Genomic DNA, 57,671 nt, shown 5'->3' with positions numbered 1-57,671 from the left:
CACGATGCTTAAGAATAAAGCCGTGTTGCTCGGAGGAATCGCGATCGGCTTGGAATCGATCTTCGAGGAAGTATTAAAGGAAAGGTCCGTCGAATGACGCCTTTTTTTATCGTATTAATTAGGAAAGTTAACTAACTATTGAGTGATTGATTCTTGGACGACTCATTCGTCCGAGTTCAATATATAACGATTTAAGGGAGTGTCACCGAAATGAGAAAAGGAAAGGCAAGCAAGTCCATGGTCGCTATGTTGCTAATCGCGCTTGTAGTTGGGCTTCTGTCAGGCTGCAGCGGCGGCAACAAAGGAAATGAAAGCAACGGGCAAAGTAATGAAAACGCTTCAAAATCGGCAGGCGGGGGCAAAGAGGTTAAGCTGCGCGTCGCAACCTCGTTCGCCGGCTCCGATCCGTGGGTATCCGCTTGGACGGAGGCAATAAAATCTTTCGAAACCGCGCATCCCGGCGTGAAGATCGTCGACGAATCGACTCCGGTCAATCAAGAAGCGCTCCGGACGAAGATCAAGGCCGACGCGGCGACCGGCAACCTTGCCGACGTTATGTTCTACTTCAACGGCAGCGAAACGAAGATGTTGTCGGAATCGGGAAAGATCGTCTCTTGGGAGGAAGAGCTCCAGAAGGATCCGGAATGGGCCAAAACGTTTAATGCCGCCATTCTCGACAAAGTGAAATACGAAGGAACGCTTTACGCCTTGCCTTATATCGGCTTTTATGAAGGATTATTCTGGAATAAAACGTTGTTCGACAAATACCAGCTGGCTGCTCCGACGACTTACGAGGCGTTCATGAAAGCCGTCGAAGTATTTGCGCAGAACGATATCGTTCCTTTCGCGACGTCGCTCTCCACGCCGTACATTCAAGAGGCTTTGGTGCTGTCTTCGGTCGGACCTGAAGGCCAGAAGCAAGCGTACGACGTTTCCTGGGCTCCTTCTATCAACCTAATCAAAGACTTATATGAAAAAAACGCGTTTCCGAAGGACGTTCTTACTCTCGACGACGACAAAGCGCAAGCGCTGTTCTCTGGAGAGAAAGCGGCGATGATGTTTAACGGCTCTTGGACTGCTGTCGGCTTGGCCCAAAATCCGGGCATTCAGATTACGCCGTTCCCGCTCGTACCAGGCGGCAAGGGCGACAATATGATCGTATCGGGCTTCGGTTCGGGCTGGTATATGAAGAAAAACGATGATCAAGCGCAATACGATGCGGCGCTCGCCTTCATCAAGTATATGACCTCGCCGGAGATCGCGGGCAAATTCGCGGCAATCGGCGGCACGTACGCGGTTCAAACGGCAGACTCCGGCAACACGGCGGAGCTCTTGAAAGCCGGCAACGCCATGGTCGCGCAAGCGAAAGACTTCGTTATGCCGATCGATTCCTATGTCTCCCGAGAATCTTACACCGATTTCTTGGAAGGAATCGCTTACGTCGTGACCGGCAAGAAGACGGCCGAAGAAATTCTCGCCCAAGCGAAGAAGCTTAGCGAACGCAACTAAGGTTAAACGGTACAGGCCGGCCCCCCGGAACGAGATGCGCAGAGCAACGTCTCTTTCGGGGGCAAGCGGCCTAGAGGAGGAATACCGGCTGTGAATTTCAAAGACAAAAGATACATTGTGCTTTTCCTTGCTCCGACGGTCATTCTGTTGTTCGCGTTTTTGTTGTATCCTTTGCTCCAATCGGTCTTCTACAGTTTCCACGACTGGTATAATTTCTCGAACGAGAAAACATTCATCGGATTGGACAACTACAAGCAGCTCGCAGCCGATCCGGTCGTGGCAATCGCGCTGAAAAATACGCTGATCTTGACTGCGGGAGCGATCGTGCTGCAAGCAGGCGGAGGTTTGGCGCTCGCGCTGCTGACGGATAGCATCAAGCGGGGATTCAAATTTTTCCGGACCGTATTTTTTTTCCCTATCGTCATCTCGGGGACGGCGATCGGACTCATGTTCTCGATTATTTACAATTACGATTATGGACTCCTGAACGCGATCATGCGAATGTTAGGCGTCCCCGAGCAAGTCTGGCTGACGGAGAACAGCTCCATCTATCTCGTGCTGATCCCGATTTTATGGCAATATGTCGGCTTTTACTTCGTGATCTTCCTGACCGGCATATCCAAAATTCCCGAGGATATATACGAATCCGCGCAGCTGGACGGAATCACGGGCATCCAGAAAGCTTTCAAAATTACGATACCGCTGCTGCGGGACGTTATCGCTTCCTGCCTTACGTTAGCCACTGCCGGCGCGCTCAAAGTGTTCGACGTCGTCTACATCGTGACGAAAGGCGGGCCGATGAACTCCAGCGAGCTGCTGAGCACGTATATGTACGACAAAGCCTTCAACGGTCAAAATGTCGGATACGCCAGTACGATCGTTATCGCCATGATGGTGCTTGGCGTCATCATAACCGTACTTTTAAATAAAGTCCTCAAGAAAGATACAGTTAGCTTCTGAATGAATCATTCAGCGGCTAGAGCAGGTAGGTGATCATCATGTCAACCTTAGCGGGATCCGCCGGAGCTAAGCTTAAGCCGCGCTCTAACGCTGCTAAAGCTAAAGCAGCCGCATACGCCACATACGCTATTCTTATAGCTTGGTCTTGCACGACCATCTTGCCCTTGCTTTGGGTATTGCTGAACAGCTTTAAGACATCCGATGAAATTTTGACGGACGCCTTCGGCTTTCCGGAGGCTTTCCGGTTCGGCAATTACATCAACTTGAACGAATACGGCAACATCAATATGTTGAAGGGCTTCGCGAACAGTCTGATCATCTCGGGCTCCGTTGTCCTGGGCGTCGCGCTCGTAGGCGGACTTGCCTCCTTTGTCTTGGCCCGGTTTCAGTTTGCCGGGAAGTCGATTTTTCACGTTTTGTTCGTTGTATGCATGCTGCTGCCGCAATTCGCGGTCATTATTCCTAATTTCATACTCATTCAAGAGCTGCATCTTAACGGAACGTATTTGTCGGTCATCCTGCCGCAAATCGCTGGAAATCTTAGCTTTGCGATCATTATGATGACGGGATTCATGGCATCTTTGCCAGCGGAACTGGAAGAAGCGGCGGTCATGGACGGAGCGAGCATTTGGAAAATTTACTACCGCATCCTGCTTCCGCTTTGCCTTCCGATATTCGCTACGGTATCGATCATGATTTTTTTGTGGTCTTACAACGAGCTGCTGATTCCGCTCGTTTACTTGCCTATTCGCGATATGCAGCCGATCTCCGTGCTTCTGTCGCTCGTATCCAACGCTTACGGCACTGATTACGGCGCCATGATGGCAGCGATAACGATCTCGATCGTTCCGTTGCTTGTCTTATACATGCTTTCTCAGGAAACGGTTATTAAAGGCTTGACCGCTGGCGCGGTCAAAGGCTAACTCTGGAGGAATAAAGCCATGACTCACACACTTCACATTATCGTAATCGCAGCTCATCCCGACGAAGCCGAGATTTATGCAGGCGGTACCGCGGCTCTGTATGCCGAAATGGGACACCGGGTCAAGTTTGTATCGTTGACGAATGGAGATTGCGGACACTTCCGCATGAGCGGGAAGGAGCTCATCGAACGAAGAACGCAAGAAGCTTATGAAGCCGCGCGCAGGCTTGGCGTTTCGGAATATGCCGTGCTCGACGTTCCCGACGGACAACTGTCGACCTCTTACGAGCTAAGGGCGGAAGTTATTCGGCAGATTCGCGAGTGGAAAGCGGATATCGTCATTACGTTCCACCCGGACGGGCCGGGGCACGTCGATAACCGCAACGCCGGAAAAATCGTTCGCGACGCGGCGGACTTCATCGCCATGGTTCCTAACGCGGTGCCGGGAACGCCTCATCTGGAGAAGTCGCCATTATTCCTGCTCATGCCGGACTATGCCAAGAGAGGGACGTATCAAGCCGATATCGTCATCGATACCGGACCGGTGATCGAAAAGAAGCTGCTCGGATGCGATGCGCATGCATCTCAATTTTACGAATTCGCCCCATGGCAGCGCGGGTTCCTTGACCAAGTGCCGGAGGGTTGGGAGCAAAGGAAAGCATATATTCTGGAAGGATGGAGCACGTTCTTGCAGGTTTCCCCGGAAATGCTCCCGGCATTGAGCAAGGCTTACGGCGAACACCAAGCAGCCCGCGTGCGTTATGCCGAGCCTTTCGAAATCGCCGATTACGGCAGAAGGCCGACGGACGAGGAGAAAAACGTTTTATTCCCCATGCTTCATGTCTGATTCCTTGAGAAATATGCGTCGATTACTTCCTATAGGCGCGGGCTTGCGCGCGATGCAATGGTTCATTTTTATGACGGCTAGTTCCGTCGCGCTGCCGATTGTTATCGGCGGCGTATTTCATTTGCCACAAGACGAAATCGCGTCCCTCATGCAGCGGACGTTCCTTGTCGTCGGATTGAGCTCCGCCTTGCAATCGATCATTGGGCACCGCTTTCCGATCGTCGACGGCCCCGCCGGCTCTTGGGTCAGCGTCTTTATTATGATGGCGGCCATGGCCGCGCAGCAGGGGCAAAACGCGAAAGAAGCGCTCCAGCTCTTGCAGGGAGGCATGCTGCTTGCAGGGTTGCTGCTGTTCGTACTCGGCGTTACGGGACTGTTCTATAAGCTGATCTCTTTATTTACGCCGCTTGTGACGAACACGTTTTTGTTTATTTTGTCGTTGCAATTAAGCGGCGTGTTCTTAAAAGGCATGTTAAGCCTCGGGGATGAAACCGGAATGCCAAGCGGCTATTGGGGCGCTGTTGTCGCATTGGGCGTGTTCGTCTTGGTCATCTTCTTAACGATTAGAGGAACAGGGTGGATGCGTCAATATGCCGTCTTATTAGGCATTTTAACCGGATGGGGGCTTCACGTATTGGTTAGCGGGGGAATAGCAACCGATATGCCGATGCAGATGGAATGGGCAATGAAGCTTCCCGAAGTATTCGCATGGGGAATGCCTCGGTTGAATCCGGGCATGGCGGTTACCGCAAGCTTGTTCTCCCTCATTCTAGTATCGAATTTAATCGCGGCCGTAACGGCCGCACGCCAAGTCATTCCGAGGGAAGAGAAGGAAGAACGCAAAACGTTTAACCGCAGCAGCATGATCGGAGGCGTTTCCCATGGACTTGCCGCAGCGTATTCGGCTATCGGCATCGTTCCGCTTCCCGTTACCGCCAGCTTCATTCGCATGACGGGGCAAACCCGGAGAAAGCCTTTTTTATGGGCATGTCTGGCGTTGTCATTCATATCTTTCGTCCCGGGCATCGTCAACTTTCTAGCTATGCTGCCCACGTCCGTTGCGAGCGCCGTATCGTTAGCTACTTTTGTGCAAATGACCGGAAATTCTTTTCAATCGTTGACGCAAGCGGCGCAAACCCAACGGCAGCTGACGATTCTCGGAATCGGCTTGCTCGTCGGCGTTGGCTTCACGCTGGTATCCGCTTCTTTGCCGCAGGGGCTTCCGATCGTCCTGCAATATGCGTTAGGGAACGGACTCCTCATCGCAACTTTGCTCGTCATGGCGCTAGAGAAGCTTTGGCGGCCCGAGAGCGGAATACCGCATTCCAGCTCCAATGCTTACCCATCGTGACGAGGGCCATCCGCATAGCATGTAGACAACAAGTACGCGTTCCGCGATTACATCGCGAAGGGTGCTATCGAATATGTCCTAGGTGCCGCTCCCTGTCCGCTGACCCCTTGGACAAGCCGAGGATTGCCCCTTCCGCTTTCCCCTCGCTTGCTGTATAATCGGAACATTATTCTTTCGAAACCGGATGTATGTTCGCTTCCTACGGTTCCGGAAGCAGGCGACGATTACGCAGCATGAGAAAGAGGGTTCATCGATGTTCAGACGGTTGCAATTATCCCTAAACGGTTTTCACCCGATCGTGAAAGTGCTGCTCGTCGGCACGATCTTCGCGCGCGTGGCCAGCTCGATGAGCTTGCCGTTCCTCGCGATTTACCTGATCGCCAAGACGGACATGAGCCCGACGATGATCGGGATTACGATCGGACTGGGTTCCCTCGCGGGCATGCTCGGCGGTTTCTTCGGCGGTCATCTATCTGACCGGTTCGGGCGAAGAATCGTTATGCTGGCGGCGATCTATACGTGGGGTGCGGTATTCCTCGGCTTCGCGGTCACGGGCGTTCCGATTGTGTTCGCCTTGCTTAACGCCGTCAACGGCTTATGCCGGTCGTTCTACGAACCGGTGTCGCAGGCGTTAATGGCGGATTTGACCGAAAGCGAGAAGCGGTACCAGATATTCTCTCTTCGTTATATGGCCATTAATATCGGCGTGGCCGTCGGACCGCTGCTCGGCACGCTGTTCGCCGCGATGGACGGCAGTCTGCCCTGGACGATCACGGGCATTACTTATATCGTCTACGCGATTCTGTTGCATGTGCTGCTGAAGAAATTCGGCATCCGCAACATCGAGGGCGAGAAGAAGGAGCCCGTCACGATCGCGAAATCGTGGAACGTCATCCGCGGCGACCGCGCGTTCCGGTACTTCATTCTCGGCGGGATTGTGACGGCCATCGGCTATTCGCAGATGACGTCGACGCTGTCGCAGTTCATCGAGCAGAATTTCGCGAACGGGGTTGCCGTTTTCGCATGGATGATGAGCGTGAACGCGATCGCCGTCGTCCTGTTCCAAATTCCATTCTCCAAGTGGGCGGAGAAGAGGAAACCGCTGACGGCTATCGCGGCGGGCAGCGTCTGTTACGCGCTTGGCGATATCGGCTTCGCGTTCAGCACCAACTGGTGGCTGCTCGTCTTGTCGATGCTCGTCTTCACGTGGGGCGAGATTCTGACGTTCCCGGCAGGCTCCGTCATGCTGGACAAGCTGGCGCCCGAAGGGATGCGCGGCACTTACTTCGGGGCGCAAACCTTCACGAACCTTGGTTTCTTCATAGGTCCATGGCTCGGCGGTTTCCTTCTGCAAGACTACGGAGGCACCACTTTATTCATCGTCATAGCGGCCATCTCGCTAGTCGCCATCTGGTTCTACAGAGCCGGGGAGATAGGCGAGGCGGCGGTCCAGAAGAGAGCTGCGTAACGCTTCCAATTGATGCGGACCGCGCACAGCAGATTTAGAAAAATGATAGAGAATATTCAACCCCATCGTGACAACAAAAAAGCATCTCCACGGAGCCGCTAGGCCAATGGAGATGCTTATTTTGTGTACCGCCATGTCTTGAACGGGCATGTCTGTCGTTCGTCGAGGCTCCTACTTCACCACGCCGCAAGCGATGCGGGCGCCGGAGTTGCCGGATGGGTCGGTCGCGTAGTCATCCTCCTTTTCATGGATAACAAGCGAGACCCCGTCTTCCTTCATGATGGAATTCGGCTGTCCGGGCTGCAGCGTCACGACGGCCGTCTCGATATCGGCGGTTACTTTGCCGTCCGCGCCGACCTCGATATTCGGCAAATCACCTTCGTGGAACCCTTTCGGGTTGTTGAAGCCGTGCTGCTTATGCTGCGGGTTGAAGTGGTCGCCGGCCGACTTGAAGTCCGGCGCCTCGCATTTGCCGAACTGATGAATATGGAAGCCGTGTTTGCCCGGAGGCAGCTTCTCTGCTTCAAGATGAATCAATACCTTGTCGCCTTTCTGCGCCAGCGTCGCTTTGCCGATCGCCTGGCCTTCGGCGTTTACGATGGAGATCGAGGCGCCCGGAGCCTCGTTGCTTTCATTGGCATACGCCGCCCCGTATCCCTGCGTATATAGCAAGGCGAATAGGAAGACGGCGGTCATTGTAATTTTTTTCATGGTTCGGTACCTCCGCTTTTATGGACATTCAAGCTTGGCCGATGAATCGGCAACAACTTTATCATGTGCATAAAATTGGAAAATATTCATTTGACCGCTAGGTGGCTGCGTTGCTAGCCGCTTTTTGTATGCTATGGACACCCATGACGACCGCGATAAGCTCATAGCTGTCCAGCAGCGTGGACTGGTTCGTTAGCCGAAAAGCGCCAGCTTCGAACCAGCCGCTCACTTTCTGAAAGGTAGCGATCTCTGCCTCATTTTCGTCAAGGATGACGTATTCGTTAGAGAAGGCAGGCGATTCGATCTGGTAGATTCCCCGACTCCCCGCATCGTATTCATATCGTTTGCTGAAGAATGACATCCGCGCGCGCAGGACGCCGATTTCGAAGCCCGATCCGTCCAGCACCTCCCACTTGCCCGAGAAAACCCGGAATTTGCCTGAGAAGCGAAGAGCGTTCTCGGAATTGTAAACGGATAACGAGGCGGACAGCATGCTCTCCAAATCCATCGTGCCGACCGAAGCCCCTTCCTCGTTCATAATGTCCGTCGTTCCCGCGCTGAAGAATCGGTCGCTAAAGTAAAGCTCCATGCAAACGCCACCTTTCCGCATTTTAGTTCTATAGGGTTATACGCGGCGGAGAAAAAAATTGTTCCATGGCCATCTAAATAAATACCGTTTGTTGTTATTGGACGGTTTTTTGTTTGAAAATCGAGTGCAAACCAAGCGTTGCCGCTCCCATGGCCGATCCGTGCATTTTCCAATGGAAGGGCAGCACAGGCGTATCTCCGTAAGGAGATTTCTCGGATTCTCGGATGGCCGTCACCAAGCGGTCGAAAAATACGGCATTGTCGGTAATCCATCCGCCGAGAATCATCTTCTGGGGATTGACGAGTTGAAGCGCTTTGCCGCAAAAGTCAGCAATGTCGCTGATCATCAGTTCGACTTGATCGTCGAAAGGCTGTACGCCTTCCAGAGCAAGACGGACGTAATGTTGAACGATTTCATCGTGTGCCTTCCCGCCGAACGTATCCGGAAATTCCTTCAGCAAGCGATCCGCAAGAATCGACGTACAATAAGGCGCGAAGAAAGGCGTTCTGCCGGCAGAGCCGTTTGAACCATGATAAATCTGTCCGTTGATGACGATTCCGACGCCCGTACCGTAGTCGATCATGAGGAAGATGATCGTATGGTCCCCTTTGGCCGCACCGCTGAATCGTTCGGCGAACCCGGCGGCGTCCAGGTCGTTCGACAGAAGCACGGGGACAGGCAGCTGGTCTTCCAACGTTTGACGAAGCGGGAATTGATGCAATCGCAAATAGGTGGACGTCATAACGACGCTTTGCGTTTCGTCCAGTCTGCCCGGCAGGGAGATGCCGATGCGTTTGATCCGCTCGATTGGAATTTGATGCTTTTGGATAAAAGCAGTGATATGCGCCGCAAGCTCTGCCTTGATTTGTTCTTCTCCGATCATCGGCTTAAAGCTTTGGCCCGCGATAAGCTCTCCGTTCAAGTTAAGTAGGACGCAGCGGACAGGCGCGCTCGACAGGTCGACTCCGATCACATAACCCCCGTCGGCCCGGATGTTCAACATCGTCATCTTGCGGCCGACGCCGCTGCCGATCGTACCGGTCTCGTGAACGAGCCGCTCCCGGATCATATCCTCTATCAGAACCGACACGGTTGTCGGACTGAGCTTGGTCTTTCGGGCTAATTCGACACGGGATATCGGCCCATGCGTAAATATGGCATGAAGCAGCGTTGATAAATTGATTTCCCGCAGCATTTGTTGATTACCGATTTTGTTCATAAGTTCATGTCTCCACATTCTGAAGTGAAATGGCATGCAAGGATCAAAGATAGCGGCTAATAGGAAAATAGGGCGGTCGGGGGTATAGCTACGAGTACGGGCAGCATGGGAAGCGCGATAGGAGGAGGAGTCCGACGCGTCTTTCGCATAATGTTACGGCGGGAGGAGGGTCCGTCGCAATAGAGATGTCAAAGCGATTATAGAAAACCAATCGATGATATGTCAACTTGAAGCCGTGCTTCGGGTAATGTTTTTTTCGCTTTTCGTGCCTTTTATCCAAATTTTCTAAAAAAACAAAATAGTCGTTGACAAGCGGCGAGAACCGAAAATATAATGGACACAAACGAGGCAGGGCAGCCGAAATTTTTTTTGGTTAATTAGTTTTTCCGCTGGAATAATTAATTCAAGGGGGTGCTTTTGATTTAAGCTAAGGTCGACTTACATGCTTTATCACAGGGGAGTCAATAGCTGAAGCGATTGTCGGCAGGCAGGAGGAGTCGGAGGGCGGAGAGGAGCCATCCATCAAACCGAGGGGAAGGGAATTGCCATGATGTCGTGGTTAAACCAGGCAATAACGTTTAAAAAAATAAAAAAATACAAAGCGCTGTACTTCATGATCCTCCCAGGCATTGCTTATTTGCTCATTAACAACTACATCCCCATGTTTGGAATTGTGATCGCTTTCAAGGAAATCGATTTTTCGAAAGGAGTGTTCGGGGGAGACTGGATCGGACTCCGAAACTTCAAATATTTGTTCAAGACGTCGGAAGCTTACGTCATTACGAGAAACACCATTCTGTACAACGCGGTCTTTATTGCGCTTAATCTCGTTTTTTCGGTCGCCTTCGCGATTTTGTTGAACGAGCTGAAAAACAAGTTTTTGCGCCGCTTCTACCAAAGCGCGATCTTGCTTCCATACTTGATCTCGACAGTTATTATTGGGTACCTCGTATTCTCGCTGCTAAGCATGGAGACCGGGTTCGTGAACAAATCCATCCTCCCCCTGTTCGGAAAGGAAGCGGTGATGTGGTATACGGAGCCCAAGCATTGGCCCGTTATTTTGACGATTGTGAAGGTGTGGCATAGCGTCGGCTACTTATGCATCATCTACTTCGCCGCGGTGGTCGGCTTCGACCACGAGTATTACGAAGCGGCCAAGATCGACGGAGCGGGCAAGTTTAAACAAATCCTGTACATTACGCTCCCGGCCCTTACTCCAGTCATCGTTATTATGACGCTGCTGCAGATCGGAAGAATCTTCTACGCCGACTTCGGATTGTTCTACCAAGTGCCGCTCGACTCGGGTCCGTTGCTGCCGACGACCAACGTTCTCGACACGTACGTCTATCGCGCTTTGCTTAAGAGCGGCGATATCGGCATGGCGTCCGCGGCGGGCTTCTACCAATCCATTGTCGGGTTCGCGCTCATCATCTTCGCAAACTTCGTGGTCAAAAAAATCAATTCGGACAACGCGTTGTTCTAGGGGGGCGTATCCATTGAAAAAAATCACTTGGGAACAGAGCGTCATCAACGTCGTCTTTTTGCTCATCGCCTTATTCTGCATCGTTCCGTTTCTGTTGCTGGTAACGGCTTCGTTCACGGAAGAAAACACGATTATCCGGGACGGCTACTCCTTCTTCCCGAGCCAGTTCAGCCTGGAGAGCTACCGGTTTCTCTTCCAGCAATCGAGCGATATCGTAGGCGCGTACGGCGTTTCGTTCATCGTGACGACCGTCGGCACGTTCACGAGTCTGGTCTTGATGACGCTGCTTGCATATCCGCTTTCCAAAAAAGATCTACCGATGCGAGGCTTCTTCTCTTTCCTCGTATTCTTCACGATGCTGTTCAACGGCGGGTTGGTTCCGACTTATCTGATATACGCGAACGTCTTCAATATCGACAACACGCTTTTGGCGCTCATTGTCCCCGGCCTGCTGATCAGTGCTTTTTACGTCATCCTTCTGAGGACGTTCTTCACTGTTTCCGTACCCGGGCCCGTTCTGGAATCGGCGTACATTGACGGGGCAGGAGAATTCAGAATTTTCATGCAAATGGTGCTGCCGCTGTCCCTTCCGGTCTTGGCGACGGTCGGATTATTCCAAGTCATCAATTACTGGAACGATTGGTTTAACGGGCTTATCTACATTTCGGACAACAAGCTGTACAGCATCCAGGTCATGCTCAACACGATTTTGCTCAACGTCCAGTATTTGCTCAACAATGTCGACTCTTCTACGCGGGTAGGGGATGACATGATTCCTACGCAGGGCGTACGTCTGGCGATTGCGGTCATCGGCGTGCTGCCGATTCTAATCGCTTACCCGTTCTTTCAGCGGTTTTTCGTCAAAGGTTTGACGGTCGGCGCGATCAAAGGCTAGCAGATGCAGTTGTAGCCGGAGCTTAAGCGGAATGCGAACGAGGGGAGGTGATACCGGCGAAGGTGGCGATGGACAGAGGTTTTGGCGTCTGGCAAGAAAAGAAATGCGATTTTTTACGGACACAGGAGGGGTAAACAAATGAAAATCAGCATCGGCGGTTATTCCTTTAACAACACGATGAACGAAGGCAAGATGGATACTTTCGGCTATTTGGAGTCTTCCAAATACAGGTATGGGCTGGATACGGTGGATCTATGGAATGGAACGTTCGATAAGGCGCGGCAAGACATCTTCACGCTGCCCGACGAGGCATACATCCGCAAGCTGCGCGAAGCAATCGACGAGAAAGGGATGAAGGTCGTCAATATAGCGGTCGATGGCGCCCATCTCTGGGATGCGGATCAAGACAGGCGGAAGATGCTGTACGGCAACGCCGTCGCTTATATGAGAATAGCGGATACGCTCGGGGCAAGCTCGGTACGGATCGATACGGGAGATAAAAGCTCCGAACCCGAGACGGAGGAGCAGGTCGATTACAACATAAGCAAGTTTCTAGAGCTGAGCAAGCTTGCAGCCGACCTAGGCATGATGGTCGGGCCGGAGAATCATATGGGCTCCGCCAAAAATCCGCACTATCTGAAGAAAATAGCGGAAGGCGTAAATCATCCGAATTTTGGCATCTTGCTGCATATGGGCCGTTGGTCGGCGGATGAGGAAATCGGGGACAGCTTGGTGGCTCCATGGGTGTACCATACGCATTTCGACGGCAAGACGGTTGCGTCGGGCAAAGGGGAGCAGCTGGTCCGAACGCTGTTTGATGCCGGATACGACGGATATTGGGGCATCGAATACAATGCTCCGGGCAATCAGTATCTGGAGATGGAATGGGCCATCGCATCTGCCAAACGCGTATTGGCCGCCGCGAATCAACCGAAAGCATAAGAGATAAGGGAGATGACAGGAATGGGGAAAACAGTACGCATCGGAATTATCGGAGCCGGCTTGATCGGCAAAGCGCATTTGCGAAACTACGCCAATATCCCAGATGTCGAGATCGTCGCGATCTGTGACGTGAACGAGCAGGAAGCGCGCAATGTGGCGGGGCAATACCACATCCCGAATGTCTATACGGACTTCAGAGAATTGCTGAAGAGGGACGATATCGAAGCGGTCGATGTCTGCCTGCACAACAACCTGCATTCGCCGGTGACGATTGCCGCGTTCCAAGCCGGGAAGGACGTTTATTGCGAGAAGCCGATCGCCGGCTCCTATCATGACGGCACGCTCATGCTCGATGCGGCCAAGATGTACGGCCAGAAGCTGCATATCCAGCTCGGCACGCTATACCGCAAGGAGACGAAGGCGGCAAAGGCGCTGGCCGACGGCGGCATGCTCGGCAAGCTGTACCATGCGAGGGCGACGGGGCATCGCCGCCGGGGCCGCCCGTTCATCGACGGCTACGGCACGCCTGCCTTCCTGAACAAGGATATCGCGGCGGGCGGCGCGCTGATCGACATGGGCGTCTATCATATCGCGCAGATGCTTTATTTGCTGGATACCCCGACGGTAGCGAGAATATCGGGAAAAGGCTACAGGGAAATGGATGTGGATGCGGGCCGCGCGGATCAGGCGGTATTCGACGTAGAGGAGCTCGGGCTTGGTTTCGTGAAATTCGAAGGCGGGGCGACGTTGGACATCTATGAAGCTTGGAGCATCCATCTGGGAAGCATCGAAGGCTGCAGCCTCGTCGGTTCCAAAGGCGGGTTGAAATTGCCAGCCTATTCGGACCAGGCGGTGCTTGCTCCGTTCAGCTTCCACACGACGGTATGCGACATGGACTTGAACTGCACGGTCAACTTGGATGAGATGGACGGACGCTGGAACCACCTGAAGCCCGACTATGATGCGTACCAGTCGTCGCAGCATCATTGGGTTGCCGCTCTGCAAGGCAGGGTCGAGCTGCTTCCGACCGCCCATATCGCCTTGCAGACGATGCTCATCAGCGAAGGCATCTACCTGTCGGATCGTCTTGGCAGAGAGGTGAGCGCCGACGAAATATTGGAACACTCCCTGACGACTGCAATCAAACTGTAAACTTCTAGGCTGTTAAGGGGGGAATGTTAATCCGATGACGGATCAATCGGTTCAAGCGCAAGTTAGCGAGAAGTCCTTAAACGTACTTAAGCGATTCAACTTTTTCCTATACGGCACGATTGCGATACTGACGTCCTTTTTTCCGTTATATTTTCAGGAAATCGGGCTCAGCAAAGTGGAGATTGGCATGATTATGGCAGGCGGTCCGTTCATCTCCATCTTCGCCAACCCGTTCTGGGGATATTGGAGCGACAGGCTTCAGAACGTTAAGCGAGTTCTGATCATGCTGCTGATCGGCAATCTGATCGCGACCATTATCGTGTTTCAGACCAAGGAATACGTCTTCATTTTTGCCCTGATGCTCATTTTCTTTTTCTTTAACAGTCCGACCTTCTCGCAGAGCAACAGCCTGATTCTGAACGCGATCGAAAACACCAAACATAAATTCGGCGCTTTCCGCCTGTGGGGATCGCTCGGCTGGGCCATCATCGCGGTACTGGCCGGCCCCGTCCTCAGCTGGATGGGGCTGCTTAACCTATGGGTGCTGTACGGCATCATGATGATCGTTTCGCTGCTCTTTACGATCGGGCTGCCGCAAGGGAGGATCGCGAGCAAGGCGAAGAGAGAAAGACAGAGCTATTGGAAGGTCATGCTGTCCAGTAAAGTGTTTTTTGTATTCGTTGTTCTCGGAGTTTTAATATCGGTTCCCAATTCCATTAACCAGACCTTCGTATCGCTTTATATATCCAACCTGGGAGGCTCCAACGAGCTAATCGGCTGGTCCGTCTTTCTGTCGGCGATATTCGAAATTCCGGTATTTCTTCTGTTTGACCGTTTTTTGAAAAAATCGACGAAAATGATGCTCGGCTGCCTGGTCGCCATCAGTCTGTTGTTCGTTGTCCGTTGGCTGCTCATGTCGATCGTCAGCGGACCTCTGGACATCATTTTCATTCAAGTACTGCACTGCATTACGTTCGGCGGCTATTACTACGTCGGCACGAGCCTGTCCGCGCATCTCATTCCAGCCGAATACCGGGCGACCGGCCAGGCGATATACGCGCTCACTTGGGGCGGCATATCCGGCATCATCGCAGGATTGTTCGGCGGCTGGATGTTCGAGAGCTTGGGTCCGCAGACGATGTATCAAATATGCGCCGTTATTTCTGTGGCTGGCGTCATCGGATTTTTGTCCATGTGGCTGGCGTTCAGCAAACGTTCCGAATTGGCATCATGACGAAGGGGACGAGGGCGGGCATCGGCGATATCACGGGTCCCTCCCTCCCCGGGCAGCATGGGAACCTGAAAGACATGCAACGCAGGTGTAAGGATATTTCATCGACTCAATCTGAAAATCCAAGGGAGGTCATTTGCGATGTTCGAAAAATCGGTTCGTTTATTGATGTTATCCATGCTCGCCTTATTTATGTTCCTGGGAGCTTGCAGTTCTTCCACCGGCGGAAACGGCGAGAAAGGCGGAAACACAGGGAATAAGGGGGATGGCGACGAGCTTGCGCCTTATGAAATAACGCTCGCATTCTGGGGTGCTGACCAGCGCGATCTCGGTTTGATTGAACAGGAAATCAGCAAGCTGACGAAAGAAAAAATTAACGCGACGGTAAGGCTGAAGCGGATCGAACCCGCGGCATGGACGCAGCAGAAGGTGCTCATGTTTTCCGGGAACGATAAGCTCGACATCGTCTTTACCGGGGAGAACCAATATATTTCCGAAGTCGCCCAGAAAAAGCTCGTTCCGCTCGACGATCTGCTGCAAACGCACGGACAAGGTTTAATCGATGCGTTCGAACCGAGCGTGCTCGCCGCTTCCAAGATTGGTGGAACAACGTACGGCATTCCGACCATTCGGGACTTGGCCGCCTACCCGACCATGTTAATGCGCACAGACCTGGTGGAGCAGTTCGGCATCGATACAAGCGCGGTCAAAACGATCGACGACCTGGAGCCGGTCTTTAAGAAAGTCAAAGAAAACAACCCTAACCTGTACATGATCGGCAAGGCGTCGGGCGGCGCATCCATCGCTTATCCGCTTCTGCTCACGACGATCGATCCGCTTGGCGACATGATCGGCGTGCTGACGGACACGAACGCTTTGAAGGTCGTCAATCTATATGAGAGCGAGGAATACGCCAAGTTCGTGACTACGCTTCATGGCTGGTACAAAGAGGGCTACATTCCGAAAGACATCGCGACGACTACCCAGTCGGGCAGGGATTACTTGAAGGCGGGAATCGGCTTCTCGACGCCGAACAAAGGCAAACCCGGTATTACGACGCAGACAGGTGCGGCGGTCGGCGTCGAATTGACGGAAGTTAAGCTTGCGCCGGCCAAGATGAACACGCTGACGATTACGAACGCGATGCTTGCCATTGCGTCGACATCCAAGGATCCCGAGCGGGCGATGATGTTCCTGAACCTGCTGTATACGGATAAGGAAATCGTTAATTTGCTTCATTGGGGTATCGAAGGCAAGCACTACAAAGTCAACGAAAACGGCACGATCGATTTTGCGGACGGCGTGGATGCCAAAACGAGCGGCTACAACTTGAGACAAGGATGGATGTTCGGCAACCAGCTGCTGGCGTATCCGTGGACGACCGACAGTCCGGACATCTGGGAACAGATGGATACGTTCAACAAAGGGGCGGAGAAGTCGGCCGCGCTGGGCTTCATGTACAATCCGGAGCCGGTCAAGACGGAGCTCGCGGCCATCCAGAATGTCATCCAGCAATACGCGATGGGATTGGAGACCGGAACGCTTGACCCGGCGGAGAACTTGCCGAAGTTCAACGCCGCGCTGAAAGCGGCCGGCATCGAGAAGGTGATCGCGGAGAAACAGAAGCAATTGGACGAGTGGGCAGCGACTAAATAATCGGCAACAAACAAACAACCATCCCAGCCGCATGCGGCGAAGATGGTTGTTTGTTGTTTGGATCGGAGTAACACGATTCGAACGTGCGACCTCACCCACCCCAAGGGTGCGCGCTACCAGGCTGCGCCATACCCCGACGATTGATATAGGAATCGTCATACCAAAAAAATATCGTCATACTCACTTCATTCGATTATTCCCAATTATACTATTTAAGCGCTTACCCATGCAAGATAAAATCCGCTAACGTGTCAGTAATAATGGGCTTATTCAGGAATATTCCGATTGGTTGATTCGTAGAGTTCTTCGAGCTGCATGAGCACATGTCTTGCGAGGGAGTGAGCCCTTGATCTTAGGGTCGAAGATGATGATGATATCGGACATTTAGAGAAATTGTAACTGCACCTGCGTCCCGACCAGTTCTGTGGGGTGACGAAGTGAACGTGCATTTGGAAAACGTGACGGACATTCCTTATACGATTTATTCAATAGAAAGAGCACCCTCATACGAGGATGCTCTATTCTATTGATTCATCAGGTGTAAATGTATCACTCGACTTTTCATTGCCAACTAATCCCGATCAGTGGACCACAACACCTTATAAAAAAGAATAACAACGATACATGACAATAGAATATCGGTGACTGGTGCATCCGTTTTAAAAATTGCGCCAAGAATATAAAATAGCACTCCAGCACTCAGTAGCAAGTAAATTCCGATTTTCAATCTGCTCATTCAATAATCACATCCTAATTTGCAGTTCTGCCTCCGCTGCTTCTTTGGAAATTCTTGTTTGCCGCTGAATATGTGACCGTTAACTGATAGCTGACGCCGGTTAAGCCTATGTTACTAAACTCGGCCGAGGCATTCCAGACGTATGTCTTCCAATTATGATGAAAATCAAGGAAGGCTTTGGTTGTAGAAGCTGTGGGAGAAGTTTTCTTAAAGTACATGGAACAACGACCTTTGTACGTTTCATACACGGGAAGATGGGCGGCATACCATGAGTCGATAACATTGAATACGACTCCACCAGCATCTTCGAAGCGTTTTGTTACTAATGAATCTGATGGAGAATGCTGCCCAAATTCATCTACATAGCCAGTTTCCACACCGTAATTATCCCATGTCTTAGCATACGACTTTGTGATCAGCCAACCAGAGGCATTAGATAATCGCAATGCCGCCAAATCCTCCAAGTCTACAAAGTTATCGTAGTTGTTGTTCCATTGCCACTCACCGGAGAAAAAGTATGTCTTAGTCGTTGAATTGTATGTTAGGCTATCCGTTAATGTGACGTCATTGGAAGTCGACATTGGTGATACTAGAAAATCAGAATCGGATTCTTCAACAGGAAGGAAGCCATACTTCGCTTGAATTTCTTCGAATTCTTCCTTGATTACCGCACTCTGCTGACGACATCCTTCACTGTAGGTCCTTCTACATTACCCCGACCGCCATTTGCGGATACGCTAGAAAACGCCAGGGTGGAGATCATCGCCGTTGCTAGGACCACAGAAAATGCTTTTTCTCATAACCAATCCTCCAATTGTATAATGTTGTCATTTCCAACTTTATGGTAATTCTTTTTCTAGAAATTGGATATAGGACTATAGTATTGATTTCATATGTGGACTTTGAGCAGTCGCAGGTGAACCTATCAACGTTGCAACGAATGCGTCCTGTGGCCCTATTAAAAAACGGGCTGATCGTTATGATCACCCGTTTCGTTTAAATTGCGCCGATAAGCGAATAAAGCGCAATATATTTTTTTTGTTCTTTGCGCCGAAAATCCCGCATTTCCTATACAATGAAAGCAAACGGTTCCATTCGGGAGGCCAAGCCTTATGAAGTCATTTTCGAAGGAAGAAAGAAGCTGGATGTGGTACGACTGGGGCCATTCCGCTTACTCAATTATCATCTCGACGGCCGTCTTTCCGCTGTTCTACAAAGCTTCGGCCGAGAACGCCGGCGTCAGCGCCGCGGATTCCACGGCCTATCTGGGTTACGCGATCGCGATTTCGACGTTCATCCTTGCTTTGTTAGGTCCGATTCTGGGCACGGTTGCCGACTACCAAGGGTTCAAAAAAACGTTTTTCGCCGGCTTCAGCCTGCTCGGCATCGTCGCTACCGCGCTGCTTACGTTTATTCCGAACGACAGCTGGCAGCTCCTGCTCGTCTGTTATATGTTCATCGCGATCGGCTCGGCCGGCTCCAACGTGTTCTATGACGCGTTCCTCGTGGACGTTACGGACGACGAGCGGATGAACAAAGTTTCCGCCCGGGGCTTCGCGCTCGGGTATATCGGGAGCACGATTCCTTTTATCGTCAGCATCGCGATCATTTTGCTAGCCCAGCAAGAGGTTCTTCCGATCTCCGTCACGGCGGCCAGCCAAATCGCGTTTTTCATCACGGCCGTCTGGTGGGGAGTCTTCACCCTGCCGATGCTCCGCAACGTTCGCCAGAAGCATTACATCGACCGCGAGCCTCGAATCGTCGCGAACAGCTTCAGGCGGCTTTTCGCCACCTTCAAGGAAATCAAGCGGCATCGCGCGATTTTCCTGTTCTTGCTCGCCTATTTCTTCTATATCGACGGCGTTGGAACGATCATTACGATGTCCACCGCTTACGGAACCGACCTCGGCATCGAATCGACGGACCTGCTCATCATTTTGTTCGTCACGCAGGTCGTCGCGGCTCCGTTCGCGGTGCTGTACGGCCGTCTGGCGGATCGGTTCTCGGGCAAAATCATGCTGTACGCCGGCATCGTCGTCTATATCATCGTGTGCGTGTACGCCTATTTCATGAAGTCGGCGTTCGACTTCTGGGTGCTCGCGATGCTGGTCGCCACCTCGCAAGGCGGCATACAGGCGCTGAGCCGCGCATATTTCGCTCGGATGGTGCCGAAGCAGGGCGCCAACCGGTTTTTCGGGTTTTACAATATTTTCGACAAGTTTGCTTCGATCTTGGGACCGCTGCTCGTCGGGGTGACGGCGCAGCTGACCGGCAACACAAACGCGGGCGTGTTCAGCCTTGTTCTCTTGTTCCTCATCGGGATCGTGATCCTTATGCGCGTGCCGGAGGTTCGGGCGGAATAACTTTTTATTTCGGCGGTTCGATCATTACTTATCACAATGGAGGGTGACCTTATCATGAATGAAATAAACAGGGATTCTTTTGATTCAATAGACGGTCAGAACAAGATTGCCATGGAGCAGTTTATACAAACCGTTCAAGCCGGTGATGTGGAAACGACGGCGCAATTACTCCAAAGCCATCCTTTATTAGCGAGGCGGATCGATGAACCGTGGTTTTCATTCGATTCGCCGGCCATCGTCGTCGCGGCTTCGAGAGGCAATCGAGAGATGGTCGATTTGTTGCTGGAGAATGTCGCGGATATCAATGCCAAAAGTAGTTGGTGGGCGGGAGGCTTCGGCGTTCTGCATCACAACCATCACGACTTGGCGCATTACTTAATTGAGCGAGGCGCTCGTGTCGACCCGCATGCAGCGGCAGCGTTAGGCATGTTGGATACGCTCGAAAAGATGGCCGAAGAGGACCCTTCTTTCGCCAATCAGCGGGGGCCCGACGGACAAGTTCCGCTTCATTTTGCCACTTCGCATGAGATCATAGACTTTCTTCTTGCTCACGGGGCAGACATCGATAGGCGTGACGTCGATCACGGCAGTACACCGGCCCAATGGTCCGTGGACAACCCGGATAAATGCAACTATCTGATCAAACGAGGCGCCCAAACGGATATCTTCATGGCCATTATGCTCGGAGATGTCGAACAGGTTCGCCGTATTCTTGAGTCGGATCCGGGCAGTGTCCATGCTCAAATCGGAAAAGGAGACTTTACCTCCGGCTCTTCGGATGGCGGACATATTTATGAATATATAATCGGTAGAGCATTCCGGCCGCTTTATCTCGCAGCCTGTTTAAAACATGCTGATATAACTGAACTGATGCTGAATTACGCTTCGGTTGAGGAGAGATTTTTGCTTGCTTGCGGAGGAGCGGACAGAGCAGCCGTACATCACATCATTCGTACGCATCCGAACATGGTCCAATCCCTGCAACCGGAGGATCAAGGTTTGATCGCGGACGCGGCGTGGGATAATCGAGTGGAAGCAGTCCGCCTCATGTTGGAGGTTGGTTTTGATGTAAATGCAAGCAGTCAATCCTTTACGGCGCTTCATCGTGCGGCTATTCGCGGGAACGTAGAGCTCGTTCAATTGCTGCTCGAGCAGGGCGCATCCGTTCATCTGTTGAACGAGTATGGCGGGTCTCCCCTGGGCAGCTGCATCTGGGGATCCTTGCATTGCGAGGATCCGCGCGGTAATTATCCGGCGGTAGCGGAGAGTTTGATCAGAGCCGGATCCGATCTGCCCGAACACGCAGCCGGCAAAGACGAAGTGAAGAATGTGCTTATCGGACATGGAGTAGCGCGATAACTTTAAAACAGCGGAAGCTGGGACCGTCTCTTTCTCGTCCATGGCTTCCGCTGTTTTGTTTTATCGGGACGCAAGCCGGTTGCTAACGGCGTGGATCAAGCCCGCAGCTAGGCTTCCGCGATGATCTCGCCGGTCCGGCTCAGGTCGTAATCAGCGATCGAGCGCAGCTCGCGCTTGAACGATTCCGACCGGAGAATGCGGAGCACGGCTTCGATCCAGGGACCGTTGCCCGGTTTCTTCAGCATGACCAGATCGTATCGTTCCTTGACGAGCGGGACAAAATCCACGCCCTGGACGATGGCGGCGGCCTTCTCCGTGCCTACGCCGACATCCGCATCGCCCGAGGCGACTTTGGCCGCGACGGAAAGGTGGTTCGTCGACACGTCGCCGTAACCGAGGAGGCTGCTCTGCGGAATGCCGTGGAGCCGCAGTTGCTCGTCGAGCAGCACGCGCGCGCCGGAGCCTTGCTCCCGATTGGCGAACCGCAAACCCGGACGTGCCAGATCCGCCCATTCGCCGATGCCGAGCGGATTGCCGGCCGCGACGAACAGCCCGGCGGTTCTGGTCAGCAGATTGACGACGAGGTAAGGCGAGCCGACGAGCAGACTTCGGATATAGGGCAGGTTATACTCGCCGGAATCGCCGTCCAGCAGGTGGGTGCTGACGAGATCCGCTTCGCCCTTGTACATGCGAATCAGGCTGTCCATGCTGCCGACGTGGGCGCGCAGCGTACGAAACTCCGGCGCCTGCTGCTCCAGGTGCCGGGCTAATATATCAAGGCTGATGTCTTGTCCCGTAATGACGATGGAACGGGGGGCTTGAGCGAAGCTCGCGGGAGGCGATACGTTCGCCGATTCGGCGTTCGCGGCTCCCCGTTGGCTTGCGGCAGGCGAAACTTCGGTCGGCAATCCGTTCGCCGCTTGTTGCCGGTCATCGCCATGACTGAAGGCCGCCGGCGAGGCAAGCGCCGCCCGAGATGAACGAGGGAGCGGCGTCTGCTCGGCTTCCTTAACCGTGCGGTTCCTCCGTTTGTACGCTTCGAGGTCGGCGGCGTCCACACGCATTTGTTTGCCGACGCGGTAGGAGGGAAGCTCGCCTTTTTTGATCAAATCATAGACGGTCAGCTTGGAGATCTTCAAGAGCTTCGCGATTTCGTCGGTTGTATAGGACATATCGGGTGCCTGTGCCATTCGGTTGTTCCTCCCACTGATCTTAACCGCAATCTTGTTGCTAGTATTGTAACACAGAAGAGTCCGGATTCGACCTCCAGCGTCTTGCGCGTTCAATCTTCGGAGGCGGGCAAGGCATTCAGCAGGCCATTCTTGGCGAGGCGAGCCGTCAAAACGGGCGTAGGCCAAGTTTCCTTCCGCGGCTATCTACATACGATGGTACGGGGAGGTGAGTACCCATGCCATGGTATCAGAAAGCGCTTATGCTGGTTGGCCAACCAGTCGGCGTCTCGCTTAAGAACGGCCAAGGGGTATCCGGCGTCCTGTGCAGCTTGGACAATAATACCGTCGTGTTGACGGAATACATGTACCAAAGCCAGTTCGCGTCCAAACATTATCCGTTCTCGGCGATTCAGGACATCAACGGTTATCCGGGTTGCTCGACGTCGGGGCCGTTTTATTAAACGCGTGAATGCATACCGTAAGATAAAAAAGGGGGCGAGGGTCCTCTTTTTTTGTTGCCGCCGTGATGATTTACATTTCGGTATTTCGAAACTATAATTATATCTAGTTATAACTAAATATATCTAAATATAAGGATAGGGTGAGTGAAGATGAGAGAGAAAAGAAAGATTGGTTTGGTTTGGTTATTCGCGCTAATGATGGCTCTCGCATTGAGCGCATGCGGTTCCGCCTCGAATGCGGGTAATAGCGCGAACGCGAATGGGGAGGAAACGAGCGGTCCTGTCGTCCAATTGACAATATCCGCCGCGGCTAGCCTAACGGACGCGCTCGAAGAGATCAAAGGCATTTATGAATCGCAACATACCAACGTCAAGCTGCTCTTTAACTTCGGCGCATCCGGCGCGCTGCAAACGCAGATCGAGGAAGGAGCCCCGGCGGATCTGTTCCTGTCCGCGTCGCCAAAAAACATGAAGGCGCTCGTCGACGGCGGCTTCATCGAGCCGGACAAGCAGATGAATCTGCTGGGCAACGAGCTCGTCGTGGTCGTTCCGGCCGATAGCAAGCTTACGTTATCCACATTGCAAGACTTGCAAAAGCCGGACGTGAAACGGATCGCGATCGGTATCCCGGAAAGCGTTCCAGCCGGCAATTACGCCAAAGAAGCGCTAACGAAGGAAACGTTGTGGGATGCCTTGCAGCCGGTGCTGGTACAGGCGAAAGACGTCAGGCAGGTGCTGAGCTACGTGGAGACGGGCAACGTGGACGCAGGGTTCGTGTACCGGACGGACGCGCTCTCCTCGACGGATTCCAAAGTAGCGTTCGCGGTCGCGCCCGGCAGCTATGCGCCCATTCAGTACCCCGCCGGCATCGTGAAGGCGACCGAACATCCCGAAGAAGCCGCCGGCTTCTATGACTTCTTGCAAAGCAAGGAAGCGCTCGACGTCTTCGTCAAATACGGCTTCTCCGTCCCTGAATAATGGCGGCGGAATTCGATTGGCAATTGTTCTGGCCTCCGATCCGCTTATCGCTGCTGGTCACACTCCTCTCCAGCATCGTGGCGGCTATCGTCGGAGTAGCGGCAGCCTGGTGGATGTCTCGGCGGAGGTTTCGAGGTAAGACTGTCATCGACACGGTGTTCTTGCTCCCGCTCGTCCTTCCGCCGACCGTAGTCGGCTTCCTGCTGCTCATGCTGCTTGGCCGCAGAAGCTGGGTAGGACAAGCGATCGAATGGCTGTTCTCCGCGCCGGTCATCTTCTCTTGGTGGGCAGCCGTGATCGCGGCTATCGTCGTCGCGTTCCCGCTCGTCTACCAGACAATGAAGGTAGGGTTTGACTCGGTCGACCGCGAGCTGGAGGATTCGGCACGATCGATCGGCGCCTCGGAATGGCAGTTGTTCCGGCGCATTACGCTGCCGCTCGCCTGGCGCTCGTTAGTAACAGCGTACATTCTTGGCTTCGCGCGCGGACTCGGCGAATTCGGCGCGACGCTGATGATCGCGGGCAACATTCCGGGCAAGACGCAGACGGTGCCAACGGCGATCTACGTAGCTGTCGATGCCGGCAAGATGACGATGGCATGGGCATGGACGATTGGCATTATCGTCATTTCGTTCCTTATGCTGCTGATGACGGGGCGATTGAACCGCCGATAAGCAAGCCGTTCTCCTACGGTTTGGCGACTTTTCCGTCTATCACTTTGTAAACGGCGGGGTTATTTTGGTCCGATGACTTAAACATGCCGGTATCGAAGTCCGTGCCGATCGCTTTGAAGAACAACCCTTCGATTTCGATCCCCTTGGCCGCGCCGAACCGCAGCTCAAGTCCTTCCGAAGAGTGAATCAAATGGGCTCTCACGCCAGGCTCGAATTCATCGCCGTAGTCGGACAACACTCGCTTGACGGAAACGACATGAACGTCGACGTCGTCGAGTTCGCGAAGAATTTCGTTGACGAGGGAGCCTTTTATTATTTCTTCCCAACGGCTTTGCGCGGAATGCCCCACGACGATATGCGTGACTCCCCTTTGTTTCGCAGCCTGTACGATGACTTCCGAAATGCGCCGCGACTTGCTGGCTTCGGTCACGAAGTCGGCTTTGTACTGCTTCGCCAGACGCCTCCATTCCGCCAATTCGTTCGTTTTGTGCTCGTTGTATTCTCTCGCGAGAGGCGGATCGACGGTCAGAATCGTAAGCGATCCGTTCAGCGATTGAGCAAGCTTGGCTCCGCTCATAATGAGCCGTTCCCCGTTAGGACCGTAGTAGACGCATACGAGAATATGTTCGTTAGACGGTTTGTTTCGACGCATGATTCTGCTCCCCTCCTAAGCTCCAAGCATCTTGCTTCTAACCGGACATTACCGATACAGGTATTATTGCGCTACCCGCCGGAAGAAGTAAACTTTCGGCTGAGCACGATAGCGCAAGAGAAGAAGAGCTATTTGTTGAAGTAGTCCGGTTAAGCTTCCATAACGAGCAGTGAAACGCTATTTTGCCGAATGCATGGGATAGATCGGCCTAAGCAGGTTCATATTCACGAAAACAAGAGATAATCGGAGAATAAAGGAGGATTTCTCAGATCGTTCAGATTGAAAACGTTTTTTTGCGTTTAACTTGCTGGAAACTGGTAAACGAAGACTTAACTACTCCTTTACTGCTGAACCCTGGCGGGAGTAAGATTCGGTATATGATTTACAAATCGATGGAATGAATCATCATTCTTGATCGCTGAGTTTCCCTAAGGGGGAAACGGGGGACCCAAACGTCCGCGGAAGGTACGGTGTGAGAGCCGGCCGATCGTTGGACACGGGGTGAATCGCTTGGGCGGCAGCCATGGAAGCCGCGGGCCAAGCGTAGGGCGACTCTCACCGCCCGAATCCGGCAGCTAACCTCGTAAGCGTGGATGGAGAGAGGATGTGACTTGTGTTCGAGCGATCTTAGCGACCACAGGGCGACATGCGCCTCTGTGGTTTTTTGTTGCCTAAATTCGATAACGGAATGGAATAACGCTGAATTTCTTATTCAGAAAACGGGGGACCCAATCGGATGCCGGCGAGGCATTCAGGGGTGAATCCGAATCGGCTTGCGCCGGTTCGGTAGGGCTAGCTCAGGCCCGAATCCGACAGCTAACCTCGTAAGCGTACCGAGAGAGGCCTACCTGCGGCTCTGTATAGCATTAAGCGATGCTTGTATTCGCTATGCAATCCGGAAGCTTGCGAGGATCCCTTCCTCGCAGGCTTCTTTTTTGTTGAAATATAAGAAAGCATAAGTTTTTCTATACTGTGCTTATATTTCTTCGGAATGAAACGCGCTGCGCCACCAAAGGACGGCGACAGCCGTTTCACCTTGCCGCGAAAGGTCTCGAATACCGAAGGAGGAGACGGGATGTGCGACGCCCCGTTAACGTTGGTCTATGCGCCGAACGATTATGCGCGCCAATTCATGAGGGTTCTGAAGGCTCAGGGCAAACAAGCGGCCGCCGTCGTGAATAGCGCCAGGCAGCAAAAAATATTGGAAGGCTACGGCATTAACCGATTCGTCAGATTGGATACGAAAGCTGCGGAATGTCCGCTGCAGTCGGGACTTATAGGGGATGTCTATCTGTTCGACGACTCCTTCCCGCTTACTTGCCGGTACATTCGGCTGATCAAACCTCATGTAACCGGACGTATCGTCGTTGTGCTTCAGTCGGCGGGGATTCCTGCCCTTTATCGCCATTTGGGAGCCGACAAACTATGTCACGAAGCGGCTCACCCCTATCAGTTGTTGCTGGAAGATGAAGAGTCAGAGGAGGGTCATGTATGTTAGATATCGCAATGGTCGCCATTTTGATTGTTTTGCTGCTGTCCATGTTCGGACTGGCGGCATGGGCTAGCAAAGTGACGGACAACGACGGAGAGCAATCGTAGCGCCGCCGCTCGGAACTAATTTAACGAAACGAGGGACTGAAAGTGACGTTTACCGCTATTTTATCGATAGCCGTTATTATTCTAATCGCGGGCTTGCTGGCCAAACCCGTCGGTATCTATATGGCTCATGCGTTTGATTACAATCCGACGAAAGTAGATCGGCTGTTCGGCTGGTTCGAGAAACCGATCTTGCGTCTAGGCGGCATCCGCAAAACGAATCAGAGCTGGAAGCAATATGCATTTTCACTGCTTATCGCCGGCGGCGTGATGATGGCGGTCGTTTATGCGATCTTCCGCCTGCAGCATCTGCTGCCGCTCAATCCGAGCGACATCCAGGCGATGGAGCCGACGCTGGCTTTTAATACGGTGATCAGCTTCATGACGAATACGAATCTCCAGCATTACAGCGGCGAGAGCGGTTTGTCGTACCTGTCTCAGATGCTGGCGATCGTATTCATGATGTTCGTCGCTCCGGCAACGACGTTGGCCGCGGCCATCGCTATGATTCGCGGACTTGCCGGCAAGCCGCTGGGCAACTTCTTCGTGGATTTGGTGAGAGCCATTACGCGCGTGCTACTGCCGGTCGCGTTCGTGACAGCGCTGATCTTCGTTTCCCAAGGCGTTCCGCAGACGCTTGAGCCGTCCGCGACGGCGACGACGCTGGAAGGCGCGGAGCAGACGATCGCGCGCGGCCCGGTCGGTTCGTTTCTATCTATTAAAGAGTTTGGCAATAACGGGGGCGGCTTCTTCGGCGTCAACTCGGCGCATCCGTTCGAGAATCCGACCAATATTGCGAACGCCCTTCAAATCTTGCTTATGCTGTTAGTCACGACGTCGCTGCCGTTCACATACGGCAAGATGGTCGGCAACCGCAAGCAAGGGGGCGTTCTGTTCGCGGCGATGGGGATTATGTTCGTCGTTATGCTTGCCGTATCCCTGATCGCCGAACAAGCGGGCAATCCGGCGCTGAACGCCATCGGCATCGATACGTCCCAAGGCAGCATGGAAGGGAAAGAAGCGCGCTTCGGCGCCGCTCAATCCTCCTTCTATTCGGTGGTTACGACGGCGTCGGAGACGGGCGCCGTAAATGCGATGCACGATTCGCTCACGCCGATCGGCGGCCTGGTGACGATCGCCAACATGATGCTGAACACGATATACGGCGGTATCGGCGCAGGCTTCATTAACGTGCTGATGTACGCGATGATCGGCGTCTTCCTCTCCGGGCTTATGGTCGGCAGGACGCCAGAGTTCCTTGGCAAAAAAATCGAAGGAAAAGAGATGCTCCTGATCGCGGTCACTCTTCTCGCGCAGCCGTTCCTGATTCTGGCGCCGGCGGCCATCGCCGTCATGGTGTATCCCGAAACGATTTCCAACCCCGGATTCCACGGGTTGACGCAGGTGCTCTACGAATATACCTCTTCGGCGGCCAACAACGGCTCCGGTTTCGAGGGGCTCGGCGACAACACGCCGTTCTGGAACATCTCGACGGGTATAGTAATGTTCCTCGGACGCTACTTCGGCCTAGTGGCGATGCTCGCCGTAGCGGGATCTCTGCTGGCGAAGAAGTCGGTTCCGGAATCCAGCGGTACGTTCCGCACGGATACGGCATTGTTCGGAATCGTGTTCGCGGGGACGGTCATCCTGGTCGGCGCGCTTACGTTCTTCCCGTCGCTGGCGCTTGGACCGATCGCGGAACAGCTTACGCTGAAGCCTTAATGAGGAGATGAATGAAAGTGAATACGAAACGCAAATCGATATTAACCGGTGAGATAAAACGCAAAGCGGTCAAGGACGCTTTCTTGAAGCTGAACCCGCGCGTTATGATACAAAATCCCATTATGTTCGTGGTGGAGATCGGATTCGTCATTACTCTGCTGCTGACGTTTGCCCCCGATTTGTTCGGTGCAACCGACGCGGAGCCTTGGTTTAACGGGATGGTTTCGCTCATCTTGCTGGTTACGATTCTGTTCGCGAATTTCGCGGAATCGCTGGCGGAAGGAAGGGGCAAGGCGCAGGCGGATTCGCTGAAGTCCGCGAAAGAAGGCATAACCGCAAGAAAGCTGGAAGGCTCCGGCATCGTGAAGGTTTCTTCCTCGGAGCTGCGGAAAGGCGATGTTGTCCTGGTCGAGCAGGGCGAATGGATTCCCGGCGACGGCGAAGTCGTCGAAGGTCTCGCCGCCGTGGACGAATCGGCCATTACCGGCGAATCGGCGCCCGTCATGAAGGAAGCGGGAGGCGATTTTAATTCCGTAACGGGAGGAACGCGCGTCGTAAGCGACCGACTGAAGATCCGGATCACGAGCGACCCGGGCTCCTCCTTCCTTGATCGGATGATCGCGCTTGTCGAAGGCGCCAAACGCCAGAAGACGCCGAACGAGATCGCGCTCAACACCGTCCTGATCAGCTTGACCGTTATTTTTATTATTGTTGTCGTTACGCTGCCGTTCTTCGGCCACTATCTGGGCATCTCGCTCGAAATTCCCGTTTTGATCGCGCTGCTTGTCTGCTTGATTCCTACGACGATCGGCGGATTATTGTCCGCCATCGGCATCGCCGGCATGGACCGCGTCACGCAGTTCAACGTGCTTGCGATGTCCGGCAAGGCAGTGGAAGCGGCGGGCGACATCAGCACCATTATTTTGGACAAAACAGGTACGATTACGTACGGGAACCGGATGGCGAGCGATTATCTTCCGGTGAAAAGCGTAGAGAAAAAGGAACTGGCTTATTGGGCGGGCGTAAGCTCGCTGAAGGACGAAACGCCGGAAGGGCGCTCCGTTCTCGAGCTGGACAAGAAGGTCGGCATCTCGGTGGACGAGGAGCTGGCGGACGGCGCCGAAATCGTGGAATTCCGCGCGGAAACAAGGCTCAGCGGACTGAACTTGAAGGACGGGCGCAAGGTGCGCAAGGGCGCGGTCGACTCCGTGACGGAATGGGTAAGGGCGCAGGGCGGTTCCGTGCCGCATGAATTGAAGGAGATCGCCGAGGGGGTTGCCGTGTTAGGGGGAACGCCGCTGGCGGTCGCCGTCGACAATAAGTTGTACGGCATCATCTATCTGAAAGATACCGTGAAGCCGGGCATGCGGGAGCGGTTCGAGCAGATGCGCAAGATGGGCATCAAGACGGTCATGTGTACGGGCGACAATCCGCTAACCGCGGCAACGATCGCCAGGGAAGCGGGAGTAGACGAGTTCATAGCGGAAAGCAAGCCGGAAGACAAAATCGCCGTTATCCGCCGCGAGCAAGCGGAAGGCAAGCTGGTCGCGATGACAGGCGACGGCACGAACGATGCGCCTGCCCTGGCGCAAGCCGACGTTGGCATCGCGATGAACAGCGGCACGGCGGCGGCGAAGGAAGCCGCTAATATGGTCGATTTGGATTCCGATCCGTCGAAGATCATCGAGGTCGTCGCCATCGGCAAAGGGCTGCTTATGACAAGGGGAGCTCTGACGACCTTCAGTATCGCGAACGACATCGCCAAATATTTTGCGATTATCCCCGCGATGTTCATGCTGGCGATCCCGGAGATGGACGCCCTGAACGTGATGAAGCTGGGTTCACCGGAATCCGCGATTTTATCGGCACTTATTTTTAACGCCGTCATTATTCCGCTGCTGATTCCGCTCGCGATGAAAGGCGTGTCCTATAAACCGATGGCATCCTCCAGCCTGCTTCGCCGGAATTTGCTGATCTACGGGCTCGGCGGGGTATTGGTGCCGTTCGCCGGCATTAAGCTCATCGATTTGATTGTTCATCTGTGGGTATAAATAGAAATCATTGCGGAGTATAGAAAGGAAGTTTAAACGATGATTGCGACATCGATTCGTATCACTGCAGTTCTGCTTGTCGTCTGCGGCATTCTGTACAACTTGGCGGTTACCGGCATAGCGGAAGCGCTCATGCCAAAACAGGCGAGGGGCAGCTTGATCTATGCGGAAGACGGCACCCTTGTCGGCTCGGAGCTGATCGGCCAGCCGTTCACGGATCCGGGCTGGTTCCACGGGCGCGAATCCAGCATCGGTTATGCCGCGAACGGTTCGGGAACGCCGAACTACGCGCCGTCCAATCCGGATATGCTGGCACGTACGGAGGAAGCGGTGAAGGCTTGGTCGGAGGCGAACCCGGACGTGCCGATCGCGCAACTGCCGATCGATCTGGTATCGAACTCCGGCTCCGGACTCGATCCGCATATTAGCGTCGCGGCGGCCATGGCGCAAGTTCCGCGCGTCGGCAAGGCGTCGGGCGTAGCCGAGACGGAGCTGATCCAGCTCATCCAGGACAACACGAAGGAGCGCGAGCTTGGACTCATCGGAGAGCCGGTCGTGAACGTGTTGATGCTGAATTTGGATTTGCGCGAGTTGAAAAAATAGGAGAGAATGCCCCGGCGGAGGGTTACCGCCGGGGCATTTTCTCGCGATTAGGAGGTCATGGCCCAAGGCATTGGTAGAAACCTATACGCCGATTCTTCTCTCTAGTATGATAATGATAGATTCGCAAGAACGCTTACAACGGATAAGGGGGATAAAAGATGGCGGGCAAACACATTCGGTTCGACCGGTTCCCGGGCGGCCACGCGAAGGCGGCGGCGTTTAGCTTCGACGACGGACGCGAGCATGACCGCAGATTAGTAGCGATGATGAATCGGCATGGGCTTCGGGGCACGTTTCACCTTAACTCGGGTTTCTTCGGGCGGGACGGTTATATCCGATCGGAGGAAGTCGCGGAGCTGTACGCCGGGCACGAAATATCGGCGCATACCGTGACCCACCCGTTTCTAGAGCAGTCTCCGTCCGATCAAGTCGCGGAGGAAATATTGTCGGACAGGCGAGCGCTGGAATCATTGGCGGGATATCCCGTTCGCGGCATGAGTTATCCGTTCGGGACGTACGACGACCGGGTGGTCGGCATGCTGCCGTCGCTCGGCATCGAATACGCCCGGACCGTAAAGAGCCATGGCGGCTTCGTTATGCCGGAGGATCCTCTTCGTTGGCATCCGACATGCCATCATAAAGAGATGGTCGAAGCGGCGGAACGGTTCCTGGGATCGAAGCCCCGGTTCAGCCGGATGGAGCTACTCTTCGTGTGGGGCCACAGCTACGAATTCGAGAACGATGGCAATTGGGAGCTGGTCGACCGGGTAGGCGAGCTCTTGGGCGCCAGGGAAGACGTCTGGCATGCCACGATGGCCGAGATCGTAGCCTATCGAAAAGCGTTAGGCGAGCTGCGATTCTCAGTCGACAGAAGCTTCGTTCACAATCCTTCTTCGCTCACCATATGGTTCAGCGTGGATGGCGACGCCGTGTGCGCGGACTCGGGAGCGACAGTTAAGTTGTAGCACGGACAATTAGACTTCACGATGGAATTGGCGATGCCGCGGCGATGGCCGCGGCAATTTCGGCGACTTGATCACTGAACGAGCAACGGCCGCAGAGGCACTCATTCAATCTCGAACGCCTCAGCCTCACCACCGCCCTCACCCCGCCGCCTTCCGTGCCGCCTCACCACCGCTCCCACCGCCCTCGTCACCCTCGCAGACTCCCCACCGCCGCTGTATTCAAGCCTAACGGATCACGCAGCCGCTATTTGGAGTAAAATAGGTGTTTTTAAAACGTAACGGACTGCAGCGACGTTATTTGCCTGATTGTCGGCTTCAAAGCGAAATTTATCAGGAAATAAGAGCACCTGAGTCCGTTAGATTTCAAAAAGGTCTCATTCCGATCAAATAGCGTCATTCCGGTCCGTTAGAGGGAGCGATGCCCCAAGCATTCGATCGCAATCTCACAAGCGCGCCCGATCGCAAGCTCCCAAGCGCCCGTTTCCAAGCGCCCCGACCTACCCGACTGTCCCCCCTGTCCGCCCTTCCCGCTACGCTTGAAGCTTCGCCAAATATTCGTCCAGCAGCTCGAACGTGCCCGCGAAGCCGACCCTGACGTTTTCCTTAAACGATTCAAAGAATTGAATCTCCGCTTTCGTCGCCTCGTACGCCTTGCCGTGCATCGTCAGCTCCGTCTGGTCGCCTTCCGCCTTGAAGGTGAGCGTGTTCAGAATCCGAAGCGGCCACATCTGGCTGAAGGGGGCGCGCAAGGTGTTGCTTTCTTCGTCGGAGAAGGAATTCGTGTAGACGAATTTTTCGTTCGGCACGATTTCGACGTACTCGAACTTGCCCCACATGATTTGCCCTTCCGGGCTTGTCTGGCTGTAATGCACCATGCCGCCGGGGCGCAGCTCCTGAGTGACGATATTCATCTCGAAGCCCCGAGGTCCCCACCAGTGTTTCATATGTTCGGCCTGCGTGAACACTTCGAAAAACAGCTCCAGCGGCGCGTTGAATGTACGTTTAATGGTCAGCCCTTGCTCTTTGGACTTCCCCAACAGTTTTCTCATCGTTATCCCTCCGATTGCCATGTTACATGATTCGACTATACCCTATGGCGGACGCATATGCCACTATCCAGAGATTCATACGTTTATTGCGGCGGCGGAATCTATCGGAAGGCAGTTATGATACAATAATCCCTATAGAGGTAGCTTACGAACGGAAAGAGGGCAAGGCAGGATGAAGGGGAAAAACGCTTTTTTGGAGCGCAAAAAGAAGGAGCTCGGCGTCGCGCTGAACGACGTGCAGCGGAAGGCCGTCCTGCGTACGGATGGACCGCTGCTGCTGCTTGCGTCGCCGGGCTCGGGCAAAACGACGACGATGATTATGCGCGTTGGCTATATGATCGAGGAGAAGGGCGTATCGCCGTCGCGGATCAAGGCGGTGACGTTCAGCCGCGCCTCGGCCAGGGATATGAAGGACCGGTTCGGGCGCTTTTTCCCGGAGCTGACTCCGGTCGATTTCTCCACGATTCATAGTCTCGCATTCGAAATTGCGCGCGAACGATTCTGGAGGGACGGGACCGCCTACCAGATCATCGAGGGCCGGTCGGAAGACGAAGAGGAGGAAGATGGCAAGAGGCAAGGAGAGGACGCCCTTCCGCTGCACAAACGAATTATTCTGCGCAATCTCTTCAAACAGGCGAACGGCGAGAACATTACGGACGAGCAGCTCGAAGAGCTCAGCACGTTTATTAGCTACGTCAAAAACAAAATGATCCCCGAAGCCGAATGGGACTCCGTCAAATCGGATGTTCCGCTGGCCGCGGACATCATGCGGGAATACGAATCGTTCAAGCGCGGCGGGCACGCGAAGCTGCTGATCGACTTCGACGACATGCTGACGATCGCGAACGAGACGCTGGAGCGGGACGCACAGATGCTGAAGAAGTACCAGCGCCGCTACGATTACGTGCTGACGGACGAGAGTCAGGATACGTCCATGGTCCAGCATGCGATTATCGAGAAGATGGTCCGGGAGCATCGCAACCTGTGCGTCGTGGCGGACGACGATCAGTCGATCTACAGCTGGCGAGGGGCGGAGCCGTCGTATTTGCTGAACTTCAAGGATGCGTACCCCGAGGCGGCGATCCTGTTCATGGAGCAGAATTACCGGTCGACGAAGGGCATTGTGGAGGCGGCAAACAAATTTATTAAGCGAAACAAAAACAGGTACAACAAAAACATGTTCACGAACAACGCCGCCGGCGCGAAGCCGATCTTCAAGCGTCTGCCCGATTACCGGAAGCAGGCGGGGTATTTGGTGAGACAGCTGCAGCAGGAAGAGAAGCTGTCCGAAGCCGCCGTCCTTTTCCGCAATAATTCCTCTTCGATCGTCCTGATGAATGAATTCGACCGGGCGGGCATTCCGTTCTATATGAAGGACGCGGACAACCGGTTTTTCTCCCATTGGGTCGTCGAGGACGTGCTCAATTTCATGCGGATGACCTTCACGGACAAACGGGCGGATCTGCTGGAGCGCATTCACCTGAAGCTTAGCGGCTATATCAGCAAACATCAGATGGCGGTGCTGAAGGAGATCGACAACAACGAGTCGGTGTTCGACAACCTGCTTCGCTTCGTGAAGCTGCATGATTATCAGGTGAAGCCCATTACGGAGGCCAAAGAGACGTTCCGCGAAATGCGCGGCATGCCGCCGAAGCCGGCGATCCGGGTCATCCGCGGCAGGCTTGGCTACGAGAAGGCGCTCGAGAAAATGTGCGAGCGCCTCGGCTTCCGCAAGGAGTATCTCGTCGGCATTCTGAATACGCTGGAGGATATCGCGGACGGTCTCGAGACGATGGAGGACTTCGCGGCCAGGCTAAAATATCTCGAGACGCTGCTGCGGAGCGCCAAAGGCAGGCGCGGGCAGAACGTAGTCACGTTCTCCACCTTTCACAGCGCCAAAGGACTGGAATTCGACCGCGTCTATTTGGTCGACCTGATCGAAGGCATCATCCCGTCCGCGGAGGACGCCAAATACGCCGGCGCCCACAAGAAAGACGGCGGCACGGGCGAGCAGCCGCTGATGGAGGAGGCGGTCCGGCTGTTCTACGTCGGCATGACACGCGCCCGCAAACATCTGGAGCTGATCTCGTACGCGAAGCGGGACGGTGAGGAGACCGCGGAATCGTCCTTTATGCTGGCCATCCGCGACATCGTGGAGCCGGGGAAGCGGGAAGCGGCGGCGAAAGGGGCCGCAGAGAGGAGGATGTCGGCCGCCGGCGTGAACGGGCTGCGTGCCGGCGGGGCAGGCACGGCGCTCATAGGTCGCGGCGGAGAGTCGTCTGACCGGGGCGGCACCGGCGCGAACGCTCGCGGAACAGGCGTCTCCCGTCCGGGCAGCCGATCGGCTTATCAGGTCAAGGCTTCGCTTTCTCCTGGAGTGCCGACCGTCACGACGACGGAAGGACGATCGGCCGCCCCTTCGTCCGGGGGCAGCCCTCGCGCGATCCGGGAGCGTTCCGCGCTCAAAGCGGGCCTCTCCGTACGGCATCGCGTGTTCGGATCAGGGATCATCCGCAAGGTGACGGGTGACGGGGTCGAGATTCTTTTTGGCGAGAATAGGGTGAAGTCGCTGTCGGTCTCGCTGTGCCTGGAGAAGGGACTTCTGGAGCCGGAAGGCTAAGATGTAGTACACTTGAATAAGCGCGCATGATAGCGGTGTTGGCGGGTATGTCGCCAGGCCGGTTATGCTTGCGCCGAATTTACCGAAAGCGAGGTGCTGCTGATGCTTCCGATCGATCCATCGGTCATCCAGCAACGAATCGACAGCATGGTTAACGAGCAACTCTATCTCCACCTGGAACAGACGACGGGCGCATACGCGGCGCATTTCGATAGCTCCAAACATCCCGCGGCGACTTTCATCAGCAATATTGCCATCCATTATTCCCATGGCAAAATATCCGGAGGCGGCCCGTTCCGCGTCGGCCTCAAGATGGAGCACGGATGGGTATATTCCGAAGGGCTGACCCATTACGAAGAGAGCGAGACCGAACGTCTCATCATGGCGGGACACGATAACGCGGGCAAGCTCGTCGTCGCGATGCAGCTGAGCCGAGAGCCTTTCTGAAAGGGGACGAACAACATGACGGAGAAAATATTAGTCGTATTGCCGCATCCGGACGACGAAGCGTTCGGCTTATCGGGCACGCTGGCCAAATACGTGCAGCAAGGCGCACGGGTAACCTACGGATGTTTGACGCTGGGCGAGATGGGGCGGAACATGGGCGTTCCGCCGTTCGCGAACCGGGTGACGCTGCCGGGCATCCGCAAGCTGGAGCTGGAGGAATCTTGCCGCGCGATCGGCATTCAGGATTTGAGACTGCTTGGTTTCCATGACAAAATGATCGAGTTCGAAGCTCCCGAGCTGCTGGACGCGAGCATCCGAGCACTGCTGGACGAGGTTCGTCCGACGCTGGTGTTCACGTTCTACCCGGGCTACGCCGTCCATCCGGACCATGACGCCTGCGGGGAAGCAGTCGTGCGCGTCATCGGCAGCCTGCCGGAGAGCGAGCGGCCGACGGTGAGAGGCATCGCCTTCTCCAAGAACCATCAGGATTATATCGGCCAGCCGGACGTTGTGAATGACGTGCGCGGCTTCTTGCGGCAGAAGCTTGCGTCCATCCGGGCGCATCGTTCCCAATTCCAGGCTCCGGAGCTTATGGGCAGCAAAGAATTGTCGCAGGCCGAGCTGGAGGAGCGGTTCGGCACGGAGCGGTTCTATACGTACAAGTTTCTATAAATACGCGATGGAACAATCAGGGAACCGAGGCGGCGATCAAGTAAAGCTCGTACGTCGCTTGAACGCCTTCAGGGATCCCGTAACGATCCTCGTAATAAGCGAACATCGCGTCGAATAAATGCCGCGAGCCGAGTCCGGGGCCATCCGATGCTTCCGAGGCGCTGGCTCCGGCGGCTTTGACCGCATGCAAGAAATCTTTGGCTGAACGGTAGCTTTGCGAATGCACGGTCCGTTCGACGGTTATCGCCTGGAACCCTGCCTCCCGCAGCATGGATTGCCATCTGTCCGCGGGCGGGAAGGACAACCCGTGCCGCTGGGGCTCCCTGCCGGCAGCTAGATAGGCGTATTCGAACGACCGATGCAGCTCGCGGAACGTCTGCGGTCCGAAGGTTGTAAATAGCAGCAAGCCCCCCGGGCGAAGCACCGTTCCAAGCCGGGAAAGCGTCTCCGCCGGATTGCCCATCCATTGGAAACATGCGTTAGAGACGATCATGTTCTGCGATGCCGCCGTCGCGGTTGCCGCCCACTTCTCTACATCGGCAAGGATGAAGCGAGGCTGGTTATCCGATCTTCCCGCCAAAACAGACCTCGTCCTTTTGCGTGCTTCTTCCACCATGGCAGGAGCGATATCCATCGCGAGCAACGAGGCATCGGGGTAATCACGCAGCAGCCTTTCGGTCAAGGCGCCCGTGCCGCATCCGATTTCCAAAAGATCGGGTTTCGCGGAACCGATGTTGTTCCTCAGCCCTTCCAGCGAGCCCGCCAGCCATTCCGCCATTCGGCGCTGAACATGAGCGTGACTGTCATAAACGTTTGCGCTTCGATTGAATTGCCTCCGAATCCTGTTCTCCAAGCAACCATCTCCTTACGGCTTCTATTATTTCCCTTTCTCTTCCGAGGAACGGCATGTGTCCGCATCCAGGCATAGGCAGGAGCGCGGCGTTTGGGATTTCCCCGTACAGTTCTTCGGCAGCGCCGAAAGGACATACCCGATCCTCACGGCCGTGTATGATCAGAACCTGACATGCGACGGCCGGCAATCGGGATAGGCGGTCCTCGCGCCGAAGCAGTTCCAAGCCAGCGATAAGCGCCGAGCTAGACCAACTGCCCGCAGGGGGAAGCAGGGCTTCAAGACCTGATCCCTTTTCGGAATCCGATAAAAGAAGCTGCCTGAACGCGGATTCCGCGTCCTGCCGGTTTTTCGCGATCGAAGCGATCATATGCCGAAGATGGGCATCCGGCCAGCCCAGCCCAAGCTGAACTTTGGGGCGAACGAAACGGGCATTCCCTGCGACCAGCACGAGACCGTCCGCTAGGCCTTGGTCGGCGAGCCGCAGCGCGAGCGTGGCTCCGAGCGACCAACCAACGATGATCAGCGGCCTGCGGAGGGCGGGGGAGCCGGCGGCTTGTTCCACGATGCCCAGCATCTCCTCCGGCGTGCCGGCGCTGCTGTAATCCGGTGCGATATGGGCATAGTCCGGAAGCAAAGCGATAAGCGGCTCGAACGTCGAAGCCGGCATGCTCCATCCTTTTAGCCATAAGATCGAGCCGGTCATGGCTTCAACACCCCCAATGACAATCCTGTTTTTCGAATTCGTTCGGCGGCATGGTCGAGCTCCTCCGGAGTATGAGCCGCCGACAGTGAGAAACGGATTCGAGAGGTGCCTTCGGGCACCGTAGGCGGCCGGATGGCAACCGCTAGAATGCCTTCCTCTTCGAGGGCGGAGCCGAAGCGCAGGGCTGTCTCCGGATGGCCGATTCGAAGCGGAACGATCGGCGAATCTCCGGCATCGACTTGAAAGCCGGCGCTCCTAAGCGTTTCTCGAAACCGCATCCCGGCCCGGGACAGGCTCTCGCGGCGCCAATGCGCTTGCTGGACCAGCTCCAGCGATTCGGCGATACCCGCGATGATAGAGGGAGGCAAAGCCGTCGAATAGATGAACGGGCGCGCTTTGTTGACCAGCCACCTTGTTAACGCGCTGCTTCCGCTCGCATAGGCCCCATAGACGCCGAATGCTTTGCCGAACGTCCCGATGTGAATATCCACGTCGCCATGCAGCCCGAGCGAATGGCATAATCCTTCGCCGCGGCGGCCATAGATTCCCCCGCTGTGGGCTTCATCGACCATTAGCATCGCGCCGTGCTTTTGCTTGATCTCGGCAAGCTCGCGGAGCGGCGCCTTGTCGCCGTCCATGGAGAATACGGCGTCCGTGACGATGAGCTTGCGCCTTGCACCGCTGTGTTTATTGAGCAATCGTTGCAGATGCTCCATGTCCAAATGTCGGTACCTCGCATGTTCGGCTCTGCTGAGCGTAATGCCGTCGGCGATGCTGGCATGGTTAAGCCGGTCGCTGAACACGACGTCGCCGCGCCCGACGAGCGCGCTAATGACGCCGCTGTTGGCCATATAGCCGTTCGAGAATACGATCGCCGATTCGCTCTGCTGCCAGTCGGCCAGCCCCTGCTCCAGCCTCTCGTACGTTTCCCGGTTGCCGGTGACGAGCCGCGATCCCCCCGAACCGGCGCCCTCGGCTGCCAGCGATTGGCTCATCGCTTTTGCGATGGCCGGGTGGCCGGATAAGCCCAAGTAATCATTCGACGACAGGTTGAGCAGTACGCGCCCGCCTCGCATCGCGCAGCCTGACCGATCCTTCACGGGAGCGCTTGCGCGCAGCGTGCGTTCAAGGGAAGCGTGGGTTAACGCCGCGAGATGCTGTTCCATCCAGTTCATCATCTGAGATACCGCCTTATAGCGCGCATTCTTCGATCTCGAATCCGAGATCTTCGATGATGGCGTGATCGGCTGCCGCGTCCTGGCCTTCCGTTGTCAAATAGTCGCCGACGAACAGGGAGTTCACAGCGAACAGCGACAAAGGCTGCAAGGAGCGCAGGCTGACTTCGCGTCCGCCCGCCGCGCGGATTTCCTTGGCCGGACACAAGAAACGGAACAAGGCCAACACTTTCAGCGCCTTCAGCGCCGGCGTGCGTCCCGCGTGTTCAAGCGGAGTTCCGGCGATGGCGTTCAAGAAGTTGATGGGGATGGAGTCGGCATCGAGCTCCCGGAGGGCGTAGGCCATTTCGACGATTTCTTCATTCGTCTCTCCCATTCCGATGATGACGCCGGAGCAAGGGGACATGTTTTGCCTTTTTGCCCGTTCCACCGTCTCGATCCGTTGGTCGTAGGTATGCGTCGTCGTAATCGAGGGATAGTTCGCCTTGCTGGTATTCAAGTTATGGTTGTACCGATGCACCCCCGCGGCCGAGAGTCGCTCGGCTTGACTTTCGTTCAGAATGCCGAGACATGCGCATAACTTAAGGGGCATCGATTCACGGATTTCCTTGACGGCTTCGATCACCTGATCCAGCTCTTTGTTCGTCGGACCTTTGCCGGCTGCCACGATGCAATAAGTGCCCGCTTTGCGCGCCATGGCTTCGCGGGCGCCCGCTAGAAGCGTCTCCTTGTCCAGCAAGGCATATCTCTTAATCGGCGCCGTGGATACGATAGATTGCGAGCAATAGCCGCAATCTTCCGGACATAAGCCGCTTTTGGCGTTAATGATCATGTTCAGCTTCACCTTTTTGCCGTAATAGTGCTTCCGCACTTTGAATGCGGCATGCAGGATCGACAATACTTCGTCGTCATCGGCTTCAAGCACGGCAAGCGCTTCGGGCATGGACAACCGCTCCCCGTTCAGCGCCTTATAGCCTAGCTGCTGCCAATCCGTATAAGCCATGGCTGATTTCATCTCGTTCACTCCTCGTATTTTTTCGGAAATAAGGACGTAAGTCTGATCGATTCTTTGGTGGCCCGTACCAACGATTCCCGGTTCATCGGATTGCTTAGGCGCGGGAACCGGCCGAGCACTTGCAGACCGCCGTATTGTTCGATAAGCTCCGCGTTCGTGGCGACGCTGGGGTCATCCGGCTCCGACATATAGTCGTTCATGACGACGCCCGCTATCGGAATGTGCCGCTGGCGCAGCAATGCCGCGGTGAGCAGCGTATGGTTGACGGTGCCAAGGCCGGAACGCGCGACGATCAGTACCGGCACGCGAAGCTCGGTGATCAGGTCGACGACAAGCGCGTCGTCGGTGAGCGGGACGGCGACGCCGCCCGCGCCTTCGATCACCAGCGCATCGTAACGTGCGGCTAAAGTTTCGCCTGCCGCAAGTATGTCTTCCAATCGCAAGGAAACCCCGGAATGCCTTGCCGCTAGCATGGGCGTTAACGGCGGTTCGAACGTAAAGGACGCGATGCGCTCCGGCTTCTCTTCTAATCCCGCCATGCGTGCCACTACTTCGGCGTCGGTATTACCGCTGCCAAGAAGCGCGCCGGATTGCACGGGCTTCCAAACGCCTGCGTTCATGCCGTCCGACCGGAGCGCGGCTGCGATTGCGGCCGTAATTACGGTTTTGCCGACGCCGGTATCCGTGCCTGTGACGAAGAGGCCGCGCCAACGTTTCATCGCTCTGGCCTCCATCCGGATTCCGTGACGTCGCGAATCGCGGAGGCAAGAATATGGAGCATGGCTTCGAGCTCGGCTGTCGTGCTGACAAGCGGAGGAATAAAAACGATGACGTTCCCGAGCGGGCGAGTCAACATGCCCAGCTCTCTTGCGCGTTGGCAGACGAGAACGCCGACGCGCTCCGTCCAGTCGTACGGTTCGCGGGTGATCTTATCGCGAACAAGCTCGATCCCGACCATCAGTCCCTGCTGCCGGATATCGCCGACGTGGGGCAGGTCCACCAAAGCCTCAAGCCGCCGCGCCGCAAACGCCGCTTTCCCGTTAACGCTCTGCACGATGCCCCGATCTTCAAGCAGCTGCAGGCTCGCTAACGCAACGGCGCAGCCGAGCGGATTTCCCGTAAAGGAGTGCCCGTGGAAAAACGTTTTTTGTTCCTCGTAATCGGCATAAAACGCTTGATAGACCTCGTCGGTCGCAAGCGTGGCGGCCAGGGGCAAGTAACCGCCAGTCAAGCCTTTGCCGGCGACGAGCAGGTCGGGGGAGACGCCTTCGAGCTCGCAAGCGAACATGGCGCCGGTCCGTCCGAAGCCGGTCGCGACTTCGTCCGCAATCAGCAGCACGCCGTGCTCCCGGCACAGATCGGCGATCGCGCGCAAACATCCGGGAGGCATCACGATGATGCCGCTGGCCCCTTGCACGATCGGTTCCACGATGAGCGCCGCAATTTCGTTCCCCCGCGTCTCGAGCAAGGAGCGAAGTGCCGCGAGCGTCGCTTCGGCGGCGCCGTCCGCCCCGCCTGGGTGCCGGTAGGCGTTCGGATACGGGATGATGTGCGGCGAGAACAACATCGGGCGGAATTTCTCATGATAGAGCGGAATCGCGCCGACGCTGACGGCGCCGATGGTGTCGCCGTGATAGGCGTGGTTCATCGTGACGAACGACGACTTGCCGCGTATTCCCCGGTTATGCCAATATTGGAAGGCCATCTTGATCGCGATTTCGACGCCGGTAGCCCCCGAATCCGAATAGAAGACTTTGGTCAGCCCCTTGGGTGCGATCCGTACCAGATTCTCGGCCAGTTCAATGGCGGGTACATTGGCCATGCCGAGCAAGGTGGAATGGGCAACTTTTCCTAGTTGCTCCGTGATTGCCGCATTCAGCTCGGGTACGTTATGGCCGTGCACGTTAAGCCAGACGGAAGAAAATCCGTCATAATAACCGCGTCCGTGCAGATCGTAAAGCATAATGCCGTCGCCTCGTTCGATGATGAGCGGGTCGCCGTTACAGTAATCCTTCATTTGCGTAAAAGGATGCCATACATGGGCCTTATTCATGGCGGCAAGACGATCATATTGCGAAGTCATAAGCATCTCCTTATCGTTTTATTGTTAACCTGTATTTAATATTATTGGTTAACAATTATTCGAAGTTATTGTATCAGACGAGCTCTCCCGCGTAAAGAAGATCCTTCCAAAAACAAGTCGCCAGTCCGATGGCTGCAGGTACGCGAAACGTACCTGCAGCGCGGAACGCGCATCCCGAGGCGGCTGTAGGTCCGCGAAACGTACCTGCAGCGCGGAACGCGCACCCCGAGGCGGCTGTAGGTCCGCGAAACGTACCTGCAGCGCGGAACGCGCGCTCCGAGGCGGCTGTAGGTCCACGAAACGTACCTACAGCGCGGAACGCGCGCCCCGATGGCTGCTGTTCGTTAATTAGCAGTCGTAGAAAAAAAGGAGTTCGCCCTCCGGCTTCACATGGAAGCGGAGGGCGAACCCCTCGGGATGATGAGGCCGGCCAGAACATGCTGGCCGGCCCTAGTATTTCGATGCTTATTCGAAAGACGCCAGCAAACGAATGACGGCTACGGTCGCTTGTGCTTTCGTCACGTTCGTCGTCGGGCTGAACGCCGTCTCGGACACGCCTTTCAGAATGCCGAGCTCGACCAGCCAAGCCGCGGAACCTTCCGCATAGGAAGCAATCGACGCGCGGTCCGCGAAGCGGTCAAGCACCGCCGCATCCGCCTCGTTCGCCAGACCGGCGTATCCAAGCGCCCTGCCCAGAACGACCGCCATTTCTTGGCGTGTGATGGTGCCGTTTGGATCAAACGTGTCGTCCGTTTTGCCTGTGACCAGGCCAGCTTCTACCGCCGCGGCAATGTCGCCCGCGAACTCGGAACCGGCTTCGACATCGGCGAACGATTCGGCGGCGTAATCCGGCAAGATACCGAATGCCTTCACGATCATCGACACGAATTCGGCGCGCGTAATGTCATCGGAGGCACCGAATTCGGTCGCGCTGTTGCCGGAGATCAGCAGGCTTGCAGTCGCCGCTTCCACGGCTTCGCGCGCCCAGTCCATCGTGACGTCTTCGTAATCGAATTCGGACTCCACGATAGCGTAAATGCTATTGCCGTCCCGCAGCAGCTCGACCGTAACCGTGCCGTCTTCATTCTCGGTCACGATGGTTGCCACAGGCCGGAACTCTCCGCTCTCCGGCAGATACAGAACGCCGACCAACCGATCGGCATCCAAGTTCTCGCCATCCAGCGTGAAGATCCGTCTGAACAGATTGCCGCCGAAATCGGCGACTTCCTCGTACGTCCCGTCTTCGGTTTTCTTCGCGATTTGGAAGTCCATTGGGTCGACGAGCAGCGTTAGTTCGCCGTCTCCCGCCAGCCCGTCGATCGTTTCGCCGACTTCGCTAGCCGGAGGAGCGAGAGAGATGCGGATGTCCGAGCCTAGGTCGAGGGCACCGGCCGGAATGACGTACGTGATGTCGCCCCAGACGATGGAGATTTGGGCGTCTTCGCCTTTGGCCGCGAGCGCTTCCGCAACGGCCTTCGGTAACAAGACGTCAACGTTGCCCGCCGAAGCATCTGCCGTAATCTTGAAAGCGGTGGAATCGTTGGCCTTGATCGTAGCCAGAGCGGAGGATTCCGACACTTCGATCGTCAGCCCGTCGTTTTGTTTCGTAACCTTGGCATCCAGTTCGTTTTTGTCCTTGGCGGGCGGAATATAATACGTTTCGGCATCCGTTGTTACGCTTATGATACTTGCCGGAGAAACCTCATCGATTTGGGTTTCATCCTTGGCGACGGCAAGCACGTAGATGGAATAATGGGTGCCTGCCTTCAGCCCTTCTACCGTAAACAAAGTACCGGCTGTCGTTCCGATGTACTGGCGGTTCGCGTAAACTTCGTACGCGTCGGCGCCTTCGGATGCAGTCCACTTCAGTTGCGCGCTGTAACGTCCCTTGCCAACGACTTCAAGCTGCGTTGGCGCTTTGAGCGCGGCGTCATTTACCGTTCCGTTAATTGGCAGATCATGCGCCAGCTGATCTTGCAGGGTGCGATTACGGTCTCCGCTGACCTCCCAGCTCATGACGCCGGCGAGATTCAGCGATTTGACGAAGGAAGCATTATACTTCATCGACGTTTCGTCATTATACGTGATAAACGTCCCCGTCTCGCTGTTCCATAGGTAAGCCGTTTTGGAAGCTTCGTTCCAATGTTTTACGTAGCCGTTTTTGCCGACGTAATTATTCTCGATATCGGCTACGTCGAAGACGCCTGCCTCCCATGTACCCCCGGGGATCGCGGTACAAGTTTGATATTGGCCGCCTTCTGCACAGCCGCTCCAGCCTTTGCCGTAGAAAGGGATTCCCATGACCAGCTTATGGGCCGGTACGCCGCCGCCGAGATGGCCATTGACGCCGCCGCTCACGTTTGCCCGGGCCGCCGACTCGCGCGGATGGTTCTTATCGTAATAAAGCGGAGCGTTATGATGGGCCAGCAGCTCCCAGCTTCCGCTGTAATCGTACGCCATGATGTTAATGAAATCGAGGTATTGCGACGAATTAGCCAGATCCGCGTTGACGACGAAATTATCGCCTTGAGCGGACGCGATGGTGATCAAATAGTATCTGCCGTCTTCGGAACCGGCGGCATCGAACGCTTCGCGCAAAGCGTGCATCATCTTCGTAAAGTTAATATCGTCATCGGGAGAGTGGACATTGCCTTCTTCACCGCCCTCAACCGGGTATTCCCAGTCAATGTCGAGTCCGTCCAATCCGTATTCGCGTATGAACTTGACAGCGGAATCGGCAAACGCGCGGCGGGTTACTTCGGAAGCGGCCATGTTGGAGAAGTTGTTCGACCAAGACCATCCGCCAACGGAGACAAGGAGCTTTAGATGCGGATCGGTTTCTTTGATTGCGGCGAAACTTTCGAAGTTGACAAGATCGAACTCCGGATCTCCAATAATAACCTCGCCGTCATACACATAGCCGGATTGCAGCGGCACGTCTTTATTCTGGCATTCGGCTGGTCCGGACCCGTATTTTCGCCAACATAGATCCGCGAAAGCGTAGTTGATATGGGTAATTTGAGAGACGTCAATATCCGTCGGTTTGAAATTACGTCCTTCTTCGGACAGCGACCAGGAAGTGTAGTAGGTAACATTCGTATAATCCGCACCCGGTACAGATGCGATTGGATCGCTTGCCGGCGACTGCCAAAGAGCATTTTTGGCTTTGACCGTGAAGGAGAAGGATTGTCCTTCCGTCAATCCGGTTGCCGTGTATCGGTTGGAGTTGCCGGTCCCGATAAGCTCGCCGTCCTGATAAACGTCATAAGCGGCAGCTCCCGGAGTCGGCGCCCAGCCTAGCGCTACGGTCGTTCGATTCGCCGTCACAACCTGCAAATCCTGCGGGGCCGCGAGCTCTCCCCAAGTCAATTTGACGGTGTTGCTGTTCGCGGATACCTTCTTCTTCACGGAATCTTGGGCGCCAACGAAGAACGTAAAAGCGGTGCCGGCTGTCCGCTTAGATTCGGGAACGGTATACGTAAACTTGTTGGAGCCGTCCCATACGCCGTCTACCCAGCCGTTATTCGCATAGAAGTCGTAACCGTCCGCGCCAGGGCTTCCTCCCCAAGCGAAGGTCACGCTGCTTGGCGTCACGCCCGTTACCTTCAAGTTCTGCGGCGGCGTCAGAGGAGGCTCTTTATATTGGCTTGTATCTTCTAGTGTCGTAAACGTAACGAGATTGCTTTTTTGTTCCGGCATCAGGTTAGCGGCTTGTATGCCGTCCGGGCCGACATAGAAGGAATAAGTCGTATTCGGGGTTAGGCCGCCTACGGTTTGGGCGCCGTCGTTGGCCCAAAAAATGTACTTATTATTCTGGTCCCAAATCCAGTAATGTTTGATAGTAGGCGAGGGATCCCAAGTTAACTCTACGGTATTATGAGTCACCTTCTTGACTTTCAAGTTTTTTGGCCCTACTGCAGGAGGTTGTTCGACTTCCCCCGCGAGCGTAGTGAATTCGATTATATTGCTTTTATGTGCTCTCGTGGCAGGCCGTTCAAACCAAGTCACATAGAGCTTGTAAGTCGTGTTCGGCTGGAGATTTTCGATCGTCCTGCTTCCGCTATTCCCCCATGTGAAGTAACCGTCGCTTCCCGCGGCCGGTTCCGCGTGCCACACGTCGATGTCGTTTTTCGCCGCGACATGATCCCATTGGATCGTTGCGCTGGTAGCCGTAATCGTATCGACTCTTAGATTTTGCGGGGCTTCGGGAACCTGTACAGGTATTTCATCGGCTGCGTAAATCATAGAAAGGTTTAAGAAAGAGCTGAGGAGTAGGGTCAAACAGAGTAACAGAACGAGGGGTTTCATTAAGGGCTTTCGGGTTAATAAGTACACCATATCACCTCGATTAAGATATTCGAACATTGCAGCATAACCGTCATGTGCAAGTCTAAGGTGTAGGGCAGAATCATGATGAGGGGGGAGCGGTGAGGGGAGAGCCTCCTTTGCGAGATTTTGTTAAGGTATCTTGAACCTTACCTTCTCATCATGGGACGAAGCATGGAAGTTCGGAAGGGGGAAATACGTCTCCAGATAGGATAAAAATTTACAAATATAGAAAATGTCGATATAATCCGTCGAGCATTGGCTGATCCTGCCGAACAATGGGGAATGAATGGCTGCGAACAACTGAAAAAATGCTATCGCAAAAGAAAGGCGTCCATCTAGGTCGACGGACGCCTTGCACGTTTTAACGCTAAGAATATTTTTCTAGTCGAAGCGAGGGTTTACTAGTCAGAATCCTTCGATGTCTCGGCAAGCCGGCGAGCCTTCGCAATTACAATTCCTCCAGCGCGCGGATGCCGAGCAGGCCGAGTCCCTTGCGTAGCAGATCCGAGACCGCTTTTACGACCTCAAGCTTGAACGCCTGCTCGGATTCGCTTCCTTCCAGCACCTTCACGTGATGGTAGAAACGGTTAAACGCTTGCGCCAGCTCGAGCAGGTAACGGGCTAGGATAGACGGCTCGTAGCGTTCGGCTGTCTGGCTAAGGCGCGCAGGGTAAAACGCGACGAGCTTCAGAAGCGGCCAAGCATATGCGTTGTCCGCAAGGCCGAAGTCAGCGTCGCGAAGCGGCAGGGCATAAGGGGCGGCTGCCGCGCCGAAATTGCCGGCAGGGCTTGCGTCCGGCGCGCCGTTCGGCGACAAGGCCTCCGATCCGGGCGACATTGCCGCCTTGCGCAGAATGCTGGACGTTCTCGCGTACGTGTACTGCAAGTAGGGGCCGGTCTCGCCTTCGAAGGTGAGCACCTCCGATAAGGAGAAATCGACGTCGAGCGTGCGCGTGTTCTTCAAATCGCCGAACACGACGGCCCCGATGCCGATCGCCTCGGCCGCGGCTTCTTTGTCGCGGAGCGAGGGATTTTTTGCTTCGATGATTCGTTTCGCCTGCTCGACCGCTTCGTTCAGCACATCCTCCAGGAACAGCACCTTGCCGCGGCGGGTGGACATCTTCTGGCCTTCCATCATCATCAGCCCGAACGGGATGTGCTTGCAACGCCCTTCCCATGAGCCGTCCATCTTCTCGAGCACGCGGAACACCTGCTGGAAGTGGAGGGACTGCTCGCCCCCTACGACATAAAGCAGCAGAGATCCGTCCATTTCGTTGCGGCGGTATAAGGCGGTAGCGAGGTCGCGGGTCGCGTAGATGGACGTGCCGTTGGACTTGACGAGCAGGCAAGGCGGCTTTCCGAATTCGTCCAGCCGGACGACCATTGCGCCGTCGCTTTCCTCCAGCAGCCCCGTGCGGCGCAGCTCCTCGATTACCGCATCCATTTTATCGTTGTAAAAGCTCTCGCCAAGCACGTGGTCGAACGTCACGCCAAGCCGATCGTACAGCTTATTGAACTGCTTTAAGCTTTCTCCGATCATTTCGCGCCATAGCTCCGTTGCCACCTTGTCCCCGGTTTCCAGCTTGCGGAACCATTCCCTTGCTTCGTCTTCCAGTTCGGGATGCCGCTCGGCTTCCTCGTGAAACTTCACGTACAGCGACAGATACTCCTTCGTGGCGTTGTCGCTTGCCTGAATATCGGCCGGATTGCCCCATCTGAGGTAGGCGGTAATCATTTTGCCGAATTGGGTGCCCCAGTCTCCAAGATGATTGACGTTCGCTGTATCGTAACCGACCTCCCGCAGGATGCGATAGATCGCGTTGCCGATCATCGTTGAGCGCAGATGTCCGATGCCGAACGGCTTGGCGATGTTGGGGGACGACATGTCGATGATGACGCGCTTGCCGCCGCCAATATTCGGACGCCAGAACGCGTCCGCGCGGACAGCGCGCAGGAGCTCTTCGCCGAACGCCGACCGGTTCAGCCTGAAGTTCAAATAAGGCCCGGCCGCCTCCGCAAGGAAAGATGGATGGCTGATCGTATCCGCGAGCTGCCGCGCGATCAGCTGCGGACTTTGTTTCATCGTCTTGGCCAGCGCGAAGCAAGGCAAAGCGACGTCGCCGAGCTCGTCGTTCGGCGGATATTCCAGCAAGGACAGGATTTCTTCTTTCGTTAACGGGAGATGCGGAGCCAGACTGTCGGCTGCCCATACATTGAACATATCGATTCCTCCTTCTATTCGCGCGGGAACGCAAAAAATCCCCGTCTCTGTTAGAGACGGGGATGTGCCCGCGGTGCCACTCTCATTATCCGAAGCTCACGAAAGAGCCGGATCTTATCTTAGCCGTAACGGTGCCGAACCGGACTGCCCTAGGAGCGCGCTTCGCCCTTCGGAGAGTCGTCTCCCGGGTCCTCTTCGTTCGTCGGCCGTTGACCGGCTCTCACCATCCCGGCTCGCTTGGCAACTTTGCCCGACAACTACTGTCCCGTTCATTGACGTTTTAGAGGTTGTTCAAAAAGTACGCTTCCCATTACGAAGTAATCCCAGAAGCTTATTCGACATCGAATATTGAATTCAGCCGAACCTTCCGTTGCTCACGTAGCTCTGCTACGCTCCGCTACTCAGTTTCTAGCTTCATTCAATCTTCTCGGTACTGATAACCAAACTTTTTGAACACTTATTTATAAAGTATTATAACGATTCGCTTGCGGAAATCAAGAGGCGGGCAGCTTTTAATAGGCATTCTTTCGGTCAATGTACGTGAGCTTACTGACGATGTCCTGGTAGTAGTTGCCGAAGCCGGCGCCGTAGATCGTCAGTCCGCCGATGTTCTTCGCGTCTTCCTTGACCTCGAGCTTGAGGTCCCACTGCAGCCGATTAATGTCGACGTTGTCGATCGTGTAGTCCGACACCTTCGTTCCTTCAATGAACGTGCCGTCGCCGTTGATTCGGATATGGACGAGCAGGCCGTACTGGTTCATCTCGATATTCCACCATTCCGGCGTATACTTGCCGCGAGTGCCGCCGAAGTCGCCGGGGCTCGTCCATTTGCCGATCGGGAAGCCGTTGAACGAGAACGAGATGTCGGAAGGCCAATGCTCATTGGAGAGCGGGGCTTCGGAAGCGAGCTCCATCGTCATTTCAAGCTCTTCGGGCTCTTCATCGGGCTTCAGGTAGTTCGGGATTTTGTACGAGATAAACCCCTTTGAAAACCACAAAATTTTGGCGTCGACGCGCTCCGGGTCGAGGAAGTAACGCGGATCGTCGAAGCCGTCTCCGATGATCTTGTACTTGGAGGCCAGACCGCAAGTCGGCTTGACGTCGAAGTCGGTGAAATGACCGATCGAGATGTTGGAAATATGGAAGTTGCGCGGAATGAGCCCTTTGCTCGGGAACACGAGCTCAATCCGGTCGGCGACCAACGTGCAAAGCTTCTGCGAAGCGCCCTTGCCGGGAATCATCTCCGTGCGGACCAGGTCGGCCCGCTCGAGCTTCTTGACGTGCATCGTAATAATAGAATTGCTGAGTCCGAGCGCTGCTGCCAAGTCTTTCATGATCATTGGCTTCTGTCCGAGCAGCTCCATGATCTTGATTCGGACGTTGCTGGCCAATGCCTCGAATAGGGGGAGATTGTTCTCCGATACGGTTGTCTCCATGCGACCTCTTCTAATAGTTCATTTTTATATTAAATATACCTTACCTACTTGATATTTGACAAGGGGATTCATAGACGGTCGAAAATATAACGTTATTTGCGAATAGTTTAATAAAAACATGAAATATTTGATAATTATCCGTTGACAAAACGATAGGAGCGCTTTAATATGCTAAATATAACAGTCATCTACGAAATACTTCACATTTATGTAAAGCATTGTGGGCGGCATTCATGAGCTGGTAATATTGGTATCGTTTGCTTATAAGCTGCCGCACGGTCAGGAGGGATGACGTTTTTTCAGAAGTAACATGTAAGCGCTATTACGGGGGCTTGTCATTCGTTTTACCAATAACGAGGAGGTTATGAAACAGATGAAAAAAGGTTCGATTATGATCCTCACGCTGATTATCGCGCTGATCGTGACGGCGTGCAGCGGCAACAACGGCGGCAACAACGCAGGCAACGACGGTGCGGCGAGCAACAACGCGGCGAACGGAGGCGGCGAACAAGCGCCTGCGGAGAACGTCGAAATCTCCATCTCGTCGTGGGGAGCGCCGGACGAGCGCAAAGTGTTCGAAGCGGTACTCGGCGAATTCCAGAAAGCGTATCCAAATATCAAAGTGAAATTCATTCACATTCCTAACGATTATACCACGAAGATGAACACGATGATCGCCGGCAACTCGGCGCCGGACGTTATCTTCACGAGCGACGGCGACTTCCCCCGCTGGGTGAAGCAAGGCGCGTTCCTCGACATCACGCAGTACGTCGAGTCGAGCGACAAGCTGGACCTGAACGACATGTGGGAAGGCGGTCTGAACCGCTACCGTTACGACGGCAAAATTACGGGTACTGGCGGCTACTACGCGCTGCCGAAGGATATCGGCCCGACGGTTATGTACTATAACAAAACGATTTTCGACAAGCTGGGCGTTCCTTACCCAAGCGCAGAGACGCCGATGAATTGGGAGCAAGCGCTTGAGATGTGGAAGAAGCTGACGGTCGACGAGAACGGCGACGGCAAGACCGACATTTACGGCGCAGGCCCGGTATGGTGGGAAGGCTTCGTATGGGGCAACGGCGGTGCCGTCCTGAGCGAAGACCGTACGCAATTCGTAGTGAACGAGCCGGCGGCTGCAGAAGCGATGCAATTTATCTACGATCTGACGAATACGCACAAGGTCGTGCCGGATTCCCGCGCGCTGCAATCGATGAACGACGGCCAAATGTTCGAGGCGGGCAAGCTCGCGACGATTACGGGCGGCCGCTGGATGGTACCGACATACCGCAAGCTGAAGTTCGATTGGGACGTTGCGCCGATTCCGTCGGGCAACGGCACGTGGACGAACGGCTGGTCTGGCTCGGTCGGCCTCGGCGTCAACGCGAAGTCGAAGCATCCTGAGGAAGCGTTCAAGCTGGTTGAATTCTTCGCGGGTATCGAAGGACAAACGAAGATGACGGAGCTCGGCTTCCAAATTCCGAACTTCAAATCGATGGCTGACGACGAAGTATATACGCAGCCAGGCCAGAAGCCGGAGCATCCGGAAGTGTTCGTCAAGGCGGGCGAAGGCCAGCTGCCAGGTCCGTGGACGTACCTGCCGAACGGCAAGTGGTTTGATACGCTGAGCCAAAACCTAAGCAAGTTCTGGACCGGCAAAGAATCGGCAGTCGACTTCTTCGCGAAGCTGAAGCCGCTGGTCGAGAAGGACTTGAAGGAAGGCAATCCGGAGCTCTTTCAATAAATCATAACGGGAAGCTGCAACGCGGACGCCGCGCGCGTCCGCGCTCCAGCTTCCTTATTTACCCGGAACAAATCAAGAAGGGGGCCAGCCCTGATGAATGCCAATGCGACGACTACCGCGCAAGTGAAACCGACCAAAAGAAAGTCGCTCTACCGCAATGAGATGTGGTGGGGGTTCCTGTTCATCGCCCCGCCGTTCATCGGCGTGCTTGTATTTCTGCTTTATCCGCTTGTGAATTCGCTCTATATGAGCCTAACGACGTTTAACTTTGGCCAGCCCGCCGAATTTACGGGCATCGAGAACTATGAACGCGCCCTGACGAACGATCCGCTCGTCTGGAAGACGTTGTGGAACACGTTCTACGCGGCGCTCGGCGTGCCGATCGGCATGATCGTGGCATTGTGCGTTGCGATGCTGCTCGACCGGAAGCTGCGCGGAAGAAATTTCTTCCGGATGATGTTTTTCCTGCCGACGATCTGCTCGATCGTCGCGCTCGCGATGATCTGGCAATGGATCTTTAACGCCGACTTCGGCTTGCTCAACTACTATTTGGGCCAGATCGGCCTGAATCCGCCTGCATGGCTCGTCGACGAGAATTGGGCGATGATCGCCATCATCATCCAAGGCGTCTGGGGCGGCATGGGCGTTAGCATCATCCTGTATCTAGCTGCGCTCGGCAACGTCCCATCGTCCCTGTACGAAGCGGCGACGGTCGATGGAGCAGGAGGGTGGAACAAGTTCATCCACATTACGATTCCGGGCATTTCGCCGGTGACGTTCTTCATCTTGATTACGTCGCTCATCGGCGCGCTACAGGACTTCCCGCGGTTCCAGCTGCTTACGGGCGGCGGGCCGAACTACTCGACAACGACGATCGTGTACTACCTGTACACCGTAGCGTTCGAGTACAGCGAGATGGGCTACGCGTCCGCGATCGCTTGGTTTATCGGCATCATTATTATGTTTGTCCTTCTCATCAATTTCCTGCTGTCCAAGCGGTGGGTCCACTACAACTAAGGGGGGATACGAATCCATGAGTACGCAAACGGCAACCGGACGCCGAGAGTTGAAAAAAGGTGAGTTCCTCACCAATACGGTCGTCTATCTGCTGCTGATCTTCGGCGGCATCATAATGGCGGTACCATTCCTGTGGATGCTGTCCACGTCGCTCAAGCCGGACGGCGAAGTGTTCTCGTATCCGCCGCAGTGGATACCGTCGACGATCGCTTGGGAGAACTACAAGTTAATTTTTACGGATGCGCACATGATCCGAGGCTTCTTCAATACGATGATCGTCGTCGTTCCGACGCTCGTGATCGGCCTGTTCGTCTGCGCATTGTCCGCTTACGCATTCGCGAAGCTGCGCTTCCCGGGGCGCGATAAGCTGTTCATGACGCTCGTCGGAACAATGGTTATTCCCGGCGCGGTCATGATGATTCCGGCGTTTATTATGTTTAAGACATTCGGCTGGACGGACAGTTGGAAGCCGCTTATTATTCCGGGCATGTTCGGCGCGCCGATGACGATTTTCTTCTTACGCCAATTCATTAAGCAGCTCCCCGACGAGCTCGAGGATGCGGCGAAGATCGACGGGATGAACCCTTTCGGCATTTTCCTGAAAATCATTATTCCGCTTACGAAGCCGGCACTTATCACGCAAGGCATTCTGTCCTTCAACGCGGGTTATAACGATTACCTGGGACCGCTTATCTACTTGAACACGCCGGAGAAATATACGCTCCAGCTCGAGCTCGCTTCCTTCTCGTCCTATTACGTGACGGAATGGACGCTCATCATGGCCGGCGCGGTCGTCGCGCTCGTGCCGACGCTGATTCTGTTCGCGTTCGCGCAGCGTTTCTTCATTGAAGGTATCGCCCTGACGGGCATCAAAGGATAGGAGCAGCTTTTCACTACCACATAGATAAAGGAGACAAACCACACGATGACCACACACAAAGTAGTCGTACACGCCGACTGGACGGTCGGCACCATTAACCGCCATATCTACGGACATTTCGCGGAGCATCTGGGCCGCTGCATTTATGAAGGACTATGGGTCGGCGAAGATTCGCCGATTCCGAATACGAGAGGCATCCGGAACGACGTGCTCGAAGCGCTTCGCAAGCTGAACATCCCGAATCTTCGCTGGCCGGGCGGCTGCTTCGCGGACGAATACCATTGGAAGGACGGCGTCGGCCCGCGCGAATCGCGCAAGCGGATGGTCAATACGCATTGGGGCGGCGTCGTGGAAAATAATCATTTCGGCACGCATGAATTTTTCCAATTGTGCGAACTGCTGGACGCGGAGCCGTACATCTGCGGCAACGTCGGCAGCGGCTCGGTGCAGGAAATGAGCGAATGGGTCGAATACATGACGTTCGGCGGAGAGTCGCCGATGGCGAACTGGCGGCAGGAGAACGGCCGCGAGCAGCCGTGGAAGCTGAAATATTTTGGCGTTGGCAACGAGAACTGGGGCTGCGGCGGCAACATGGAGCCGGAGTACTACGCGGATCTATACCGTAATTATCAGACTTACGTCCGGCAATACGGCGATAACCGCCTGTACAAGATCGCGGGCGGCGCGAACGTCGCAGACTACCGCTGGACGGAGGTGCTCATGCGCAAAGCGGGCCACCTGATGGACGGCCTCAGCCTTCATTATTATACAATCCCGGGCAGCTGGGAAGAGAAGAAGCCTGCGCTTCACTTCGACGAGAAAGACTGGGCGGAGACGATGGCCAAGGCGTTCTATATGGACGAATTGATTACGCGCCATAGCACGATTATGGATCAGTACGATCCGAACAAACGAGTTGGCTTGATCATCGACGAGTGGGGCACTTGGTTCTTGCCTGAGCCGGGCACGAATCCGGGCTTCCTGTATCAACAGAACACGATGCGCGACGCGCTTGTTGCGGCGATTCACTTGCATGTGTTCCACAAGCACTGCAGCCGGGTGCACATGGCGAACCTCGCGCAGATGGTCAACGTGCTGCAAGCCGTCATCCTGACGGAAGGGGACAAAATGCTTCTCACGCCGACCTACCACGTGCTCGAAATGTTCAAGGTGCACCAAGACGGCGAGTCGCTCGCGCTCCACGGCTCGTTCGGCGAATACGAGGGGCACGGCAAGAAGCTGCCTCAGGTGACGGTATCCGCATCGATCAAGGATGGTGTTATCAGCGTCAGCCTTGCGAACCTCGACCCGGTGAACGTGGCGGAACTGTTCGTCGAGCTGCGAGGATCGTCCGGCGGCTACACGGCGAACGGCTCGATCCTCGCTGCAGACGACATTCTCGCACACAACACGTTCGATCGGCCAGACCGGGTCGCGCAGCGTTCGTTCGACGAAGCGCGCTGGGTAGACGGCACGCTGTCCGCGAAGCTGCCGCCGGCATCGGTGGCGGTTGTGCGGCTGACGCCGAAAGCGTAATGGCGCGCAGGAGCGCAGGCGGCGATATCATTTTTTGGAGCTAGAGAGGGAGAGAGACGATGATTGAACAGAATACAACGGCGGCGACGGAACAACCGATTATATTGCAGCGCGCCGATCCGTGGGTTTACAAGCATGACGACGGATTCTATTACTTCACGGCGTCCGTGCCGGAATACGACCGGATCGAAGTGCGGCGGGCGAGCACGATCGCGGGGCTCGCGAAAGCGGAGCCGGTCGTCGCGTGGCGGAAGCACGCGTCCGGCATAATGAGCGCGAACATCTGGGCGCCGGAAATCCATTTCATCGACAGCAAGTGGTACATCTACTTCGCCGCCGCCCGCACGACGGAGACGAACGACGGGCTGTTCGATCACCGCATGTTCGTGCTGGAGAACGCATCGGCGAACCCGCTCGAAGGCGAGTGGGTCGAGAAAGGCCAGATCAAGACGATGTGGGAATCGTTCGCCCTCGACGCGACGACATTCGAACACCGCGGCACCCGATACCTCGTCTGGGCGCAGAAAGATCCGGATATTAGAGGCAACTCTAACCTGTATATCGCGCCGATGGCGAATCCGTGGACGCTGGCGGCGAACGGCGTCATGCTGACGAAGCCGGAGTACGAATGGGAAGTAATCGGCTTCCTCGTGAACGAAGGGGCGGCCGTCGTGAAGCGCGGCGGACGTATCTTCATCTCCTATTCGGGAAGTGCAACGAACCATCATTACTGCATGGGGCTGCTCGAAGCGTCGGAAGAAGCTGATCTGATGGACCCTGCCTCCTGGACGAAGTCGCCGCAGCCGGTGCTGAAGACGGACGAGGCGAACGGCCTGTTCGGTCCGGGCCACAACAGCTTCACAAAGTCGGAGAACGGCCAGGACGACATCCTCGTCTTCCACGCCCGCACGTACAAGGAAATCGTCGGCGATCCGTTGTACGATCCGAACCGTCATACGTTCGTCCGTAAGCTGCAGTGGAGCGCAGACGGCAAACCGATTTTCGAATAACCAGGAGCCAGAACGACATAGCCGAAGGTGACCGCACCACGACGGCTATTCGTTTCCGGGTGGAATATGAGCGATACGGCATAAAAAATGTATGCGGTTACATTGATTCTAAAGTGAAAGGGATGTTTCTTCTTGCGGAAAAAAGGGGCTTATAAAATATCAATCTTGCTATTGGCTTGTGCACTAATTATTCCGGGAATCGTATCGGCACGCAAAAATCAGCCGGAGCCGGCTGCGTCGGTCTTTCAAAACGTTTCGGTTCACGATCCTTCGATCGTTAAGGACGGCGACACGTTCTACGCGTTCGGCTCTCATATCGATGCGGCCAAATCGACGGATTTGATTAACTGGACGCGGTTCACGAACGGCTACACGACGCCGAACAATGTGATTTTCGGCGATCTGTCTAGCAATCTGGCGGGTTCCTTCGCATGGGCGGGGGAGAATGACTCCGACAGCAAAGGCGGTTATGCCGTATGGGCGCCAGACGTATTTTATAATAAAGATTATATGAACAAAGACGGCTCCAAGGGCGCTTACATGATGTACTACAGCGCATCGTCCACTTACATCCGCTCGGCGATCGGCTTTGCGGTGTCGCAAAGCATCGAAGG

General features: G+C 55.0%; 49 protein-coding genes, 1 tRNA gene, 2 riboswitches and 1 other annotated feature (2 of these 53 running past the window's edge). Of the genes, 33 read left to right on the top strand and 17 right to left on the bottom strand.

Translation table 11 applies throughout. The features are described from left to right. The 7 genes from RB620_RS09420 to RB620_RS09390 form a co-directional block, all read left to right on the top strand. A protein-coding gene (locus RB620_RS09420; protein ID WP_308093753.1) for an ROK family protein crosses the window boundary here: on the top strand, window positions 1-97 show its 3' portion. It extends 1,118 nt beyond the left edge of the window; 97 of the gene's 1,215 nt are visible here — the last part of the coding sequence; its start codon lies off the left edge, out of view; it ends in the stop codon at window positions 95-97. Window positions 98-210: 113 nt separating this feature from the next. Beyond that, window positions 211-1,509: an ABC transporter substrate-binding protein gene (locus RB620_RS09415; RefSeq protein WP_308093752.1), complete on the top strand. Its 1,299-nt coding sequence runs from the start codon at window positions 211-213 to the stop codon at window positions 1,507-1,509. Window positions 1,510-1,599: 90 nt separating this feature from the next. Continuing rightward, entirely contained in the window at window positions 1,600-2,469 is an 870-nt protein-coding gene (locus RB620_RS09410; RefSeq protein WP_308093751.1) for a carbohydrate ABC transporter permease, read from the top strand. A 38-nt stretch (window positions 2,470-2,507) separates the two neighbouring features. Continuing rightward, window positions 2,508-3,392 (top strand): carbohydrate ABC transporter permease, encoded by an 885-nt coding sequence (locus RB620_RS09405; RefSeq protein WP_308093750.1) that lies wholly within the window; start codon window positions 2,508-2,510, stop codon window positions 3,390-3,392. 18 nt (window positions 3,393-3,410) lie between these two features. Continuing rightward, the gene (locus RB620_RS09400; protein WP_308093749.1) at window positions 3,411-4,238 is read left to right on the top strand and encodes a PIG-L deacetylase family protein; all 828 of its coding nucleotides are present in this window, start codon (window positions 3,411-3,413) and stop codon (window positions 4,236-4,238) included. 52 nt (window positions 4,239-4,290) lie between these two features. After that, complete coding sequence (locus tag RB620_RS09395; protein ID WP_308093747.1) at window positions 4,291-5,589, top strand: purine/pyrimidine permease; 1,299 nt, start codon at window positions 4,291-4,293, stop codon at window positions 5,587-5,589. A 253-nt stretch (window positions 5,590-5,842) separates the two neighbouring features. Next, window positions 5,843-7,057, top strand: coding sequence for an MDR family MFS transporter (locus tag RB620_RS09390; protein WP_308093746.1), 1,215 nt, complete (start codon window positions 5,843-5,845; stop codon window positions 7,055-7,057). Window positions 7,058-7,228: 171 nt separating this feature from the next. On the opposite strand, the gene RB620_RS09385 is transcribed toward RB620_RS09390, so the two are convergent. From RB620_RS09385 to RB620_RS09375, 3 genes are all read right to left on the bottom strand, one after another. Next, on the bottom strand, window positions 7,229-7,768 hold the full coding sequence (locus RB620_RS09385; RefSeq protein ID WP_308093744.1) for a superoxide dismutase family protein: 540 nt from the start codon (window positions 7,766-7,768) through the stop codon (window positions 7,229-7,231). Window positions 7,769-7,865: 97 nt separating this feature from the next. Then, entirely contained in the window at window positions 7,866-8,357 is a 492-nt protein-coding gene (locus tag RB620_RS09380; RefSeq protein ID WP_308093743.1) for an LURP-one-related/scramblase family protein, read from the bottom strand. 94 nt (window positions 8,358-8,451) lie between these two features. Beyond that, window positions 8,452-9,576 carry an ROK family transcriptional regulator gene (locus tag RB620_RS09375; RefSeq protein WP_308093741.1) on the bottom strand — a complete coding sequence of 375 codons (1,125 nt, stop codon included), beginning with the start codon at window positions 9,574-9,576 and terminating at the stop codon, window positions 8,452-8,454. Between the two features lie 547 nt (window positions 9,577-10,123). On the opposite strand from RB620_RS09375, the gene RB620_RS09370 reads away from it, so the two are divergent. From RB620_RS09370 to RB620_RS09345, 6 genes are all read left to right on the top strand, one after another. Then, window positions 10,124-11,059 (top strand): ABC transporter permease, encoded by a 936-nt coding sequence (locus RB620_RS09370; RefSeq protein WP_374121385.1) that lies wholly within the window; start codon window positions 10,124-10,126, stop codon window positions 11,057-11,059. Window positions 11,060-11,072: 13 nt separating this feature from the next. Further along, complete coding sequence (locus tag RB620_RS09365; protein ID WP_308093739.1) at window positions 11,073-11,954, top strand: carbohydrate ABC transporter permease; 882 nt, start codon at window positions 11,073-11,075, stop codon at window positions 11,952-11,954. Between the two features lie 138 nt (window positions 11,955-12,092). Further along, window positions 12,093-12,896 (top strand): sugar phosphate isomerase/epimerase family protein, encoded by an 804-nt coding sequence (locus RB620_RS09360; protein ID WP_308093737.1) that lies wholly within the window; start codon window positions 12,093-12,095, stop codon window positions 12,894-12,896. A 21-nt stretch (window positions 12,897-12,917) separates the two neighbouring features. Next, window positions 12,918-14,048, top strand: a complete 1,131-nt coding sequence (locus RB620_RS09355; protein ID WP_308093735.1) for a Gfo/Idh/MocA family protein — start codon at window positions 12,918-12,920, stop codon at window positions 14,046-14,048. Window positions 14,049-14,082: 34 nt separating this feature from the next. Further along, complete coding sequence (locus tag RB620_RS09350) at window positions 14,083-15,282, top strand: MFS transporter (RefSeq protein ID WP_308093734.1); 1,200 nt, start codon at window positions 14,083-14,085, stop codon at window positions 15,280-15,282. A gap of 138 nt (window positions 15,283-15,420) precedes the next feature. Then, window positions 15,421-16,935, top strand: coding sequence for an ABC transporter substrate-binding protein (locus RB620_RS09345; RefSeq protein WP_308093733.1), 1,515 nt, complete (start codon window positions 15,421-15,423; stop codon window positions 16,933-16,935). Window positions 16,936-16,993: 58 nt separating this feature from the next. Here RB620_RS09345 and RB620_RS09340 read toward each other — a convergent pair. Together RB620_RS09340 and RB620_RS09335 are read right to left on the bottom strand one after the other, a co-directional pair. Next, window positions 16,994-17,072 (bottom strand) — tRNA-Pro (locus RB620_RS09340). Between the two features lie 613 nt (window positions 17,073-17,685). Then, window positions 17,686-18,126: a hypothetical protein gene (locus RB620_RS09335; protein ID WP_308093732.1), complete on the bottom strand. Its 441-nt coding sequence runs from the start codon at window positions 18,124-18,126 to the stop codon at window positions 17,686-17,688. A 657-nt stretch (window positions 18,127-18,783) separates the two neighbouring features. Here RB620_RS09335 and RB620_RS09330 point away from each other — a divergent pair. Both RB620_RS09330 and RB620_RS09325 read left to right on the top strand, forming a co-directional pair. Continuing rightward, window positions 18,784-20,034 (top strand): MFS transporter, encoded by a 1,251-nt coding sequence (locus RB620_RS09330; RefSeq protein WP_308093731.1) that lies wholly within the window; start codon window positions 18,784-18,786, stop codon window positions 20,032-20,034. A gap of 54 nt (window positions 20,035-20,088) precedes the next feature. Further along, window positions 20,089-21,393 (top strand): ankyrin repeat domain-containing protein, encoded by a 1,305-nt coding sequence (locus RB620_RS09325; RefSeq protein WP_308093729.1) that lies wholly within the window; start codon window positions 20,089-20,091, stop codon window positions 21,391-21,393. A gap of 107 nt (window positions 21,394-21,500) precedes the next feature. On the opposite strand, the gene RB620_RS09320 is transcribed toward RB620_RS09325, so the two are convergent. Next, window positions 21,501-22,583, bottom strand: coding sequence for a helix-turn-helix transcriptional regulator (locus RB620_RS09320; RefSeq protein WP_308093727.1), 1,083 nt, complete (start codon window positions 22,581-22,583; stop codon window positions 21,501-21,503). Between the two features lie 218 nt (window positions 22,584-22,801). Here RB620_RS09320 and RB620_RS09315 point away from each other — a divergent pair, with 218 nt between their 5' ends. The 3 genes from RB620_RS09315 (at window position 22,802) to modB (ending at window position 24,678) form a co-directional block, all read left to right on the top strand. Beyond that, the gene (locus tag RB620_RS09315) at window positions 22,802-23,026 is read left to right on the top strand and encodes a hypothetical protein (RefSeq protein ID WP_308093725.1); all 225 of its coding nucleotides are present in this window, start codon (window positions 22,802-22,804) and stop codon (window positions 23,024-23,026) included. Between the two features lie 150 nt (window positions 23,027-23,176). Continuing rightward, window positions 23,177-24,004, top strand: a complete 828-nt coding sequence (gene modA, locus RB620_RS09310; RefSeq protein ID WP_308093723.1) for a molybdate ABC transporter substrate-binding protein — start codon at window positions 23,177-23,179, stop codon at window positions 24,002-24,004. Continuing rightward, entirely contained in the window at window positions 24,004-24,678 is a 675-nt protein-coding gene (gene modB, locus RB620_RS09305) for a molybdate ABC transporter permease subunit (RefSeq protein ID WP_308093720.1), read from the top strand. The genes modA and modB overlap by 1 nt, the downstream gene beginning before the upstream one ends. Window positions 24,679-24,691: 13 nt before the next feature. On the opposite strand, the gene RB620_RS09300 is transcribed toward modB, so the two are convergent. Next, window positions 24,692-25,330, bottom strand: a complete 639-nt coding sequence (locus RB620_RS09300; protein WP_308093718.1) for a universal stress protein — start codon at window positions 25,328-25,330, stop codon at window positions 24,692-24,694. Between the two features lie 406 nt (window positions 25,331-25,736). After that, a riboswitch (cyclic di-AMP (ydaO/yuaA leader) is annotated at window positions 25,737-25,936 on the top strand. A gap of 81 nt (window positions 25,937-26,017) precedes the next feature. Then, window positions 26,018-26,177, top strand: a riboswitch (cyclic di-AMP (ydaO/yuaA leader). 228 nt (window positions 26,178-26,405) lie between these two features. Here RB620_RS09300 and RB620_RS09295 point away from each other — a divergent pair. From RB620_RS09295 to RB620_RS09270, 6 genes are all read left to right on the top strand, one after another. After that, window positions 26,406-26,828 (top strand): hypothetical protein, encoded by a 423-nt coding sequence (locus tag RB620_RS09295; RefSeq protein WP_308093717.1) that lies wholly within the window; start codon window positions 26,406-26,408, stop codon window positions 26,826-26,828. Beyond that, a complete protein-coding gene (locus RB620_RS09290; protein ID WP_308093715.1) occupies window positions 26,822-26,929 on the top strand; it encodes a signal peptide protein in 108 nt (35 codons plus the stop codon). Before RB620_RS09295 ends, RB620_RS09290 begins: the two co-directional genes overlap by 7 nt. 57 nt (window positions 26,930-26,986) lie before the next feature. Beyond that, window positions 26,987-28,648 carry a potassium-transporting ATPase subunit KdpA gene (gene kdpA, locus RB620_RS09285; protein WP_308093779.1) on the top strand — a complete coding sequence of 554 codons (1,662 nt, stop codon included), beginning with the start codon at window positions 26,987-26,989 and terminating at the stop codon, window positions 28,646-28,648. A 17-nt stretch (window positions 28,649-28,665) separates the two neighbouring features. Further along, a complete protein-coding gene (gene kdpB / locus RB620_RS09280) occupies window positions 28,666-30,699 on the top strand; it encodes a potassium-transporting ATPase subunit KdpB (protein ID WP_308093713.1) in 2,034 nt (677 codons plus the stop codon). 39 nt (window positions 30,700-30,738) lie between these two features. Then, complete coding sequence (gene kdpC / locus RB620_RS09275) at window positions 30,739-31,302, top strand: potassium-transporting ATPase subunit KdpC (RefSeq protein ID WP_308093711.1); 564 nt, start codon at window positions 30,739-30,741, stop codon at window positions 31,300-31,302. 158 nt (window positions 31,303-31,460) lie between these two features. Continuing rightward, window positions 31,461-32,267 (top strand): polysaccharide deacetylase family protein, encoded by an 807-nt coding sequence (locus RB620_RS09270; RefSeq protein ID WP_308093710.1) that lies wholly within the window; start codon window positions 31,461-31,463, stop codon window positions 32,265-32,267. 530 nt (window positions 32,268-32,797) lie between these two features. Here RB620_RS09270 and RB620_RS09265 read toward each other — a convergent pair. Continuing rightward, window positions 32,798-33,316, bottom strand: a complete 519-nt coding sequence (locus RB620_RS09265) for an SRPBCC family protein (RefSeq protein ID WP_308093709.1) — start codon at window positions 33,314-33,316, stop codon at window positions 32,798-32,800. A 172-nt stretch (window positions 33,317-33,488) separates the two neighbouring features. On the opposite strand from RB620_RS09265, the gene RB620_RS09260 reads away from it, so the two are divergent. From RB620_RS09260 to bshB2, 3 genes are all read left to right on the top strand, one after another. Further along, complete coding sequence (locus tag RB620_RS09260; RefSeq protein ID WP_308093707.1) at window positions 33,489-35,936, top strand: ATP-dependent helicase; 2,448 nt, start codon at window positions 33,489-33,491, stop codon at window positions 35,934-35,936. Between the two features lie 102 nt (window positions 35,937-36,038). Continuing rightward, complete coding sequence (locus RB620_RS09255) at window positions 36,039-36,383, top strand: YojF family protein (RefSeq protein WP_308093705.1); 345 nt, start codon at window positions 36,039-36,041, stop codon at window positions 36,381-36,383. 15 nt (window positions 36,384-36,398) lie between these two features. Continuing rightward, window positions 36,399-37,055: a bacillithiol biosynthesis deacetylase BshB2 gene (gene bshB2, locus RB620_RS09250; RefSeq protein ID WP_308093704.1), complete on the top strand. Its 657-nt coding sequence runs from the start codon at window positions 36,399-36,401 to the stop codon at window positions 37,053-37,055. Between the two features lie 16 nt (window positions 37,056-37,071). Here bshB2 and bioC read toward each other — a convergent pair whose 3' ends face one another. The 9 genes from bioC to RB620_RS09205 form a co-directional block, all read right to left on the bottom strand. Beyond that, window positions 37,072-37,908, bottom strand: coding sequence for a malonyl-ACP O-methyltransferase BioC (gene bioC / locus RB620_RS09245; RefSeq protein ID WP_308093702.1), 837 nt, complete (start codon window positions 37,906-37,908; stop codon window positions 37,072-37,074). Beyond that, the gene (locus tag RB620_RS09240; protein WP_308093699.1) at window positions 37,859-38,611 is read right to left on the bottom strand and encodes an alpha/beta fold hydrolase; all 753 of its coding nucleotides are present in this window, start codon (window positions 38,609-38,611) and stop codon (window positions 37,859-37,861) included. The genes bioC and RB620_RS09240 overlap by 50 nt, the downstream gene beginning before the upstream one ends. Then, window positions 38,608-39,786, bottom strand: a complete 1,179-nt coding sequence (bioF, locus tag RB620_RS09235) for an 8-amino-7-oxononanoate synthase (protein ID WP_308093777.1) — start codon at window positions 39,784-39,786, stop codon at window positions 38,608-38,610. Before bioF ends, RB620_RS09240 begins: the two co-directional genes overlap by 4 nt. 16 nt (window positions 39,787-39,802) lie before the next feature. After that, entirely contained in the window at window positions 39,803-40,801 is a 999-nt protein-coding gene (bioB, locus tag RB620_RS09230; RefSeq protein WP_308093697.1) for a biotin synthase BioB, read from the bottom strand. Between the two features lie 5 nt (window positions 40,802-40,806). Then, a complete protein-coding gene (gene bioD, locus RB620_RS09225; protein WP_308093695.1) occupies window positions 40,807-41,520 on the bottom strand; it encodes a dethiobiotin synthase in 714 nt (237 codons plus the stop codon). Beyond that, a complete protein-coding gene (gene bioA / locus RB620_RS09220; RefSeq protein WP_308093693.1) occupies window positions 41,517-42,890 on the bottom strand; it encodes an adenosylmethionine--8-amino-7-oxononanoate transaminase in 1,374 nt (457 codons plus the stop codon). The genes bioD and bioA overlap by 4 nt, the downstream gene beginning before the upstream one ends. A 459-nt stretch (window positions 42,891-43,349) precedes the next feature. Beyond that, window positions 43,350-47,129 carry a glycosyl hydrolase family 18 protein gene (locus RB620_RS09215; RefSeq protein ID WP_308093691.1) on the bottom strand — a complete coding sequence of 1,260 codons (3,780 nt, stop codon included), beginning with the start codon at window positions 47,127-47,129 and terminating at the stop codon, window positions 43,350-43,352. Between the two features lie 532 nt (window positions 47,130-47,661). Next, entirely contained in the window at window positions 47,662-49,434 is a 1,773-nt protein-coding gene (gene argS / locus RB620_RS09210; RefSeq protein WP_308093689.1) for an arginine--tRNA ligase, read from the bottom strand. Between the two features lie 49 nt (window positions 49,435-49,483). Further along, window positions 49,484-49,716: a binding site (T-box leader), on the bottom strand. 230 nt (window positions 49,717-49,946) lie between these two features. Then, on the bottom strand, window positions 49,947-50,870 hold the full coding sequence (locus RB620_RS09205) for an ArsR/SmtB family transcription factor (RefSeq protein ID WP_308093687.1): 924 nt from the start codon (window positions 50,868-50,870) through the stop codon (window positions 49,947-49,949). Between the two features lie 373 nt (window positions 50,871-51,243). On the opposite strand from RB620_RS09205, the gene RB620_RS09200 reads away from it, so the two are divergent. The 6 genes from RB620_RS09200 to RB620_RS09175 form a co-directional block, all read left to right on the top strand. Continuing rightward, window positions 51,244-52,614: an ABC transporter substrate-binding protein gene (locus tag RB620_RS09200; RefSeq protein WP_308093685.1), complete on the top strand. Its 1,371-nt coding sequence runs from the start codon at window positions 51,244-51,246 to the stop codon at window positions 52,612-52,614. Between the two features lie 93 nt (window positions 52,615-52,707). Beyond that, window positions 52,708-53,631, top strand: coding sequence for a carbohydrate ABC transporter permease (locus RB620_RS09195; RefSeq protein ID WP_308093684.1), 924 nt, complete (start codon window positions 52,708-52,710; stop codon window positions 53,629-53,631). 16 nt (window positions 53,632-53,647) lie between these two features. Continuing rightward, entirely contained in the window at window positions 53,648-54,511 is an 864-nt protein-coding gene (locus tag RB620_RS09190; protein WP_308093682.1) for a carbohydrate ABC transporter permease, read from the top strand. A 45-nt stretch (window positions 54,512-54,556) separates the two neighbouring features. Next, a complete protein-coding gene (locus RB620_RS09185; RefSeq protein ID WP_308093680.1) occupies window positions 54,557-56,047 on the top strand; it encodes an alpha-N-arabinofuranosidase in 1,491 nt (496 codons plus the stop codon). A gap of 59 nt (window positions 56,048-56,106) precedes the next feature. Continuing rightward, window positions 56,107-57,057 carry a glycoside hydrolase family 43 protein gene (locus tag RB620_RS09180; RefSeq protein ID WP_308093678.1) on the top strand — a complete coding sequence of 317 codons (951 nt, stop codon included), beginning with the start codon at window positions 56,107-56,109 and terminating at the stop codon, window positions 57,055-57,057. A gap of 132 nt (window positions 57,058-57,189) precedes the next feature. Next, a protein-coding gene (locus RB620_RS09175) for a LamG-like jellyroll fold domain-containing protein (protein ID WP_308093676.1) crosses the window boundary here: on the top strand, window positions 57,190-57,671 show its 5' end (the start). 2,035 nt of this gene lie beyond the right edge of the window; only the first 482 of its 2,517 coding nucleotides appear in the window; the start codon lies at window positions 57,190-57,192; its stop codon lies off the right edge, out of view.

The sequence above is a fragment of the Paenibacillus sp. LHD-117 genome, assembly GCF_030929555.1.
GTDB lineage: Bacteria > Bacillota > Bacilli > Paenibacillales > Paenibacillaceae > Pristimantibacillus.
This window is presented reverse-complemented; position numbering and strand designations above follow the sequence as displayed.

What these genes read in the sequence shown, in the direction of transcription:
- RB620_RS09205 (WP_308093687.1), bottom strand. Translation starts at nt 50,870, where the DNA reads ATGGAGACAACCGTATCGGAGAACAATCTCCCCCTATTCGAGGCATTG.
- RB620_RS09195 (WP_308093684.1), top strand. Translation starts at nt 52,708, where the DNA reads ATGAATGCCAATGCGACGACTACCGCGCAAGTGAAACCGACCAAAAGA.
- RB620_RS09380 (WP_308093743.1), bottom strand. Translation starts at nt 8,357, where the DNA reads ATGGAGCTTTACTTTAGCGACCGATTCTTCAGCGCGGGAACGACGGAC.
- bioF (WP_308093777.1), bottom strand. Translation starts at nt 39,786, where the DNA reads ATGAACTGGATGGAACAGCATCTCGCGGCGTTAACCCACGCTTCCCTT.
- RB620_RS09385 (WP_308093744.1), bottom strand. Translation starts at nt 7,768, where the DNA reads ATGAAAAAAATTACAATGACCGCCGTCTTCCTATTCGCCTTGCTATAT.
- RB620_RS09415 (WP_308093752.1), top strand. Translation starts at nt 211, where the DNA reads ATGAGAAAAGGAAAGGCAAGCAAGTCCATGGTCGCTATGTTGCTAATC.
- RB620_RS09405 (WP_308093750.1), top strand. Translation starts at nt 2,508, where the DNA reads ATGTCAACCTTAGCGGGATCCGCCGGAGCTAAGCTTAAGCCGCGCTCT.
- kdpC (WP_308093711.1), top strand. Translation starts at nt 30,739, where the DNA reads ATGATTGCGACATCGATTCGTATCACTGCAGTTCTGCTTGTCGTCTGC.
- bshB2 (WP_308093704.1), top strand. Translation starts at nt 36,399, where the DNA reads ATGACGGAGAAAATATTAGTCGTATTGCCGCATCCGGACGACGAAGCG.
- RB620_RS09370 (WP_374121385.1), top strand. Translation starts at nt 10,124, where the DNA reads ATGATGTCGTGGTTAAACCAGGCAATAACGTTTAAAAAAATAAAAAAA.
- RB620_RS09180 (WP_308093678.1), top strand. Translation starts at nt 56,107, where the DNA reads ATGATTGAACAGAATACAACGGCGGCGACGGAACAACCGATTATATTG.
- RB620_RS09290 (WP_308093715.1), top strand. Translation starts at nt 26,822, where the DNA reads ATGTTAGATATCGCAATGGTCGCCATTTTGATTGTTTTGCTGCTGTCC.
- bioD (WP_308093695.1), bottom strand. Translation starts at nt 41,520, where the DNA reads ATGAAACGTTGGCGCGGCCTCTTCGTCACAGGCACGGATACCGGCGTC.
- RB620_RS09185 (WP_308093680.1), top strand. Translation starts at nt 54,557, where the DNA reads ATGACCACACACAAAGTAGTCGTACACGCCGACTGGACGGTCGGCACC.
- RB620_RS09360 (WP_308093737.1), top strand. Translation starts at nt 12,093, where the DNA reads ATGAAAATCAGCATCGGCGGTTATTCCTTTAACAACACGATGAACGAA.
- bioB (WP_308093697.1), bottom strand. Translation starts at nt 40,801, where the DNA reads ATGAAATCAGCCATGGCTTATACGGATTGGCAGCAGCTAGGCTATAAG.
- RB620_RS09200 (WP_308093685.1), top strand. Translation starts at nt 51,244, where the DNA reads ATGAAAAAAGGTTCGATTATGATCCTCACGCTGATTATCGCGCTGATC.
- RB620_RS09320 (WP_308093727.1), bottom strand. Translation starts at nt 22,583, where the DNA reads ATGGCACAGGCACCCGATATGTCCTATACAACCGACGAAATCGCGAAG.
- RB620_RS09330 (WP_308093731.1), top strand. Translation starts at nt 18,784, where the DNA reads ATGAAGTCATTTTCGAAGGAAGAAAGAAGCTGGATGTGGTACGACTGG.
- RB620_RS09190 (WP_308093682.1), top strand. Translation starts at nt 53,648, where the DNA reads ATGAGTACGCAAACGGCAACCGGACGCCGAGAGTTGAAAAAAGGTGAG.
- RB620_RS09260 (WP_308093707.1), top strand. Translation starts at nt 33,489, where the DNA reads ATGAAGGGGAAAAACGCTTTTTTGGAGCGCAAAAAGAAGGAGCTCGGC.
- RB620_RS09295 (WP_308093717.1), top strand. Translation starts at nt 26,406, where the DNA reads ATGTGCGACGCCCCGTTAACGTTGGTCTATGCGCCGAACGATTATGCG.
- RB620_RS09300 (WP_308093718.1), bottom strand. Translation starts at nt 25,330, where the DNA reads ATGCGTCGAAACAAACCGTCTAACGAACATATTCTCGTATGCGTCTAC.
- RB620_RS09255 (WP_308093705.1), top strand. Translation starts at nt 36,039, where the DNA reads ATGCTTCCGATCGATCCATCGGTCATCCAGCAACGAATCGACAGCATG.
- RB620_RS09325 (WP_308093729.1), top strand. Translation starts at nt 20,089, where the DNA reads ATGAATGAAATAAACAGGGATTCTTTTGATTCAATAGACGGTCAGAAC.
- RB620_RS09395 (WP_308093747.1), top strand. Translation starts at nt 4,291, where the DNA reads ATGCAATGGTTCATTTTTATGACGGCTAGTTCCGTCGCGCTGCCGATT.
- modB (WP_308093720.1), top strand. Translation starts at nt 24,004, where the DNA reads ATGGCGGCGGAATTCGATTGGCAATTGTTCTGGCCTCCGATCCGCTTA.
- RB620_RS09345 (WP_308093733.1), top strand. Translation starts at nt 15,421, where the DNA reads ATGTTCGAAAAATCGGTTCGTTTATTGATGTTATCCATGCTCGCCTTA.
- RB620_RS09315 (WP_308093725.1), top strand. Translation starts at nt 22,802, where the DNA reads ATGCCATGGTATCAGAAAGCGCTTATGCTGGTTGGCCAACCAGTCGGC.
- RB620_RS09350 (WP_308093734.1), top strand. Translation starts at nt 14,083, where the DNA reads ATGACGGATCAATCGGTTCAAGCGCAAGTTAGCGAGAAGTCCTTAAAC.
- RB620_RS09375 (WP_308093741.1), bottom strand. Translation starts at nt 9,576, where the DNA reads ATGAACAAAATCGGTAATCAACAAATGCTGCGGGAAATCAATTTATCA.
- modA (WP_308093723.1), top strand. Translation starts at nt 23,177, where the DNA reads ATGAGAGAGAAAAGAAAGATTGGTTTGGTTTGGTTATTCGCGCTAATG.
- bioA (WP_308093693.1), bottom strand. Translation starts at nt 42,890, where the DNA reads ATGCTTATGACTTCGCAATATGATCGTCTTGCCGCCATGAATAAGGCC.
- RB620_RS09215 (WP_308093691.1), bottom strand. Translation starts at nt 47,129, where the DNA reads ATGATTTACGCAGCCGATGAAATACCTGTACAGGTTCCCGAAGCCCCG.
- RB620_RS09390 (WP_308093746.1), top strand. Translation starts at nt 5,843, where the DNA reads ATGTTCAGACGGTTGCAATTATCCCTAAACGGTTTTCACCCGATCGTG.
- argS (WP_308093689.1), bottom strand. Translation starts at nt 49,434, where the DNA reads ATGTTCAATGTATGGGCAGCCGACAGTCTGGCTCCGCATCTCCCGTTA.
- RB620_RS09240 (WP_308093699.1), bottom strand. Translation starts at nt 38,611, where the DNA reads ATGACCGGCTCGATCTTATGGCTAAAAGGATGGAGCATGCCGGCTTCG.
- RB620_RS09400 (WP_308093749.1), top strand. Translation starts at nt 3,411, where the DNA reads ATGACTCACACACTTCACATTATCGTAATCGCAGCTCATCCCGACGAA.
- RB620_RS09355 (WP_308093735.1), top strand. Translation starts at nt 12,918, where the DNA reads ATGGGGAAAACAGTACGCATCGGAATTATCGGAGCCGGCTTGATCGGC.
- RB620_RS09265 (WP_308093709.1), bottom strand. Translation starts at nt 33,316, where the DNA reads ATGAGAAAACTGTTGGGGAAGTCCAAAGAGCAAGGGCTGACCATTAAA.
- RB620_RS09270 (WP_308093710.1), top strand. Translation starts at nt 31,461, where the DNA reads ATGGCGGGCAAACACATTCGGTTCGACCGGTTCCCGGGCGGCCACGCG.